The following is a 57,671-nucleotide window of genomic DNA, read 5'->3' on the forward strand; positions in this document are numbered from 1 at the left end:
ATCGGCCGCAAGTCGATGCTCGTTACGTCGCTGCTCCTCATGGGCTTCGCGACTGTGGCCATCGGCCTGCTGCCGAACTACGCCGCCATCGGCGTGGCTGCTCCGATCCTCCTCGTTGCTCTGCGCTTCATCCAGGGCCTCGGCGTTGGCGGTGAATGGGGCGGTGCAGTGCTCGTCGCGACCGAGAACGCCCCCGCAGGCAAACGTGGCCTGTACGGAGCGGCGCCCCAGCTGGGTGTGCCCGCAGGTGTGCTGATCGCGAACCTCGTCTACCTTCCGTTGACCGCGCTCCTCAGCGAAGACGCCTTCAACTCGTGGGGCTGGCGCGTGCCGTTCCTCATGTCGGCGGTCCTCGTCATCGTGGCCATGTGGATTCGTCTCGGGCTCGAGGAGAGCGCCGAATTCAAGGCGGCCAAGGAAGCTCCCGCCGAGGTCGAAGAGAAGATGCCGATCCTCGAGGTGCTCACCAAGCACTGGAAGACCGTGCTCCTGGCCGGTGGCACGTTCATCGCCACCAACGGCATCGCGTACGCCTACATGGTCTACGTGCTCAAGTACGGCGAAACCGAACTCGGCTACAGCAAGACCGCGATGCTGGCACTGCTCATCGCATCCTGCCCGTTCTGGATGGCCGGCATGGCCTACAGCGCCTGGCGTTCCGACCTCGTCGGCCGCCGCACCATCTACATCAAGGCATCGGCCGCGCTCGTCGTCGCCGCAGCCCTGTTCTTCCCACTGATGGACACCGCGATCCTGCCGGTGATGTTGCTGTCCATGATCGCACTGGGTTTCACCCTCGGCTGCTGCGCCGGACCCCAGTCAGCGCTGTTCGCGGAACTGTTCCCCGCCAAGATCCGCTACAGCGGTGCGTCCCTCGGCTACCAGGTCGGTGCCATCCTCGGCGGCGGTCTCGCCCCGATGATCGCGACCTCGCTGTTCGCCGCGACCGGCACCTCGATGTCCATCACCGGCTACTTCGTGCTGATCGCCCTGGTCAGCCTCATGAGCATCCTGCTCCTGCGTGTGCCCTCCGCAGGCACCGGCACCGAGCAGGCACAGTCCCCCTCGCAGGAAGGTGTCTGACCCATGTCGACCTACTACCAGCCTCCCAAGTACCCCGCATCGACGTTCGAGTCGATGATGCCGTCCGACGAGACGCTCCCCGTCGTCGTCGTGGGTGCCGGACCGGTCGGCATGGCCACCGCACTCGGACTCGCACAGCGCGGTATCCCCGTCACAATTATCGAAGCCGCCGACCAGGTGTCCTTCGGTAGCCGCGCGATCTGCATCTCCCGACACAGCCTCGAAGCCGCTGCGCGTCTCGGCTTCGGTGCCGAACTCGACAAGATCGTGCTTCCGTGGGCCGGCGGCCGTAGCTTCTACCGCGACCAGCAGGTCCTGCACTTCCAGATGCCGCAGCGAGACTTCGACGTGCGTCCGCCCATGATCAACGTCTCCCAGTCGGAGTTCGAACAGATCATGGTCGACACCATCGAGCAGAATCCGCTCATCACCCTGTACTGGCAGGCATCGATCGCGGGCATTCTTCGCGGTGATGACGAAGTCACCCTCGAAGTCGACACCGCCGACGGCAAGCGCCATCTGCGCGCCCGGTACGTCGTCGCGGCCGACGGCGGTCGCAGCCGCATGCGTGAACTCGCAGGCCTGCGCCTGCAGGGCACCAGCTACGAAGGCCGCTACGTCATCGCCGACATCCACTGGGAATCGGCTCTGCCCGCCGAGCGCATGGTGTGGTTCGACCCGCCGAGCAACCCCGGTTCGACGATCATCATGCACAAGCAGCCCGGCGACATCTGGCGCATCGACTACCAACTCGACCCGTCCGAGGATGCCGAGATCGAGACCCAGGAAGACGCCATCCGGGCTCGCATCGCCAAGCACCTCGACTGGCTGCAGAACGACCTGCCGTGGACCCTCGAGTGGAAGGGCTTCTACAGTGCCCGCGCACTCGCCCTCGACGAGTTCGCCCACGACCGGATCCTGTTCGCCGGGGACGCAGCACATCTCGTTCCGATCTTCGGTGTGCGCGGCCTGAACTCCGGCATGGAGGACGCTGAGACCCTCGCGTGGCAGCTCGCGGCCGTGATCCATGGCAACGCCGACGCCGCCCTGCTTCAGGCGTACTCGTCCGAGCGCCACAACGCGTGGGAGCAGAATGTGGCCAACGCAGGCAAGTCCACCCTCATCATGAGCCCGGGCAGCCACGGATACCGCACCACGCGCGACGCAGTCCTCGCGCTTGCGGTCGGTCGCCCCGAGTTCGGTCACCTGATCAATCCGCGTCAGTCCAGTGCCACCCACGCGCGACTGTCGCCGCTGACGTGGTCGGTGGCTCCGGGGACCGAAGGTGTGCTGCCGGGTGATCCGGTCGAAGACCGCCGCGTGCGTATCGGCGGGGCCGACACCTCGCTCAACATCGCTCGCGGCACCGGTTTCGCGGTGCTCGGCTTCGGGCTCGACGAGGCGGGCAGCGCCGCGCTCGCCGCGGCCACGACCGAACTCGCAACAGCGCTGTCGCCCGAGAGCGTCCGCGCACTCGCAGTCGGCAGTGCCGAGGTGGATGGCGTGACCGTACTCGACGCCGCCGACCTGGCCGACGCGCTCGGCGCGAAGGCCGGCGACACTTTCGTGATCCGTCCCGACGGTCTTCTGCTGTGCCGCGTGCCTGTTGCAGGGCTGTCGGGTATCGCAGACGCGTTGCGCTCCGGTGCCGCTCCATCCGGCGACGCGTTGCCTGCCCGTCCCGCCGAGCAGGTCACCGAGGACGAGCAGCGTCGTGAGAACGTGTGGCTGGGCCTGTCGACTGCGCTCGACCAGGTCGACGAGAGCGATCGTGAAGGTTTCCTCACGCGTCTCGCCCTGATGCTCGGCTCGCAGGTCGACCACCGGCAGTTCGAGGAGGCCATCGCGGCTGCCTCGGACACCTCCCCGGTGCGGGTCGAGGAGCTTGCCCCGCAGGTCTGACCCCCGCTGCACTATGGCCGAATGTCACCTTCGTACAGTTCGATTGGATGAAGGTGACATTCGGCCGTCTCGTGGGTTGCCGTACGACTTCCGGCGTACGGAGTGCTACTCGAGCGCGTCGAGCGCCTCCGCGATCGGTGTGTCGCCGTTGTTGAATTCGATCATGCGGCCCGCAGTTTCGGGGCGCTCGAGCACCGCCGCGACGACGGCAGCGACATCGGCGCGTGACACCTGTCCCTTGTCGCGCGCGCCCTGGCCGGCGACCTCGATTCGTCCGGTCGGCGGATCCAGCGTGAGGGCGCTCGGCCCCAGGATCGTCCATTCGAGGTCGGTGTCGCGCAGATGCGCATCGGCGGCGGCCTTCGCCTCCGCGTAGGGGTAGAAGCTGTTGTCCTCAGGCACACCGTGGTCGGGCCTCGCCCCGAAGTACGACACCATCACATACCGGCGCACACCGGCCTCCTGCGCGGCTGTCATCGATGAGATCGCCGCGTCGCGGTCCACGGCGTAGGTGCGGGCCGGGTTCCCGCCACCGGCGCCCGCCGACCACACCACCGCGTCATGTCCCTGCAACAGTTCGGTCAGCGCCGCGATGTCGAGTTGTTCGACGTCGGCCACCACCGGTGTGCCCCCTGCAGCTCGCACGTCGTCGGCGTGGTCCGGGTTGCGAATGAACGCACTGGTCTCGTGGCCGGCGTCGGCGAGCAGTCGTTCGAGGTGCAGTGCGACCTTGCCGTGTCCGCCGAAGAGTGCGATGCGTGCCATGTCGGGTGCTCCTTGGTGTTCGGGATCAGTGCCGCCTCCCAGCATGCCTGCCTGAACGGGTCCGTGTGTCCGGAGCGCGTCAGCGGAGCCGTTCGAGTGCCGTGTCGACGAGATGCTCGGCGATCGTCATCGTCGATGTGCCACCGGGCGAGGGTGCGTTGCGCAGGTCGCGCCACGAGCCGTGGATTCCGTCGTAGGACTCGCGTCCAGGGGAGAGAAATGCATTGGGACCGAACATGTTCGATTCGTCGGATGTACCGGTTGATGACCGAATGTCACCCTTGGTCAGTCCAAGTGACTCGGGGTGACATTCGGTCATCAGCGGTAGAAGCCGCGGGCTCAGTGCGTGCGGTCGGAGCTGTAGCCCCACAGCCAGTCGGTGTATTTGTAGCTCGACGTGTCGCGGATGCGGAACAACTCGTTCCGCGCTTCGCGACCCGCCCCGTCGAGGTGCCACAGATCGCCCCACATTCGGCCCACCGTGAGGATGCGGTTGCAGCGCGGTGCACGTTCTGCATTGACGTCGCGCAGGATCTTCGGCCAGTTCTTCGTGTCGCCCCGAAGATCCTCGGAGGCATAGTCGGCCAGGCACCGGGCGTCCTCGAGAGCCATGACTGCGCCCGACGCCAGGTACTGCAGCGGCGGGTGTGCGGCATCGCCGAGCAGGAGCATGCGGCCGTCGACCCAGTTGTCGACCGGGTTGCGGTCGAACATCGGCCACCAACGGTCGGTCCACAGATACTTCAACGCTTCCTTGACCGAGTGGTGGCAGTGGTCGTAGGCGTGTGCCAATTCCTCGGGGCTGCCCCACTTCTCCTCACCGCGCAGGAACGCGGGGGACTGGAAGACGGCCACCTGGTTGAGCATCTCGCCGTTGCGCAGCGGGTACTGGATGAAGTGGCAGCGCGGGCCGATGTAGCCGACGACGTCCTCGATCTCTTCCTCGAGCGGAACCTCGTTCATCGGGAAGGTGCCGCGGAACGCGACGTATCCGGAGCCGACGGGCTTGTCGTCGTGCAGCTTCGGTCGCAGGCGCGAGTGCAGGCCGTCCATTCCGAGCGCGACGTCGCCGACATGCTCGGAGCCGTCCTCGAGGATGACGCGCACGGTGTCGCCCTCGGTGATCACGTCCTGCACGGTCGAACTGACGCGAAGATCCGCGCCGGCCTTGCGGGCAGCCTCGACGAGCACCGAATGCAGGTCGGAGCGGTGGACCACGAAGTACACGCCACCGTAGTGCTGCTGGTAGTCGTGCCCGAGGTTGACCTTGGTCAAGATCTCGGAGGTCACGGCGTCGCGGAAGACGAGGTTCTTGGGCAGAACGCCCTTGGAGATCACCTCGTCGTAGACGCCGAGTGACTGGAGGATCCGGCTGCCGTGGGGCCCGATCTGAAGGCCGGCGCCGACCTCGCCGAATTCGGGGGCGCGCTCGAAAAGGGTGACTTGGGCGCCCTTCTGGGAGAGGGCCAGGGCATTGGCGACGCCGCCGATGCCGCCGCCGGCTATGAGGACCCGTGCGTCCTTCAGATCGGACATGAGGTGAGGCTCCTTCGTTTTCGAGGTTAGGTCGGATCAGTGGGCCATGACCGGGACGCGAGCCGCGTCATGACTGGTGGGGAACTTCTTCCAGATCACGGTCAGCAGGAGCGACGAGACCAGTGCGCTGATACCGAACAGGATGAAGTTCGAGTCGGCGCCGAGTCCCGCGGCCAGTAGCCAGCCACCGACCTGCGGAGCGGCGACCGCGCCGATACGCCCGACGCCGAGCGCCCAGCCGAGCGCGGTACCACGGAGGTGGTCCGGGTAGTACGAGGCAACGGCGGCGATGATGAGTGCCTGCGTGCCGTGTGTACCGACGCCGGCAAGCACGAAGATGAGGTAGACGACGGCGACCGGAGGATCGAGCAACAGGGCGAGCAGGGAGACGCCGGCAATCGCCGCCGCGATGACACTGGTCGGTACCGATCCGTATCGCACACCACCCCAGGCGGTGATGAACGATCCGGCGACCGCACCGAGATTCAAGGCGAGTGCGAAGGTGAGGGCGCTGCCGAGATCGGTGCCCTCACCCTGCATGAGCTTCGGCAGCCAGGTGCCGAGTCCGTACCAGGCGAGAAGGGTGACGATGGTGACGGCGGCGAACATGATGCTGATGAGACGGAACTGTGAGCCGAGCAGTGCTGTGAAACCGCTTGCGCCGGCCTTCTGATCGGCCTTCGTCGTGGTGCTCGGAAGGGTCCTGAGGGCAAGCGGCACGAGTACGACGAGGGGGATGAGTGCGAACAGGAACATCGGTCGCCAACCCCAGTGGGGAATGACGGGGATGCCGACGAGTGCGGCGATGCTGCCACCGATCGGTACGCCCGACATCATCATGGTCGCGACGGCTGCGCGCCACTTGTTCGGGACGAGTTCGGCTGCAAGCGCATTGGATGTCGGGACGAGTCCGCCGAGGCCGATTCCGGCGATCAGGCGGAGGATGCCGAAGACGGCGGGTCCGGGTGCGATCGCACACAGCGCGGTGAATACCGACAGCACGACGACGCATCCGATGACCGCTTGCTTGCGTCCGATCGCGTCGGACAGCCGGCCGGCGAGGACCGCGCCGATCATCATGCCGACGAACGCGAGACTCCCGAGGGTGCCCGCCGTCGCGGAGCTGATGCCCCACTCGTCCTGCAGGCTCGAAATGACGTTGCCGTAGACGATGAGGTCGTAGCCGTCGAAGACGACGAACATCCAGCACACGATGACGGCGATGACGTTGCCGCGCGGGAGGACGATGTGGCCGTCACTTGTCGAGGAGACGACCCCGTTGGGCTTGTGCATTTTTCCACCTTGGGAGTGCGTAGCACCGCCATGCAATAGAGTTCTGCTATGCAGAAGAAGCCAGGCAGGATCGAGCGGCCTACCTATGCCCTGGAGTCGGTCGACAATGCGCTTCGCCTACTCCAGATGCTGCGTGATGTGGGTGCGCTGCGATTGAAGGAAGCTGCGGAAGAGCTCGGGACCGCCCCGTCGACCGCACATCGACTGCTCGCCATGCTGGTCTACCGCGGGTTCGCAGTGCAGGACGAGAAGCGGATCTACCACCCAGGGCCGGCGATGGGAGTGGGGCCGGCGCGGCAGGGCTGGACCCGCGAACTCACCGAACTGTCACGGCCACACATGGAGGCGCTCGCCGCACTGGCAGGGGAGACGATCAACCTCGTCATCAGGATCGGGTCGCAAGCGCGATTCCTGTGGACCGCGGAGACCGAATCGATCCTGCGTGTGGGCGATCGGCAAGGTCAGGTTCTTCCGGCCGAGCTCACAGCGGGTGGGCGCATCCTCCTGGCAGAGCAGCCGCGCGCGGTTCTGGAGCAGTTGTACCTGCGTCCGGCCGACGAGCCCCGAATCGATCAGGGGTCTTCGCCGGCGTACGACACCGATCGGAGGATGGCGGTGGGGGAGTTCGAGGTGTTCGTCCACGAGCTGGAGGCTGCGCGGACGGTGGGGTTCGCGGTCAACGTCGAGCACACCGAGGAAGGAGTCGCTGCACTCGGTGTGGCGATTCGCAACGGCAGGGGTAGCGCGATTGCGGCGCTCACCGCCGCGGTGCCCGTCACCCGCTACCGGGCGCATCTACGTGGGCAGTTGGTCAACCAGATGCACGCTGCCGTCCGCGGCATACAGGTGGACGTCGCGAGCATCGAACCGGCGCTCGTCACGAGTTCTGCAGAGAAGAAAACTGTATCGCTCAACGAGTGACCGGACATACGTTGGACGGCAAGCCGGACATGTGCTGCACGTTTGACGAGGAGACCGATGACCGCCACCGAACCCATGGACCCCGAGCTCCGGAAGCTCTACGACGACTTCGCCACCGAGAACCTCAACCCTCTGTGGACGCAGCTCGGCGACCTCATGCCGATGGCTCCGACGTCCAAGGCGGTGCCGTTCGTGTGGAAGTGGTCGACGCTGTACCCGCTCGCGCAGCGCGCCGGTGATCTCGTGCCGGTCGGCCGCGGTGGCGAGCGCCGCGCGATCGCGCTGGCCAACCCCGGACTCGGTGGCGTCCCGTACGTCACTCCCACCCTGTGGGCGGCGATCCAGTACCTCGGTCCGAAGGAGACGGCCCCCGAGCACCGTCACTCCCAGAACGCCTTCCGTTTCGTCGTGGAAGGTGAGGGCGTGTGGACCGTGGTCAACGGCGACCCGGTCGCGATGCGTCGCGGCGACTTCCTGCTCACGCCCGGGTGGAACTTCCACGGCCACCACAACGAGACCGATCGGCCGATGGCGTGGATCGACGGACTCGACATTCCGTTCGCGCACTACACCGACACCGGATTCTTCGAATTCGGATCCGACGGCGTGACCGACGAGAGCACCCCCGATCTTTCGCGCTCCGAGCGGCTCTGGGTGCATCCCGGTCTGCGTCCGCTCGTCGGACTGGACCGCAAGACCAGCTCGCCGATCGCGTGCTACCGCTGGGTCCACACCGACCGCGCTCTCGATGAACAGCTCGCACTCGAGGACGAGGGCTACGCCGCGACCCCGGAGCCGGGCCACGCCGCGGTCCGATACACCAACCCCACCACCGGCGGCGACGTCATGCCGACGATCCGTGCCGAGTTCCACCGTCTCCGGGCCGGGGCCCACACCCGTGAACGCCGTGACGTCGGCTCCGTGGTGTTCCAGGTCTTCGAAGGCGAAGGCCGCTTCCATCTCGGCGATCAGAGCCACGACGTCGTCAAGGGCGACATGATCGTGGTGCCGTCCTGGACGGAATGGTCGCTCGAGACCGACAACGGCGTCGACCTGTTCGCGTTCTCGGATGCGCCGATCGTGGAACGACTTCACTTCAACCGCACCATCATCTCCGAAGGAGCCTGAAACTCATGCGACTCGCCACTCTCCGCCTCGATGGCACCACCGCAGCAGTGAGGGTCGACAGCGACTCGGCCGCAACCGTGATCGATGGTTACGCCGACCTGTCCGCGCTGCTCGGCAACGCCGACTGGAAGACCATCGCCGATAAGGCTTCGGGCAAGATCGTCGACCTCACGAACGCCGACTACGCACCCGTGGTGCCGAGCCCCGGCAAGATCGTCTGCGTCGGTCTGAACTACGCGACGCACATCAAGGAGATGGGTCGCGACCTGCCCGAGTTCCCGACCCTGTTCTCGAAGTTCAAGGAAGCGCTCACCGGACCTTACGACGACGTGATCGTGCCCGAGTACGCCGGTGCGCAGCTCGACTGGGAAGCGGAGCTGGCTGTCGTCATCGGCAAGCAGGCCTACCAGGTGTCCGAGAACGACGCCGCCGACTACATCGCCGGCTACTCGGTGATCAACGACTACACGATGCGCGACTACCAGTACCGCACGCTGCAGTGGGACCAGGGCAAGACCTTCGAGAAGACCAGCGGCTTCGGACCGTTCCTCGACACCGACTACCGGCTCGGCACCAAGATCGAGACCGTTCTCGAGGGTGAGGTCATGCAGTCGTCGAACACCCAGGACCTGGTGTTCACCCCCGCCAAGCTCGTCGACTACATCTCGCACATCGTCACGTTGCAGCCCGGCGACGTCATCATCACGGGCACCACCGGCGGCGTAGGCCACGCCCGCAAGCCCGCGCGGTACATCCAGAACGGGGAGACGGTCGAGGTCACCATCGAGGGCCTCGGCACCGTCAAGAACAAGACGATCATCAAGTAGGAGAACCCGACGTGGGATTCAACGATCTCGAACTCTCCGAGCGGTTGCTGATCGCCCGACGTGGTACGTCGTACCTGTCGCAGCGGCTCGCGGAACTGACCGATGACGAACTCGACGGTCCCACCCTGCTCGAAGAGTGGACTCGCCGGCACCTCGTCGCACATATCGGGTACAACGCCGCGGCCCTGTGCCGGCTCATGGATTGGGCCGCGACAGGTGTCGAGACACCGATGTACTCATCGACCGAGCAGCGCGGCCAGGAGATCGCAGAGGGAGCCACACTGAGTCCCGCGGCGCTCCGGAACCTGTTCGCGCACACTGTTGCCCGTCTCGACGAGAAGTGGCGCCATCTGCCCGAGTCCGCGTGGCAAGCGCAGGTGCGCACCGCACAGGGACGACTCGTCTCCGCTGAGGAGACCGCGTGGATGCGCACCCGAGAGGTATGGATCCACGCCGTCGACCTCGACAACGGTGGTCGCTTCGGCGACTTCCCCAAGGTCGTCCTCGAGTCTCTGCTCGACGACATCGTCGGAATGTGGCGCAAGAAGGACCTCGGCGCGGGCATCGCGCTCGAGGTCGACGGCGGCATCCCGGTAGTGGTGAAGGAAGACGCCGAGATCACCCACAAGGTGCAGGGCACGCTCCCTGCCGTGGTGCGCTGGGCCGCCGGCCGCGGCGCGGTCGGAGTCGACGGGGGAGAACTGACACCTCCGCGCTGGCTCTGACATCGCACATACGGAGGGCCCTTTCATCGATCCGATGAAAGGGCCCTCCGTATGTGCGGTTGCTAGCGGGGATCCCGCTCGCAGCCGATGCCGTCGTTGTCACGGTCCAGGCGCGGTGCGTAACCAGGATCGTCACGGTAGACAGGAGCTGCCCCGGCATTCCACGCCTCGGTGCAGTTCTTGAATCCGCCGCTCGGCGCCGACCGCGGCGCGGGAGCAGGCGCCGATTGTTGCGGTGCCGGCGCCGGCGGCTGGGGTGCGGGCGGAGCCTGGGGCGCCGGGGGCGCGGGCGGAGCCGGTGGCGCCGGAGGAGCGAACGGGTTCCACGAACCACTCGGAATCAGATCGGCGACGCCCTTGGGGAGCAGATCGACCAGGGTGAACGCGTTCGCGGTGGCAGGAGCTGCGACGGTCAGAGCCAGAACGCTCAGGGTCGCGGCAGTCAGACGCCGGATCTTCATGGGTTGTGCCTTTCGAATCATTTTCGAGGCCATCCGAAAAATGTGGCCTCGAAATGGGTATCGTCCCGTCCGCAGAAAACGTTGCGAACGGGACGATCGGCACAAAATGGTCTACTAGCGGAACGCGAGCTCCACGTCGGACGGTGACGGCTCCCCATGCGTGGGATCGATCTCAGCGTGCTCTTCCGTGTGACGGAACGGCACTACCACCTGCGGATCGATGTGCATGACGGTGTACCCCGCGACTGCGCCGGCACCGAATCCGGGTGCGAAGATGCGCATCGGCCTGTCGATGACACCGTCGCGGACGGCGTCGTGGATCGCGAGCGGGATGCTCGCCGACGACGCGTTGCCGACCTGCTCGATGTTGAAATACAGGCGATCAGCCGACAGTCCGGCGTTCGCGGCGAGCTCGATGATCATCGTCTTGTTCGCCTGGTGCGGCACGATCAGGTCGATGTTGTCGAGCAACGACCCGTCCTCACCGGCCGGTGCGGGCAGTTCCTTGATCTCGTCGAGCATCTGCGCGAGGTAGCGACCGGCGAGCGACTTGACCTCGGGACCGTAGACGGTGATGGAGTTGTCGAAGTCCGGGTTGGGCCAGATGATCGAGTTGACCTCGCTCGTAGGCCCACTCGCATAGCTGTTGAAGTACTCGATGTCGGAGTCGGCGCCCTCGTCCGCGGGCGAGACGACGATCGCCGCTGCGCCGTCACCGAAGATCATCCGTGAGGGGCGCACATTGCCGATCTTGTCGGAGAACTTCTCGACGCACACCACCAGCACCGGTCGCTTGACCTGTTGCATGATTCGTGTTGCCTCGGCCAGGCCGTAGGGCATGCCCGCGCACGCAGCGATCAGATCGAACGACGCGTGGCTCTGCGCAATCCCGAGCTCCCCGGAGATCCATGTGGCGAGCGACGGGATCAACCGTCCGCTCGTGCACGTGCACACGATGACCGCGCCGATGTCCTCGGGACCGACCTTCGCATGCTCGACGGCCTGTTTCGCTGCGGACAATGCGAGATCCTCGAACGTGCCGGAAGTATAGCGGCGCTGTTCGATTCCGGTCTTCTCGGCGACGGAATCAGCGGTCATCGGCGACCAGTTGTACGCCGTGTTCCGGATGAGATCCTCGTTCGTGCAGACAGTGTCGCCGTGCGCGACCGCGATCGCGTCGATGCGCGGCCGGATCGTGAACTCCTTGCTGACGTCGATTGCCGGGTAGGGCTTCGACGGAGGTACAGGAGTCGGGCTCGTATAACTCACACCCTTGCGCGTCTTGCCGGACGTGGCACGGGTGATGAAGCGCTGGACTTCACGGTCGCGCGGCTGGAAGACAACCACGTAGTCGTCGTCCTTCAGCTCCGAGACCTTGACGACCTGGAGGTCGTTGCGGTTGTACGGGTGCTGGTTGTGCAGCACCATCGACCACCGGCCGAGGGCCTCCAGTTCGGCGACATCCTCGCTGCTGTCCAGGATTTCGTCGTACGTGTACGTCGGGTAGTTCGGATCGTGGTTGCCGATCCGGAGCGTCATGTTGGACGGGTCGGCGAGTAGCTGCTCGACCGTCGGCTTGACGGTGGGCAGCGACCCAGCGATGTGCCGGCGGGCACCGAACACGTTGAACAGGCGGGCGAAGATGAGGTTTTCGGCGGAGTCGTTCCATGCGGCGGGCAGTTCACGGAACGCGGCCTGGACGGAAGCCATGCGCTCGGCTGCTTCGGGCCACGGCGTGAGAGTCGGCATGTAGAGATCGTCGCGGTTACGGGGGACATCGGCCCACCGCGTCGGCGTCTTGTCGAACATGGTGAGCGCAAACCGATTGGCCCAGAACCCACTCAGAGCCATGTCGCGCATGAGCTCGAACTTGGATCTATAGACTCCCTGAGCGCTACGCGAGAGGATTTCCGAGACCGAGGGTGCCTTCGTGTCGAAATCGCGGCGGATCACCGCGTCGAGGTGCTCGACGCTGGTGAACGCTGAGAAATCGAGGTCGGGGAAGAAGTTCGAAGGAAAGACGATCTTGCCGTGCCGATTGAGCTCGAATGACTGCATGTGAAATGAAACCGTTCAGTGAATGTGGCTGGAATGGGGATGAGCGGTCACATGTCGAGTCCGCCGTTGACACCCCACACCTGACCGGTGATGTACGACGAGGCGTCGGCTGCGAGGAAGTGGACGACGCGCGCAATTTCCTGGGGGTCGGCAAGGCGCTTCACGGGAATGCTGTCGGTGATACGGCCCAGCACCTTCTCCGGAATGGATTCCACCATTTCCGTGGCGACGAATCCCGGGGTGACCGTGTTGACGGTGACACCGATGCTGTCCGGGGTGAGAAGGCCTGCCTTGCCCAGGTGGAACGTGGCTTCCTTGGCGAGGGTCTTGGTGAGGCCGAAGAGACCCGCCTTGGAAGCGGCGTAATTGGCCTGGCCGATGTTGCCGGTCTCTCCGATGACGGACGAGACGTTGACGATACGGCCGGTACCGCGCTCGAGCATGTGGCGAAGCGCCGCCTGGGCCAGATAGAACGCGCCGGAAAGGTTGACGGAGATGACCTTGTCCCAGTCGTCGTCCTCCATCTTCAGCACCGTGCGGTCGATGGTGATGCCGGCGTTGTTGATCAGGATGTCGATACGGCCGTGCTCGGCGATGACCTCGTCGATGGTCCGGCGGCAATCCTCTGCGCTGGCGACGTCACCCTTGTGCACGGAGTAGTTCGCGTCGTCGCGGCCGTTGGTCTTCAGCTCCGCCAGGAACTGGTCGGCCTGCGATGTGTTGCGTGCGTAGCCCGCTGCCACGGCTGCGCCCTGGGTGGCCAGGCTGCGGCTGATGGCAGCACCGATGCCCCGTGTTCCTCCGGTGACGAAGGCGACGCGTCCACGAAGCTTGTTGCCCTGGACGGACTGGGTGGTGGGTTCGGCGGTGCTGGTCATGTGTCGTCTCCTCTGATGGCGGCGATCGCGTCGGGCACGGCGACGTGCCTTCGGGGCTGCGTATGCCCGATGGTCTTGTAGTAGTGCGCGATTGAGAGATGTCCCCTGCTGCGCGTTGTATTGTCGAGCGCCCCTGCTCGCTAGCTCCCTGCGTATTCAATGATGCAGCACATCCCCGTGATTGTCATGTGCAATGTATCGCCGTAATCCGGGAGGAAATTTCATGATCATTCCGTAAGTGACTGCAGCACAACGAATTAAGTTTGATTTCGTTTCTTACTCCGGAGTACGAACATGCTGTTTGTTCGTAGCCGCGGCAACCTGTGTGCGTGCGGAAGATTCCGGAAATTGCTGTGGCGCACAGTCTTACTCCAGGGTCAGGTCGGATCGATCGGTGATGATCGACGATCTTGATTGCACCATCTGAAGCGTTGAAAACATCTGGTACGCAACATCTTATGAAGGGTCTGTGTGGTGTGCGCGGGAATGGCATGCAGTGCATAATTTGTCAGCACTCAGTGCCACGAAGGTGGCTTCGGGTCGCGCCGCGAAGCATTTCGGATCCATCCGAGTCTCACCCTGCATTCATTGTGATGTTGGGCACAAGAGTGTCTGAAGTGTGGGGAAGGACCCCATCGTTGCACCGTTCCGGAGCTATTCGACTGAGATGATGGTCGGCGTGACGCAGACGCAGATGATTCGAACCGAGCGAACAGAACTCGAAGTACTCGTGAACGGCACGGGGCCGGCAGTGGTGCTGCTGCCGTCGCTCGGCCGCGACTCCTACGAGTTCGAGCCGATCGCGCAGGACCTGGCCTCAGCCGGATTCTGCGCCCTGCGTCCCCAGCCTCGCGGAGTCGGCTCGAGCGCGGGTCCGCTCGACGGCCTGGATCTGCACGACCTCGCCGGCGACGTCGCCGATGTCCTCACGGCGCTCGACACGGGCCCCGCAGTACTGGCAGGGCACGCGTTCGGCCACTACGTCGCGCGCGTGCTGGCCGTGGACCGTCCCGAGCTGGTCAGCGGAGTTGCTGTCCTGGCCGCCGGTGCGCGTCGCTTCCCGTCGTCATTGACCGAGCGCGTGGCGAAATGCTCCGACCTGGCGCTACCGGACTCCGAACGCCTCGTTCACCTGCGTGAAGTCTTCTTCGCGGAGGGTCACGACCCGTCGGTGTGGCTCGACGGCTGGTGGCCCGCCGCCATCGTCTCTCAGCGCGCTGCCATGGCATCGACCGACAAGGAGTCGTGGTGGCCGATAGCGTCGTCCCCGCTGCTCGACGTGCAGGCCGGCGACGATGTGTTCCGCCCGGCCGAAACCCGCTCGGAACTGATCGACGAATTCGGACCCGGCTTGGTGACGACCGTCCTCATCGAGGGCAGCGGCCACGCGCTGATCCCCGAGGTTCCGCACGCGGTCGCGCACGCGCTCGTCGAATGGATCCGCACGCTCGACTGAGATGAAGAAATCGTCATCTTCGCCTCATGGCCGTCTCATCGAGGATCGCCAGAGTAAGGGTGCACCGAACGGAACACCCTCGTGAAGGAGACAAGATCATGGCCCTGAGCCGCACCTGGTGGGCAGCCACAGCACTGACGACTGCGGCCGCAGCCGGAACAGCCGGTTTCGTGCTTTCGGACTCGGACGAGGCCGCGCCGACCGCATCGTCCTCGACCTACACGATCTCGACGGTCGCCGATCCTTCCTCCACCGGAGCCACCCCGTCCACGACACCGAATGCTGCGATCGCGACGGCCTACGGAACGGGCTCCACCGACGTTGCCGGCGCTCTAGCACCTGGAGTCCCGTTCATCGACACCAATACCTGCGACGCATGGTTCGACGACTGGGACGACACGGTCCCCGATTTCCTCGAGGACTTCTACGACGAGTGGGACGATCGGTGCGACGATCTCCTCGACGACGATCATGACGACTGGGACGACGACGATCACGATGACTGGGACGATCGTGACGACCGGGACGACTAGAACTTGACGACGAAGCCCCGCAACGGTTTCCGGTGCGGGGCTTCGGTCGTTCTACGGGTGGTTACGCGAGGGTCCGCGCAATGCCACGCTCGAGAGCCGCGATGATCTGCGGACGCAATTCGGCGGCCGGCACGATCGCATCGACCGACCCGACCCGCTGAGCGCGCTGGATGTTGTGGATCGCCTCGAACTCTGCGGCGACCTCACCGAGTTTCTCCGACCGGACCGAGGTCCGCAACGACGCGAGTTCGACTCCGAGGCGTGCCTTCTCGCCGTCCTCTGCCGCCGCCATCTGGGCTTCGAGCTCGACGATGCGCGAGTCGTTCGACGTGCGCTTGTTGACGTCGCGGGTGAACACCACGGCCGCGGCGGGCGCACCACCGAGTACCGAGGCGAACGAGCCCTCGACCGCGAGCACTTCCATGTTCTCGTTGAGTGCTCCGGAGAACACGACGAATGCGCCGCCGTGGTAGCGGGAGACGACGACGAACACGATGGGGCCGTCGAAGTTGACGATCGCCCGTCCGATCTCGGCACCGTTCTCGAGCTGCACATTGCGCAGCGACTCCGGCGAGCCGTCGAAGCCCGACAGATTCGCGAGCACCACGAGCGGACGGTTTCCGCTCGCCGCGTTGATCGCGCGCGCAGTCTTCTTCGACGACTTCGGGAACAGTGTGCCCGAAGTCCACTGGTCCGGACCATCCGTCGGGAACCAGCCCTTACGAGCGATGGCCCGTGACTCGATGCCGATGACGGAGACAGCATGACCGCCGAGGTGGGCATCGAACACGACCGAGGTGTCGGCATCCGCCATATCGGCCCAGCGCTCGAGTACAGCGTGGTCCTGGTCGACGACGGCACGCATCACCGTGCGGATGTCGAACGGCTTCTTCCGATCAGGGTTGGTCTCCGACGAGAAGATGTCGCCGACGGTGGTGAAGTCGCTCGACGGGTGCACGTGCGGGTATACGCGCACGTCGCGGTCGATCGGGTCGGTCGACTCCGCCTTACGCGGGAACCGCTCGCCCGGCGCGATGTACGCGTGAGCGTAGTGCCCGAAGAGCACCTCGATCGCGGCGGAAAGGTTCGGGGCCCAGTACTGCGCCTGCCCGTTGGGCCCCATGACGCGGTCGTAGCCACCGATACCGAAGTTGTCCTCGGCGGACACACCACCGGAGTAGTCCAGCGACTGCTTACCGGTGAGCACCATCGCACTGTCGGGTGTCATCACGAGGATGCCCTTGGTGTGCATGAGCATGGTCGCCTCGGCGTTCCAGTACGGCTGTGCACCGACGTTGATGCCCGTGACCACGACGTTGATCTCGCCGCCGTCCTGCGTGAACGTGATGATGCGGCGCAATGCCCGCGAGACCCAGTCCATGTTCTCCGTACCGGAGTCCATGGAAATCGTCGCACCGGACGACAGCGCGAACCACTCGACGGGGGCACCGAGCTTCTCGGCGAGGTCTATGGCGGCGACGACGCGTGAGCATTCTGCCTCTGCGACAGTGCCGAGCGCCTTGGTCGGGTCGCCGAACATCGCGATACGAGTCATACCCTCCGGGTACAGCTCGGTTGCGGTGGTCACGACACCGACGATCAGTCCTGCCTTGTTGCGACCGTACGGGCGATCCACCGGAACGAACCGGCCGGACTCGTCGAAGTCGTACTCGACGAAGCTGCCGCCCTTGCCGGTGAGCAGCGGAATCAGCTCGTACGGGTACACGGTGTTGCGGGCGCGGGAGCGCTGCACCTTCTGGGTGTACTCGTCGAGCGGCTTGAGCGGCTCCTTCGGCGGATCGGTGAGGCCCACGACCACACCGGCACCCGAACGGTACGAGAAACGCAGCGCCACCTCACGCGCGGGCTGCTCCGGGTTCTCGCGCAGCCAACCGATGACGGTGATCTCCTCGAGTCCGGCACCGACGGTGAGCGGGGCGGCGTTCTGCGCGGTCCGGCGCAGTTCGTCGAACGTCAGGTCCACGACGGGCCAGACGAACAGCACGACACGATTGGCGTCGAGACGACGACCACCGCGAGCGGCCTGCGCGCGCCGCATGCCGTCGAGCGAACTCGCGAGCGCCCGCTCGAATGCGGGCAGGCCCGCGATCGCGCCGGACTCGTCCCGCTGCGGTGTCAGATCCCGCACCTCGGCAAGGGCGATGAACCGCTCGTCGGACGGATTGTCCTGCGAAACAATGTGATACAGGTACGTATCCGGGTTCGCGGGGAGTCGCTTACCGTCGAAGTTCTTCAGGCGCCACAGGTCGAGGCGCTGACCGGTGAGCGGATGGATGTCGCGGATATTGGTCTCCTCCGCGTAACCCGTCTCGTAGGGCCTGAACGTGAAGACGTGCTCCTCGGCATTGTCGGTGTGGCACACCGTGACCGTCACACGACGCGCGGTCGAGACGACCGGCCTGGCGGCCAGCACGGCGTGCAGTGCCTGTGCCTGTGCATCGGCATCGCTGGGAGCGTCGTCCCATGCCAGGTAGAGATCGATGACAAGGTTCTCGGTGCTCGGCAGCGGCTGCGCGGCCGCCTCGACGGAATCGAGCAGCGCAGCGAGATCGGAATGTTGGGCCTCGGCCGAGATCAGGTACAGCCGGGTACCGCGAAGGTCGAAGTTGCCGGTGACGAACTGGCGCCCGTCGCGAACGTTCGACTCCACGTCTTCGAGAGTGCGGATCTTGTACGCGCGTCGCGTGATCACCTCGAGCAGCGGGCCGGGAACCGACTCGGGGCGCGAAATCTGCTGCGCGAGCAGATCGATGAGGGGCTCCGGCGTTGCCACCAGTGCCTCGATCCGCTCCGCGTAGTCGGCAGAGTTGTCGTGTTCGGCGAGATACGCGAGCGAACCGCGCACCCCGTCGTACACCTGCTCGCGAGCCTTGCGGATCACGGGCTCCTCGAAGAACCGGTAGCGCAGGTTGCGGGCGGTGTCACCGATGACCGGGAAGCGGACCTGAGTGGCAACGATGAGACGGTCGAGAACCTCGTTGAGTTCGCTCGACACACCGGACTCACCCGTGCCGTGTTCGAGCCAGCGGTCGAGGAGCGCCGAAACCACAGGAATCTGCGCTTCGATGCGTTCTTGCGCGCAGAACAGCCGGTAGACGGCCTCTTCGAGTTCGGGGGTGCGCTCGAGCTCGGTGACGTCGTAGTGACGCAGTGCCCGCGAAAGACGTCCGCGGAAGCTTTCCGGCAACCCGCCGACCTCGACATCGAGCGACTGCAGGTACCCGTGGAAGAACTCGCGAGGACTGTGGACCTTGTCGTCGCTGTTCTCCTCGTCCTGCGTCGGACGGTTGCGCGACAGTTCGCAGACGTCGGCGAAGGTGGTGAGCAGCGCAAGTTCGGCACGCACCAGGTCGCAGGACGCGGCCTTCGCGGTGAGCTGCTCGTACTCGCCGAGCAGTGTTGCGGTGCGCTCGGCCGACACGTCGTAGCCGGTGATCAGGGCTTCGAGTCGGTCGAGGCGAGCGTGGGCGTCGGCGACGGCGTCGTCTGTCAACGCGGGCGCGGCGGTGGGGAACTCCACCCGCTCGGCCACCGCGGTCGTGGCCTCCTCGGCAACCTGATCGACGCGCAGCAGCGGAGCGCCGGCATCGACCTGGCCGTTGACGACTGCGAGGATCTCGCGGACCTTGCCGGCAAACGGCGCCCGGACCGCGGTCTCCATCTTCATGGATTCGAGGACAACCAGGGTCTGACCGGCCTCGACCTCGTCGCCCACGGCAACGGGCACAGCGACCACGACGGCCGGAGCAGGCGTGCGCACGACACCGGCTTCGTCCTGACTGATCTGGTGGCTGATGCCGTCGACCTCGACGAGGAAGTGTGCGGGCCCCGCGATCGAGACGACGTTGTGGCGTTTTCCGTCGAGTGTGAGGCGTGTTTCGTACTCACCGAGTCGCTCGATGTCGACCTCGAGTTTGGAGCCGCCCGCACCGATCCGGTACCGGTGCGGACCGATCTGCCCGACGCGCAGCTCGTAGCCCTGTCCCTGGTAGCTCAGTTCGATCTTGCGGGTTCCGGTCTGGCCGGCGCGGGGACGGCCACCGCGTGCCGAAGCGAGGAAGCCGGCGCGGGCGCGGGCCTCGTCGGCGTCGTACACGTCGACCGCTGTCGCGAGAAGCGCGATGTCGGCGACCTTCGTCGGCCCGGTGGCGGTGCCTGCGCCGGTTCGGTCGAGCCAGCCGGTATCGGCACTGGCCTCGATGACCTCTTCGCGGCTCAGCAGGTCGAGGAGGAACGATTTGGTGGTGGTGCCGCCGTCGAGGACGACGGTGGTCTCGCGGAGCGCCGTACGGAGCCGGGCGAGAGCTTCGTCGCGGTCGCGGCCCCACGCGATGATCTTGGCGACCATCGAGTCGTAGTCGGGCGGGATCACGTCGCCCTGGGCGATGCCGGTGTCGACTCGCAGACCCGAGCCGAGCGGGAACTTGAGCAGTTGCACGGTGCCGGGCGCGGGAGCGAAGCCGTTGTCGGCGTCCTCGGCGTTCAGCCGGGCCTCGACAGCGTGGCCGAACTCGGGCGGGCAGTCGCCGGGGAGCTTCTCGCCGGCGGCGACCAAGATCTGCAGCTTGACCAGGTCGATGCCGGTGGTCGCCTCGGTGATCGGGTGCTCGACCTGCAGACGGGTGTTGACCTCGAGGAAGGTGAAGATCTTCAGGTCGGGCTGGTACAGGTACTCGACTGTGCCCGCACCGCTGTAGGCCGCGGCGCGGACCAGGTCGGCAGACACCTTCCGCAGCTCGTCGGCCTGCGCCTTGGTGAGCAGCGGAGAGGCGGACTCCTCGATGACCTTCTGGTTCTTGCGCTGGATCGAGCAGTCGCGCACGCCGGGTGCCCAGACGTTGCCGTGGTTGTCGGCGATGACCTGCACCTCGACGTGGCGCGCATCGGTGACGAGACGCTCGATGAACACGACCGGGTCACCGAACGAGCGCTCGGCCTCGCCCTGGGTGCGCTCGAGTGCGAGTTCGAGTTCGTCCTCGGAGTAGACCTTGCGGATGCCGCGCCCGCCGCCACCGGAACGGGCCTTGATGATCAGCGGGTAGCCGATGGCCTGGGCGTGACGGCGCGCATCGGCGCGGTTCTCGACGGGGCCACCCGACCACGGAGCGACGGGAACGCCGACCTTCTCTGCGAGCAGCTTCGCCTCGACCTTGTCGCCGAGCAGACGCATCGCGTCGGAAGACGGGCCGATGAAAGTGATGTTCAGCCGGGCACACACGTCGGCGAAGGTGGGGTCCTCGGCGACGAAGCCCCAGCCGACCCACACGGCGTCGGCCTTCGCTTCGGTCAGCGCGCGCTCGAGCTCGACGTAGTCGAGGTAGGGCGTTGCGGCCGTCGTGGACGGCCGGAGGGTGACACCTTCGTCGGCTTGGCGGACGAACATGGCGCGCCGCTCGGCCTCGGTGTGCAGCGCGATCGTCGTGATGTCGTAGTTGTGCTCGGAGTTCAGCTCCCGGACTGCCCGGATGAGGCGGACGGCCGCCTCACCCCGATTGACCACTGCGATCCGTTTGAACATACTCGTTGCCACCGTTCTCCATGGTTGTGCGCATACCGCGCTCGTCGAAGCTCAACCCCGTTCGAGGAAGCAGTATCGACCGAATGTTCGTCCCGCGTCACGGGTTGATAACGCGGCTGGTGAACATGTATCGGTCGGCCTCCTCGTGGTTGGCGTGGGCATGCGTGTCGGTCCCGGCCCCGTGGTCCCTGCCCCAGGGCGCCGTTGGGCGGTTCGGACGGATCGTGCGTGAAGCCCGCGGTTGTCGCTGTGACAACGCCCCCTGCTTCGGGTGATCCGTCCGGATAACAGCATGGAGGAAACATGAGGGTTTGTCACGTTTTGAGGTTCGGTGACCGGGAGTGGTTGCCCGCGCTCGCGGTACCGATGGGAGGCGTTGCGGGGCACGGGTTCCCGGGGCAGTCGAGGTGACTCGGCGCCTTCCGCGCAGGGGTGTCGCGAGCTGTACCGTGGGGTAACACCGGCGGGTAACTTCGAAGCGGGTCGAAATGTCGACCGGCGCGGATGGGATATGACTTTGTGGGGCAATGCATTTCGGTCAGGTGGGGCCTCCGGCTCGGCTGCAGGAAGGTGAACGTACCCGCCTTTCGGAGATTCTTCGTGTGACATCGATCACCGCAGCTCATCGACGTCTTCTGTCGGCCACCGTGGGCGCACGCGCCGCCCTCCGGGCCCGCGGACACCCTGGGTCGACTCTGGGGATACCGCTGTGCCGGACGGCGTCGCTGAATTCTGGAACAGTGGAGGTCGACAATCTCCGAGGAGGGGCACCATGACCGAGCCCGACCACTCGAGCGTTCCCGGGGAGTTCGAGTCCCAGCTCGAACGCCGCGAGCGCATCGCCGCCCAGGTTCGACGGTGGTGCGAACAATGCCGCATCGAAGGCCACCACGACCCCTTGTCCGACGACGCCGCTGTCGCGATCGCGTCCGGTTACCTCGATGAGTCCGCAAGATCGGTGCTCGCCGCTCGTCGGAGCCTCGCGCGCCGGATTCCGGACATCGGTGGGTTCGGAGAGCTTCGTCGCCTCACCGAAGAGCGAGAGAGGGCCGCCGCTCGTGCTGCAGGGCAGCGTCCCGGTCTGTCCAGGATGGTGTTCGAGCATCGCGCGAGTGAGATCGACAAGCGTATCCGCGCGGCGCGGCAGTCCATCGTGCATTCGCCGGCTCACTACGCGCAGGGGGTGCGCGCCGTGCGTCGTGAACGTCGCGACGGGATTCATCTCGAGCTCGACCAGCGTGAGGCGTTGTTCCGGGCATTGCAGCGCACACCCGCCCCGATCCCGACGACCGGCGTGGATCGGGCCCGCGACGCGGTGCTCACCGTCGCAAGCGACCGGGTGGGCCGGTGGTCCGACCGCGCGATCGTGGCGGATGTCGGGCGTCGCGCGGCCGAGGTACTCGCCAGGCAGATGCCCGACGAGGCCGATCGCTTCGTCGACCGCTACGACACCCTGCTGTTTCTTGCGGGGGCACTGTACGACCGGATCGAGTCGTCGCCGGCATGGCATTCGGAGCATCTCGCCGTGCAGCGATCACAGCTGAACCTCACCGACGAACTCACCCAGATCGCCACCGATGTAATCGCACTGCGGGGACTGCTCACCGAATTGGACGACGCGATCAGCGCTGCGCCCGCCGCGCGGTCGGGGCTCGAGTCCCGGATTGCGGCGCTGGGCACGGTCTGGGAGCAGCTTCTCGACAGGGTTGCGGCGCTCGCTCGGATCGGGGATCTCCTCGGGTTCGCAGACGGGAGAATGGCCATGGTGGAAGTTGCGCAGCGTGCAGCAAGCCTCGATGACCGGATCGACGACCTCATCGGGCGCTCAGGGGCGCGCGAACTCTCGACCCACAATACGAACTTCGTCGGCGATCAATTCGGGGGTGCCGCAGAGTCGATCGGTGTGCTGCAATCCGCGCTCCTCGGCGACATTGCGGAGCTGACTGCAAAGGATTGACGCGGGGGATTGTGAATGACCACAACGGCGAATTACGTGTCGTATATAGGTCGAATCCACCTTCGATAATAGTGAGTTGCACCACTGATCAACTGCTTGTCTCGGTGTTAGCGTCCGTCGCGTCTGATGGGGGGACAAAAGTGACGCGAGGGGCAAAAGTGACATCTTTCAGGGGTTGGAAATCGGTCGCACTCGGCGGTGTGGCAGCGGCGATGTTGGTCGGTTGCGGCTCCGGATCCACTGTGACCGTGGTCGATGATCCGAAAATGGAGTCGGAGTTCGACTCGGTTCTCACCTCGGGGCAGCAGCGGACCCTCGGTGAGGTCGCGGAGGCGGGTGGGCTCGACAGCGACTCGTGGGACCGGATGTATTACTTCAGTGCTCCACTGCTGATGAGTGAGATCAATCGCGCACTCGGCACCGAGGGAGTGGTGTGGGAAGAACTTCCCGGCGACGAAGCCAAGGGGATTATCGTGTTCACCTCGGGCGGTGAGGTCGTAAGTGCCGTGATCGACCACAAGCCGGCGGTATCGCTCTCGGGATATGCGACGGCAGACTCGATGGTGGGCCGTGACCAGGCTATTGCGGATTACGAGCGCGTCGCAGTGGAGTCGCAGGGGCACTGAGCGGATTCTGCGTCGCCTTTGTCCGTCTTCCGGTGTAGTTTGCTGCATCGACGTGTAGCAATTCGGTCCGGAGGAGTGCGCTGGTGGCGCGGGTTATCGCGACAATCAACCTGAAGGGCGGCGTCGGCAAGACCACGACGACGGCTGCTCTGGGTGAGTTCATGGCGGCCGAGTTCGGCCAGAAGGTGCTGCTTGTGGATCTCGATCCACAGACCAACCTCACGACGATGATGGTCGGGGAGGAGAGGTGGCGGGAACTCAACGAACTCGGTCGTACCCTTGCCACGCTCTTCCGGAGTGCGGTGGAGCCGGACACCGACGCTTTCGATATCGAGAAGTCGCTGCAAAAAGATGTGTCGTCGGTGGAAGCGGTACGCGGCGTCGATCTGCTCTCGTCATCACTGGACCTCATGGAGATCCAGGAAGGTCTGAGCTTCCAGCAATACGCCGATCCTCGATCCGATCGGCCCATCGAGGTCTTGCGCGACGCACTCGACCCGATCGCCGACGACTACGACTACATCCTCCTCGACTGCCCGCCCAACCTCGGGATGCTCACACTCAACGGGCTCCGCGTCGCTGACGGCTACATCGTCCCCACGATTCCGGACATCCTGTCCACGTACGGGATCCCACAGTTGCAGAAGCGGGTGGCGAGATTCTCGGACCGTACGGGCCACTCGATCCGTGAGCTGGGCCTGGTCATCACCAAGTACCGCAGCGCATCGAACCTGCATCGCACCATCATCGAGCAGCTTCAACGCGACGACACGATCGCCAGCGTCGTTCCCGCGTGGATTCCCGAAGCGAACCAGATCGCCGCGTCCGCGGAGTTCGTTCCCTACGGCACCCTCAAGCGCAAATACGGTGGTGCAGGGCAGTTCGATGCCCTGCGCATGCTCACCGAGACGATATTGATGAATGCGCAGGTGTACTTGTGAGCTCGCGTGGTCACGAAGACGGCCGTGGTTCGCGTGACGACGTGTCCGACGCCCGATTGCGGATTCGGATCGGTGAGGCGAGCGCCTCGCTGCTCCGGCTCAACGGTGCTGCGCCGATCGCGGCGGAATCCCTCGTCGCACTCGTGCGGGTGATCGCAGACGAAGCCGCACGTAACCAACGATTCGCCGACGCCATCGCCGGTGCGCTCAGGCCTGTCACCGCAGAAGTGGCTGCTGCTCCGGCGCATAGGCAGGCTCCGGTCCGGAGAGCCCCGGCCGGACGAACCAAGCGTGCTCCCGGTCTGTTCGACCCCTTCGAAGCGTTCCGTGACGGGGGAGAAGCGGGCCTGCGCGACCGGCTCGATCCGCTCGACGCCGACCGGTTGAAGGACATCATCGCCGAGCACGCTATGGACTACGACAAGCTCGCGATGCGTTGGCGCACTCCGTCCAAGCTGCGCGAACGAATCGTCGACCGCGTCAAGGCGTTGTCGACCAAAGGCGACGCCTTTCGGTGACCGGAATGGTGGCTTTCCGACATCCGGTATGTAACCGTATGGTCGGTCCATGGAAGAGTCAGCCGACAGGGGCGTCCGGGCGTTCATCGCCGATGTCGTTCAACGAGGCGGAAGTGCCACACCGTTGAAGGGTTCTCGTGCGGTGCGGGTGAAGGGGGTGGACGGGCGCAGCTGTGTCGTCCGGGTGCGGTCGACCAGCAGGGGGCAATGGATGGCCCGCAGGCAGGACGGCATGCCGGGCAGCGACCCGACGGGTTCTTCGTACTGGGTGTTCGTCGACCTCGCGACGGACTCTCCGCAGTTCTACATCGTCGAATCCGACGAGGTGGAATCGGGGATCGCAGCCGACGTCGAACTGTGGCTCGCCGAGCGTCCCGGCCGAGTTCCCACAGGCAGTCACCCCATCCCGATGAGTAGCGTCGCGCATGGGCACGACCGATGGGATCTGCTCAATCTCAATCAGGTTCGCGATTCTCGGTATCGTAAAGAGGTGTTGCGGCCGCGAGTCAAGCCTGCGAAGACCGTCAAGGCCGTGGCGGAACCGGAGTTCGTCGACCCCAGAACGGCGATCGTGTCGGACTTCGGTGGATACCGGATCCACGCGCGCTTCGACGCGGAGAGCAGCAACGTCGAAATCACCCGTGGCCCGATGGAAGGCCGCCGATTCGGGCATCCGACCACAGCTGCGAACGCCGTCACGAAGTTCGTCAGCGACGACGATGCCGAGTATGACGGCTGGACCTTCTGGCGTCTCGACGATCGGTCGGGTGCATCCCTCGGGAACTATCTGTCGCGCAGCGGGTAGCGCACTCAGTTCCTGTTCTGCGTGCCCCACTCGATGGCAGGGCAGGTGTCCATGACCATCGCGACACCGGCGTCGGTCGTTCGCGCGAAGGCGTCCTCGTCGATCACCCCGAGCTGGAACCACACCCCTTTCGCGCCGATCGAGACTGCCTGATCGGCGAATTCGCCCGCGGCGTCGGACCTGCGGAACACATCGACGACGTCGACGGGGAACGGCACATCGGCGAGGGTCGCGTAACCCTGCTCGCCGAAGACCCTCGGTGCGGACGGGTGGATGGGCACAACGCGCTTCCCTCGCTCGCGCAGCAGCTTCGCGATGCGGTACGCGGTCCGGTTGGGGTCGCCCGACAGGCCGACCACTGCCCACGTCGCGCAGTCGTCGAGCATGAGCGAGACGGAGTCAGGATTCTGCCATGTGGTGCTCATATGCTCCACCGTACGGACGGGCGGCGGAGTAGGCGTCACGCTCCGCAGAATCGGGCGATGTGCTGTGGGGGCACCGTGTCGAGCAGCGCTTGCGCGGGCGCGCCCAGGGTCGGGTCGTCTGCGAGCCACGCGACGGCGGGGCAGTCCGAGAGCGGTGTTCCGTGTTCGGTGGGGGAGGCCTCACCTTCGGTGAACGCACCGAGGACGTTCTCCGTCAACCGGTCGGCCGACCCGTACACCGAGGCGGCAACGGAGAAATCGGGCCCGAAGGACGCCGAGGCGTGGAATGCGCGGTCGTCGCTCCAGCCCCACTTGGTGCCGATCACTCCCGCGAGCAACGCGGTACCGAAGTTCTGCGGATAGCCGTCGGCTGCAGTCTCATGGGCAGTGGCCATCGCGGCGAGGACGGGCGAGCCGGGATCGGTGCGCTTCTTCGCCTCGAGGTAGGTCACCATGTCGTGTGTGGAGGTCGTTCCGAATCCCCAGTAGCCGGGCACATGGGTATCGGCAAGACCGAATTCGGCGACCGTTGTGGAGATCGACTGCGGATACTTCGCGTACAGGCGGTCTGCGATGGCATCGTCCGACGCGCGGATCATTTCGACTGCATCCGCATGGTCTTCCGGATCACCGTGCCGGACAACGTATTCGGCAATATACAACTTGACGATGGAGACCCCGGCGCGGGATTCGTGCTCGTTCGCAGTTCCTGCGCGTGCACCCGACGGGGTGTGTGCGAAAGAGATCGTCGTCGAACTCGGAGCGACGATGGCGCCGTTGCCGTCGACGATCGGTGCGGGCGCTGCCGCCGCGGTTGCCGCTGGGGCCAGGATGATCGCGGTGGTTGTGAGGAGGGCGCTCACCGAGGTTCGCATGGGCACTGATGTTACCGGGTGCCGACGGTGGGGTTCGGATCCGAATGAGCGAAACCGTCGACTTGTCGCAGTCGCGTTGGAAACCTTTGCGCAGATATTCGACTGCGCTCTGTCGCCGGAAACGGTCGAGGCCATGAGGATGGTTGGTGGATCGAAATGTCGACTACCGACCATCATTTCCACCCCAGTTCCGGCAGCGAGGTCTACGCTCGTGGCTACCGGCCTGTCCCGGAGAGTCAGGCGTGCCGAGCGGGTACCGGGGGAATGCCGCATGTCGGCGCCGCGGTCGTCTTGGAGGTTCGTCCATGAATCCGGTGGTGGTGGAGGCTCGAGCAGTAAGGCCGTATCCCGAGCGGCGCGCTCGTAAGGGGGCGGTGCTCTACAAGCTCATCACGACGACCGACCCGAAGACGCTCGGGATCATGTACATCGTCACGGCGTTCACCTTCTTCATGGCGGGTGGGCTGATGGCGATGCTGATGCGCACCGAACTCGCGTTGCCGGGCCTGCAGTTCCTGTCGAACGAGCAGTACAACCAGCTTTTCACCATGCACGGCGGCGTGATGTTGCTGCTCTACGCGACGCCCATCGTGTTCGGCTTCGCCAACTACATACTTCCGCTGCAGATCGGGGCTCCCGACGTTGCTTTCCCGCGGCTGAACGCGTTCAGCTATTGGCTGTACCTGTTCGGTGGGCTGGCTGTCCTGTCCAGCCTGATCACACCGGGTGGAAGTGCCGACTTCGGCTGGACCTCCTATATGCCGCTCGCCAATGCGATCCATGCACCCGGGATCGGTGCAAATCTGTGGTTCGCAGGTCTTGTGGTCGCAGGTCTCGGCACGATTCTCGGTGGTGTCAACATGATCACCACCGTCGTCTGTATGCGGGCCCCCGGCATGACGATGTTCCGGATGCCGATCTTCACCTGGAACATCTTCATCACCATGATCCTGGTGCTGCTGGTGTTCCCGCTGCTCGCGGCCGCATTCATGGGAGCATTGGCCGACCGCATCCTCGGCGCGCACGTCTACGACCCCGCGACCGGCGGTGTGCTGCTCTATCAGCACCTGTTCTGGTTCTTCGGGCATCCCGAGGTGTATATCGTCGCCATTCCGTTCTTCGGGATCGTGTCGGAGATCTTCCCGGTCTTCAGCCGTAAACCGGTCTTCGGATACTCGGGCCTGGTCTATGCGACGATCGGGATCGCCGCGCTGTCGTCTGCGGTGTGGGCCCACCACATGTACGCGACCGGCGCGGTGCTGCTGCCGTTCTTCTCGTTCATGACGTTCCTGATCGCGATCCCCACGGGCGTGAAGTTCTTCAACTGGATCGGCACGATGTGGAAAGGTCAGATCACCTTCGAGACTCCCATGTTGTTCTCCGTGGGCTTCCTCATCACGTTCCTGTTCGGAGGCCTGACCGGCGTCATCCTTGCAAGCCCACCGCTCGATTTCCACGTCCACGACACCTACTTCGTGGTGGCGCACTTCCACTACGTGCTGTTCGGCACCATCGTGTTCGCGACGTATGCCGGTATCTACTTCTGGTTCCCGAAGATGACGGGCCGGATGATGGACGAGCGGCTCGGTAAGTGGCACTTCTGGCTGACGTTCATCGGCTTCCACACCACCTTCCTGGTGCAGCACTGGCTCGGTAACGAGGGTATGCCGCGTCGGTATGCCGATTACCTACCGTCCGACGGGTTCACGACACTCAACACGATCTCCACAATCGGTGCATTCATCCTCGGTGCGTCGACGCTGCCGTTCGTGTGGAACGTGTTCAAGAGTTACCGCTACGGACAGGTCGTCACTGTCGACGACCCGTGGGGTTACGGCAATTCACTCGAATGGGCCACGACGTGCCCGCCGCCGCGCCACAACTTCACGGAACTACCGCGTATCCGGTCGGAACGCCCGGCGTTCGAACTGCACTACCCGCACATGTCGGATCGGATGCGGGCGGAGTCCCATGTCGGTCCGGGTTCGCACAAACACAACGTGGCGGTGCTCGAGGGCGCCGATCGCACACCGCCCGACGCCTCGTACGACCGGCATTGAGTTATTACCGGACGCCCCACGTGCCGAACGAGTCGGAATCGCCGCCGATCATGAGCGCCCACGCCTGATCCATCACGTCCTCAGTGGGCTGCCCGAGCACGGTCAGTGCGGCGGTCGCCAGAGTTTCGGGAAGCTGCGCGTCGATCGCCGTGTCGACCTGCCGGTCGGCGCGGATGTCGATGATCGACTCCACGAGCCGGAACGGTAGCTCGACGCGTGGATCGCAGGCAGCGTCAGCTCCTCCGCCCAGCACCTCGACGGCGAGGTCGCGATAGCGACGTGCAAGTCGTAGACGGCTCTGCCGGAAGGTCTCGAACGATTCGCTGCGGACCTCCGGAAGCATGTACAGCGCGCCGAGATTCCACCGTCCAGCGCACAGCTGCGCGGCGTCGAACCATGCGAGTGCGCACAACAGCACTGCGGCCGGCGTGGAGTCGTCGAGGCCCTCGTCGAACTCGACGGTCGGAGCGATCGTGGCATCGAGGAGCGTGGCGAGGATGTCGTTCTTCGTCGCGAAATGGTTGTAGAGCGAGGCCTGCCTCATTCCGACGGCATCGGCGATCTGTCGCGTCGTGGTGGTTGCGAAACCTCGCGTACTGAACAGTTCTGCGGCGGCGTCGAGGATTTCCGCGCGGGCAGTGTTGCCGGGACGTCTGGGGTTCGTCAGTCGGGGTCGGCCCGGCCCTGCTCTGGTCACATCAACACCATGGCACAGCGAGTTACTGTGCCACCCAACCGGATCAGAGTGTGAACATTGCGTCATCCAGCCGAAACATCGGCCACATACTCGTTACGCCGGGGACATCCTCCGAAGATGCGGGCCTTGAAAACTGTCAACCGACAGTTTCCCGCCGCCACGAATCGGAGCGCCATGACCGAGACCCTCGCGACAGCCACGACGCACGCCGCCCGAACCCATGCACGTGCCCAGGCCGGAACCGTCTCCGACGGCATGCCGGTCGTGCCTGCGTCTGCGTGGCCTACCCCGCCCAACGGGCGCCGTGTATCGATGACCTGGGCCGAGACCGTGCCCGGCGGCCGCTACACGAGCAAGGTACTTGCCCGCGGCACCCGGCTGCGTCTGCGGGATCTCGAGGGCGCCGCGTGTGCTCATCTACTGCTCTTCCGCGCCGACGCACCCCACGAGAGGCTCAACGTCGCCGATACCGTCAAAGTGCCGTGGCAGGCCTACCTCGGCACCGGGCATCCGCTGCTCTCGGATCAAGGACGCGTACTCGCGACCGTCGTCGCCGACACCTCGGGCCACCACGACGCTCTGTGCGGCACGAGCCACGCGGCAGGAAACACCGCGCGATACGGCGCCGGTGCGCTGCATTCGTCGTCCCCTGCGGGACGTGAACTGTTCAAGGTCGCCGCCGCCAAGCACGATCTGCAGCCCCGCGACCTCCCGCCGTCGCTGTCGTTCTTCCACGGCATCCGCGTCGAGGATGACGGTGCGCTCACCAGCACCGGAACCGCCGGCGCCGGCGTGTATGTGGATCTGCTCGTCCACCTCCCGGTCATCGCGCTCATCGCCAACACCGCGCACCCTCTCGATCCCCACCCTGAGTTCGTCACGACCCCACTCGAAGTGACCGCATGGCGCGCACCCGGCGAACTCGAGTCGGTCGATACCACCGAACCCGAGTACCACCGCGCGGTGCTCAACACCGAAGACGCCTGGGCCGCTGCTGAATCCGGAATGGAGAACTGACCCATGACCGCAACCCTCGATACTGCTGCACTCGTCCCCGGAACCGTCGTGCTCGACGACACCGTCGCACTCCGTGGTCCGTGGTCGACGGTCGTTGCCGCAGGTGACGTGCTGACCATCGTCGACCTCCATGGAAACCAGGCCGTCGACACCCTCATCTACGACGCCCACGACACCACCTCGCGGTACAGCGCGCCCGCAACTGTTGCGGGGCAGGGTAACCTGTTCCTCACCACCGGATCGGTACTCCGCGACGCCGAGGGCGAACCTCTCATGACGTTGGTCGGCGACGAGGTCGGCAACCACGACACCGTCGGCGGTGCCTGCTCGCAGGAATCCAACACCCTCCGCTACGGACACCACACCAAACACCAGCACGCCTGTGTCGAGAACTTCCTGATCGAAGGTGCCGAGTGGGGCCTCGGCAAGCGGGATCTGGTCTCCAACATCAACTTCTTCATGAACGTGCCCGTCGAGGCCGACGGCACCCTCGGCATCGTCGACGGGCTCTCCGCACCCGGCAAGCGTCTCGCCATCCGGGCCGACCGCGACGTGTTGGTGCTCGTCTCCAACTGCCCGCAGATCAACAACCCGTGCAACGGTTTCGATCCCACACCCGTGCGGATGATCGTCACACGCACACAGGAGGTGTGAGTTCGCCATGACCACGAAGATCACCGTCGAACGCCCGGGAATGCTCACCACCGTCCAGGACTACCCGGGTCGCGCCGGCTACTGGCAGATCGGTGTGCCGCCGTCCGGTCCGATGGACGACTTGTCGTTCCGCCTCGGCAACATCGCTCTCGGAAACGACGAGGGCGTATCCGGCCTCGAATCCGCAATGGTCGGTCCGGCCCTGCGATTCACCGAGGACGCTGTGGTGTGCGTGACGGGCGCCCCGGTCACGGTGCGCATCGACGGTGAGATCGTGCCGCAGTGGCGGCCCGTCACGGTCCCGGCGGGTGGGCTGCTCGACGTCGGAGCGATCGAGGGGCCAGGCCTGCGTGTGTACGTACTGGTGGCCGGCGGCCTCGATGTCCCTGAATTCCTGGGCAGCACAGCCACCTTCACTCTCGGGACATTCGGTGGTCACGAGGGGCGCGCACTCCGCGACGGAGACGTGCTGGTCGTCGGCGACATTCCGTCGGGACGGAGCGCTGCAGTGCCCTCCGAGCACATCCCCGCCCTCACGACGCACTGGCGGATCGCCGTCACCGAGGGCCCGCACGGCGCACCCGAGTTCTTCACCCGCGCCGACATCGACACCCTCTACGCCACCGACTACGAGGTGCACTTCAACTCCGACCGCACCGGCGTCCGGCTCGTCGGCCCGGTACCGGAATGGGCCCGCACCGACGGCGGCGAGGCCGGACTGCACCCCTCGAACATCCACGACAACGCCTACTCTGTCGGCGCACTGGACTTCACCGGCGACACCCCGATCCTCCTCGGACCCGACGGCCCGAGCCTCGGCGGCTTCGTTTGCCCGGTGACCGTGGCGTCCGCCGACCGTTGGAAGCTGGGTCAGCTCGCCCCCGGCAACACGATCCGGTTCGTGCCGGTGCGGGCGGAGCACGTCGCATCCCGCCGTGCACTCGGAACCGCGCGTCGCGCAGGGTTGTCGCTGGTCACCTCCAACGGCGGAGATGGCGACGATGGCGTGCTCGCCCGTCGCGACGGCCACACCGCCGTCACCTACCGGCGCAGCGGCGACGACAACGTGCTCGTCGAATACGGCGACATGGCCCTCGACCTCGGTCTGCGCGCCCGCGTCCACGCACTGCACCAGCGACTCGACGCCGATCGCCCCCGCGGCCTGCTCGAACTCACCCCGGGCATCCGGTCTCTGCAGGTCAAGGTCGACCCCGACCTGCTGCCCGTCAAGGCCTTGCTCGGGCACCTCGCGGACGTCGAGGACACTCTCGGCGACAGCGATGAACTCGAGGTTCCCAGCAGGCATGTGCGGCTGCCGCTGTCGTGGGACGATCCCGCGACGCGTGAAGCCATTCAGCGCTACATGCACGGGGTGCGTTCCGATGCGCCGTGGTGCCCGTGGAACATCGAGTTCATCCGCCGAATGAATGGCCTCGACTCCGTCGCCGACGTGTTCGACACCGTCTTCGCCGCCGAGTACATGGTGCTCGGGCTCGGCGACGTCTACCTCGGCGCACCTGTCGCGACGCCGCTCGACCCGCGGCACCGACTTGTCACAACGAAGTACAACCCCGCACGCACCTGGACTCCGGAGAATGCGGTCGGGATCGGTGGTGCATATCTGTGCATCTACGGAATGGAAGGCCCGGGCGGCTACCAGTTCGTCGGACGCACCACGCAGGTGTGGAACCACCGGCATCCACAACAGGCCGGTCCGTTCGAGGACGGCACACCGTGGCTTCTACGCTTCTTCGACCGGATCTCCTGGTACCCCGTCGATCCCGAAGAATTGCTCGACCTGCGCGCCGACCTCGCCGCGGGTCGCGGTGGAGGAGTGGAGATCGCCGACGGTACCTTCTCCCTCGCCGAACACCGGAAGTTCCTGGTGGACAACACCGAATCGATCGATTCCTTCCAGAAGGTCCAGTCCGTGGCGTTCGCGCAGGAGCGCGCACGGTGGAAGGAAGGCGGCGCGTGACCGTCGCTACGTCGCTCTCGGGAACCCGTTTCGAGCGCACCCTGCTGAGCAGACCGGGGCATCCGGACGACACGACGACTCGTGTCACCTGGCTGCAGGGACGCACACTGTACTGCGATCTTCGACAGCCCGCCGCGCTACCGAAGATTGAGGCACCCGCGCTTCGTGCCTTGGGTATCGGAGACCTGCTCGCGCTGGCTGATCAGGACGGATTCGCCGGCCCACTGATCGACAACAGCGACCACGTCGAATGGGTCCGCACAGTCGCACTGCGCCCGGCAGGACCGACACCGGACGCGGGCGCTCTGAATGCACTCGATCACGACACCCTCGTCGAGCAAGGCATATTCGAGGACTACATCGAACACTGGCGGATCGCCGCAACCTCACCGGACATCGACGAGTACCTGCTCGAGGACCTCGACACCGGTGCACCCGGAGTCGTCGTGCGTGTGGGCGGCGACTTCGCATTCGCCCGGGGCCGTAAGCACGTGCTCGACAGTTCACTGCACGAACAGATCCGCGGAGCCGCGAGCCTACGCGCGGCACAAGAGCTCTTGGACTGTGAGATCGCGCTCGGCGTTGTGCGCGACGAGCAGTGGATCATCACCGCCTCCAGCCTCCCGTATCGGGTCGGTGCACACCTGAATCCGGTGTTCGGCGACCGGGTCGGCACTCGCGACCACGACCTCGACGGGAATCCCGTCGTGCGGAACTGGCAGCGACTCGACCCCGACTCCAGGAGAATCCCGTGACCTTCACCAGTATTCCGGTCATCGACGTCACCGCTCTCATCGTCGGCGCGGAGGAACGCGACGCCGTCGTCGACGAACTCGGCCGAGCAGCCCGCGAGGTGGGCTTCGCTCAGATCATCGGTCACGGAATCGATCGCACCCTGATCGACGAGCTGAAGGGCGCAGCCGAGCGATTCTTCGCAGAACCGGACGACACGAAAATGTCCGTGTACATCGGCAATTCCACCAATCATCGTGGATATGTCCCGGCAGGGGAGGAGGTGTTCGCGGGAGCCACCCCCGACCACAAAGAGGCCTACGACCTCTCGATCGATCTCCCGGCCGACGACCCGGATTATCTTGCGGGCAATCCGTTGCTCGGACCCAACCAGTGGCCCGCGCTCGACAACTTCGCCGGCCCCGTCACCGCCTACTACGACGCGATCTTCGGTCTCGGCCGAGTCATCCTGCGCGCCTTCGCCGAAACTTTGGGTGAGCCGGCGGATCTCTTCGATCGATATGTCACCACCCCACCCGCACAGCTGAGGATGATCCACTATCCGCACGACCCGAGTGCCGACGACCGGCCGGGTATCGGTGCCCACACCGACTACGAGGTGTTTACGCTCCTGTTGCCCACGGCGCCGGGACTCCAGGTCGTCAACGCCGAGGGCACCTGGATCGACGTTCCGTACCGCGACGACGCATTCGTACTGAACATCGGTGACCTACTGGAGATTTGGACCAACGGGATATTTACAGCGACGTCACATCGGGTGCGTAAGGTAGCCGAAGAGCGTTACTCGTTCCCGCTCTTCTTCAATGTCGACTACGACACGTGGGTCGAACCCCTGGATCGATTCGTCGGTGGAGACGGTCCGCTGTACGACGGTGTAAGAGCGGGCGAGCACCTGTTCGCGCAGACCGCCCAGAGTTTCGTCTATCTCCGTCGCCGTCTCGCTGATGGTGAGATCGCTCTTCCTGACAATGCACGCCCTCTCTACTCGCTCGGACGCGAAGCCCAACGCAGCGCTCCTGCCGTCTGACCCTCTCGATGGAGCTGTCATGATCATCACCGGTGTCGCCGTGTGCCTCGTAGTTCTGCTCGGGGCCGGTTTCTATTCCACTCGCAAAGTTCGCGGAGATACCGGGAACTTCCTCTTGGCCGGCCGCTCACTGGGCGCGCCCGTCATCGCGGTCCTGCTCATGTCGCAGGTCATCGACTCCAACGCGACCCTCGGCAGCGCAGACCTGTCCGCCGCATTCGGTTTCTGGGCCGGCGCTGCGATGCCACTGGGTATTGCAGTGAGCGTGCTCCTCGTGGGCCTGTTCTTCGCGAAGAAGCTACGCGCTACCGGAGTGGTGACCCTTCCCGAATACTTCGGGCAGCGGTTCGGGCGAGGCACCGAGATCACCGCGTCGGTCCTTACGGTGGTGAGCTTCGGGATCCTGCTCGCGGGCAACCTGGTCGCGCTGGGCTACCTGCTCGAATACTTCCTGGGCCTGAACTACACGATGGCAGTGCTGGTGATCATCCCGTTCGTGCTCGCCTACACCATGGCCGGTGGGATGTTCGCCAGCGTCTACACCGGCATGGTGCAGTTCGGCGTCATGGTGGTCGGGATCATCTCGCTCCTCCTGTGGGTCGCGGCCGGACCCGGGTTCTCCAGCCCCGAGGGGCTCGGCATCGGAAACCTGGGTCAGCTCACCGACCCCGCGCAGGGCGCGGCGATCAACTGGGCGACGATCGTCGCGCTCGGACTCGGCAACCTCGTCGCGATCGACCTGATGCAGCGCGTGTTCTCCGCCAAGTCCCCGCATGCCGCACAACGCGCGTGTTTCTCCGCAGCGACGGGCATCCTGCTGCTGTGCGTCCCGTTGTCGTTCGTCGCACTCGCCGCGGTCTCCATCGTGGGGGACAGCGCCGCCGACGCCCCGATCCTGTACGTGCTGCTCGGCCAGTACACGCCGCAGTGGCTGTCGATCCTCGTTCTGTCGGGTCTCGTCACCGCGTCGCTGACGACGATCAGCGGAATCCTGCTGTCCACCGCGACCGTGCTGGTGCGCAACATCTTCCGGGTCGGTGGTGAGCACGCCGGGATGTCGTCGGACGTCATGAAGGCGACTCGCTGGGCGATGCTCCCGATGGCGGCGCTCGGTGCGATCGTCGCACTGCGGGTCCCGCAGACCGGCATTCTGCTCACCCTCACCTTCGACCTGCTGCTTGCGTCGCTGGTGGTGCCGTTCATCCTGGGTCTGTTCTGGACGCGCGGTGACGGCGTTGCCGTCGCCGCCGCCGCGGTCGCCGGTATCGGGGTGCGCGTCGGGTTCTTCGTCCTCACGCCCACGATCTACGGCGTCGACAACACCCTGCTGTACATCCCGAACGATCTCGTGACGGCCGACGTCGATGGGTGGACGACGTTCCTCGCCGTGATCGTCTCGCTGTTGGTGTACGTGGGTGTTGCGATGGTGCGCCGCAGGATGCCGCACCCGGCTCCGGACCCGACCGTTCCCGTGACCGAGCCGGTCAAGGTCCCGCTGTCGGTGTAGCCCGCAGACAACTTCGTGCGCGGTTCCGGTGGTCAGGATCACCGGAACCGCGCACGAGTGTGTTGAGTGTCAGGCGGACGCGGCCTCGCGCTCGGCGACGAGGTTGAGCGCGATGTCGACGATCATGTCTTCCTGACCGCCGACCAGTTTGCGCTTGCCCGCTTCGAGGAGCAGCGTGCGCACGTCGATGTCGTAGCGTGCCGACGCCGCCTCCGCGTGACGCAGGAAGCTCGAGTACACGCCGGCGTAACCGAGGGTGAGGGTTTCACGGTCGACGCGCACCGGGCGGTCCTGCAGCGGACGGACGATGTCGTCGGCTGCGTCCTGCAGTTTGAACACGTCGCAGCCGTGCTTCCACTCGTACAGGTCTGCGACCGCGATGAACGCCTCGATCGGGCAGTTGCCCGCACCGGCGCCGTGCCCGGCGAGCGACGCATCGACGCGGTAGACGCCCTCCTCCACCGCGATGACACTGTTCGCCACCGACAGCGACAGATTCTCGTGGGCGTGGATACCGATCTCGGTGCCCTCGTTCAGGATCTCGCGGTAGGCGCGGACGCGGTCGCGCACACCACCGAGGGTGAGGCGTCCTCCGGAATCGGTGACGTAGACGCAGTGTGCGCCATACGATTCCATCAGCTTGGCCTGCTTGGCGAGCTCCTCGGCCGGGGCCATATGGCTCATCATCAGGAAGCCCGAGACATCCATGCCGATCTCGCGGGCGGTCGCGATGTGCTGTGCGGAGACGTCGGCCTCCGTGCAGTGCGTCGCGATGCGCACCGAGCGGACACCGAGATCCCAGGCGCGCTGCAGATCGTGGACGGTACCGACACCGGGCAGCAGCAGAGTGGTCAGGCGGGCGTTCTGCAGCACCTCGGCTGCGGCCTCGATCCACTCCCAGTCGGTGTTCGAGCCCGGGCCGTAGTTCACGGAACCACCGGCGAGCCCGTCGCCGTGAGCGACCTCGATGGCATCGACGCCGGCGTCCTCGAGAGCGGAAACGATGCGCTTGACGTCGGCGGGGGTGATCCGGTGACGCACTGCGTGCATGCCGTCGCGGAGTGTGACGTCCTGAACGAAGACGGTGGTGTTGCTCATCAGGCGTTGTCCTTCTTCTGTGCGATCCGCTCAGCGATCTGGAGTCCGGCGGAGGTCATGATGTCCAGGTTTCCTGCGTAGGCGGGCAGGTAGTGGGCAGCGCCCTCGACCTCGAGGAAGATCGAGACCTGGTGGGTCGGGCGGTTGCCATCGGCGAGCAGCGTCTCGACCGGCTGATCCTCGGGGATCTCGGTGATCTGCACCTGCTGCTTGAGGCGGTAGCCCGGCACATACGCCGCGACGTCGCCGACCATCTTCTCGATCGACTGACGGATCTCGTCATGGGTGGCCGGATCCGGTGCGTCGACGAGGCAGAACACCGTGTCGCGCATGATCAGCGGCGGCTCGGCCGGGTTCAGGATGATGATGGCCTTGCCGCGACGAGCGCCGCCGACCGTCTCGATTGCAGACGACGTGGTCTCGGTGAACTCGTCGATGTTCGCGCGGGTACCGGGTCCGGCCGACTTCGACGCGATCGATGCGACGATCTCGGCATACGCGACCGGCACGACGCGGGACACGGCCGCGACCATCGGGATGGTGGCCTGACCGCCGCACGTCACCATGTTCACGTTCTGCGCGTCGAGGTGCTCGTCGCCGTTGACGGCGGGAACCACGAACGGGCCGATCGCGGCGGGTGTGAGGTCGATCAGACGCTTACCCAGCGGTGCGAGACGCTCGTTGTTCGCGATGTGTGCTTTCGCGGAGGTCGCGTCGAACACGATCTCGATTTCGTCGAAGTTCGGCAGGTTCACCAGGCCTTCGACGCCCTCTGCCGTGGTGGGCACCTTCAGGCGCGCGGCGCGGGCGAGTCCGTCGGACTCGGGGTCGATGCCGACCATGGCACCCATTTCGAGAATCTCGGAGGTGCGCAGCACCTTGATCATGAGATCGGTGCCGATGTTGCCCGATCCGATGATCGCAACCTTGGTCTTGCTCATGCTTGCTTTCCTTCCACGAAACGGGCTGTCACGGTGCCCAGGCCGGACACGGTGACGGAGACGGTGCTGCCTGCGGAGACGGATGCCATCGGGCCGAGAGCGCCCGAGAGGATCACCTGGCCGGCCTTCAGGGGCTGACCGAGTTCGCGGGCGGTCTGTGCGAGCCAGACCACGGCTTGAATCGGGTCGCCGAGGCAGGCGGCACCGTTGCCGGTGGAGACCTCGGTGCCGTCGATCTCCATCGACATGGTGACCTCGACGGGTTCGACCTCGTCGAGGGTGCGGCGCTCGGTGCCGAGAACGTATACGCCGGACGAGGCGTTGTCGGCGACGGTGTCGCCGAACTTGATGTCCCAGTTGGCGATCCGGCTGTCGCAGATCTCGAGGGCGGCGACGGCGTACTCGATGGCCCCCCGCACCTGGGCGGTGTCGAGCGGGCCGTCGATCAGGTCGGCGCCGAGCACGAACCCGACCTCCCCCTCGACCTTCGGCTGGATCAACAGATCCATCGGAATGTCGGCACCGTTGTCGAACGCCATGTTGTCGAACAGCACACCGAGGTCGGGCTGGTCGACCCCGAGCTGTTCCTGAACGGCCTTCGAGGTCAGGCCGATCTTGCGGCCCACGACGACGGCGCCGGCCTGCGTGCGGCCTTCGTTGAAACGCTGCTGCACTGCGTAGGCCGCGACGAGATCGCTCTCGCCGATCAGGTCGCGGATCGGAGCGGTCGGTGTGCCGCTCGCGGCGGCGGACACGAGGCGGTCCGCTGCGGCGGCGATGTCCGCCTCGCTGACCGCGGTGGTGTTCGTGGGGTTGCTCATGACCTCTACTGTCCTGCTTCGGGGGCCCGGGCAACAATGGTTCGTCTCACTGAGCGATACGCTGTTTTCGTGACAGCGAATCTGGACACGGTGCTCGGCAAGGCAGTGACGATCCTTCGTGCCTTCCGCCCCGACGACAATGTGCTCTCGCTGGCCGAGATCGTCCGGCGCACTGGACTCCACAAGGCGACCGTGCACCGTCTCGCCGGGGAACTTGTCGCGAACCGATTGCTCGATCGGGTCGACGGCGGATACCGCCTCAGCGGGGGATTGTTCGAACTGGGGATGCGGGCCTCCGTCGAGCGCAGCCTGCTCGAGATGGCGATGCCGTTCCTGCAGGATCTCTACGAACGCACTCACGAAACCGTGCATCTGGGGGTGCGCGACGGACTCGACGTCGTCTACGTGGTGAAGCTGGGCGGCCACCGTCAGGCGAAGTCGCCGTCGCGGACCGGTGGCCGAAATCCGTGGTACTGCACCGCAATCGGCAAAGCATTGCTGGCCCATGCGGACGCCGAACTCGTCCACGAAGCACTGACGATGCCCAAGGTCCGGCGCACGCCGCACACGATCGTCGCCCCGGGCATTCTGCGTATGCAACTCGAACGGGTCGTCGAGACGGGTGTCGCATTCGAGCGGGAGGAATCGGCGCTGGGCATCACATGTGTGGCGGCGCCGGTGTTCGGAATCGACGACGAAGTCGTTGCGGCGATCAGCGTCACCGGCCCCACCGGTCGATTCACTCCCGAAGCCCACGTCGCCGCGGTGCGCGCGGCAGCGGAAGGGCTGCGCAGCACCGTCGGGCGACGTGAACGGTTGCGCTGACCGAATCCCCTGACGCCTCGAGGCTCTATGTACATAGGTCTGCTAGGGTCAGCCCATGCCTAGATGAGCTAGGTATAGGAGGGTCATGTTCATCGAGAAGGACCTCGTGGCTGCGTCGGCCACGCCCCTGGTGCTCGGGATTCTCGCCGAGGGTGAGTCGTACGGCTACGCGATCATCAAACGCGTCAACGAACTGTCGGACGGTCGCATGCAATGGACCGACGGCATGCTCTACCCGCTGCTGCATCGGCTCGAACGCGCCGGCTGTATCTCGGCGTCCTGGCATACCGCAGAGAACGGTCGCCGACGGAAGCACTACACGATCACCGACGCAGGCAGGAACATGCTCGCGGAACGTGCCGCACAGTGGACGGTCGTCGCTGATGCCCTGCACCGGGTGTGGGACTCCGCCGTGCTGCCACCGGCCGCAGAAGGATGGGCGTGATGGACATCGACGCGCAGCTCGAATCTCAGATCGCGCAGTGGCGAGGATATGTCTCGGGGCATCGGGTGATCTCTATATCCGATGTCGACGAATTGGAAGAGCATCTGCGAGAGCAGGTTTCGGATCTGTCGACCGCGGGACTCACGTCGAGCGAAGCATTTCTCGTCGCTGTGGGGCGGATGGGCAGCGTCGACGACATCTCCCGGGAGTTCGCACGAGAACACTCCGACCGGTTGTGGAAACAACTCGTGCTGGTCTCGGCCGATTCACACGACGGCGGCAGGCGCAGGCCCAGTGAACTCGGCGTGGTTCTCGCCCTCGCCGTCGCAGCAGGACTGGTCGTCAAGGCCGGGGCCGAATGGCTTCCCGAACAGGTGCTCATGCGCACCCTGAGCGTTCTGGTGCTGCCGTTCCTCGTTGCATACTTCGCGTGGAAGCGGAACATGACCGTTCCGGGTATTGCGGCACTGGCAGCGCCGTTCGTGGCGACTGCACTGGTGTTGAACGTCTACCCGTTCGACCATGGTGGAGACACCGAGATCATTGCGGCGATTCACGCCCCGATCGTGTTGTGGCTCGTGGTCGGTGCGGCGTACGCCGGCGGTGATTGGCGTTCGGATCGCCGACGCATGGACTTCGTCCGGTTCACCGGCGAATGGATCGTCTACATGGTGTTGCTCGCGCTCGGTGGGGGAGCGCTCATGGGCCTGACCGCAGGAACGTTCGCGGCGCTGGACATCGACATCGAGTGGTTCTTCGAAGCGTGGGTCCTCCCGTTCGCGCCGGTGGGCGCGATGGTGGTGGCAGCGTGGCTCGTCGAGGCGAAACAAGCGGTGATCGAGAACATCGCGCCCGTGCTCACCCGTGTCTTCACGCCGCTGACGATCCTCATGCTGCTCGCGTTGTTCGCAGCATTCGTCGTCGCGTTCGCTTCGTCTCAGAGCGTTCTCGACGTCGACCGGGACCTGCTCATCCTGATGGACCTGATCCTCGTCCTCGTTCTGGGATTGCTGCTGTATGCCATCTCCGCTCGCGATCCCCACGCGGCGCCCGATGTGTTCGACGTGGCTCAGATGGTCCTCGTGGTGGCTGCGCTGGCCGTCAACGTACTGATGCTCGTCGCCATGCTCACGCGCATCGTGGAGTTCGGCTTCACCGCGAACAAGGGAGTCGCGCTCGGATTGAATCTGGTCCTGCTCGTCAACCTGTCCTGGGCGGCGTGGCTGGGCATCCGCTTCATCCGTGGGCGGTGCGGATTCGGTGCTGTCGAACGGTGGCAGATGCAATATCTGCCCGTATACGGAGCATGGGCTGCGCTGGTGGTCGTTGCGATCCCACCCTTGTTCGGTTTCGTATGACCCGGACCGTCAGAGTGCAACCAGGTACTCGACCACGTACGGCCATGGGAGGCGCTCCTGCTCGATCCTCAGCCTGCCCGATTGCACCCGCGCGAGCGCGTTGTGTTCGTGTTCGGTCAGATGCTGCGGGATATGGGTCGCCGGTGACGATTCCGGCACTGCGAGTTCGCCCCAGCGTTCGATCGTCGACGAATCCATCAGCAGACTGCGCACGTGCGGCAGATGTTGTCGGAAGCGATCGAGTATCGCGAAGCCGTGGGTGTCGAGATCACCCCAATACACCACGTCCGAGGCCGCGAGCCACGGCACGGTGGCCAGTTCGTGCACCGAATACCCGCCTCCGTGCACTGCCACCGTGGACGGCAGGTGGGGCAGGGCGTGCAGGCCTTCCTTGTTTTCCAGCACCAACGTGGTCGAAGGCTTCAAGGGAAGCGAAGACAACTCGTCGATCGACGTCGCGAAGATTCGGGGAGCAGACGGCAGCAGCGACCGGTCACACACTGCCACGTCGCACATCCGGGGCAGTGCCCGCACCCCGAGGTCGCGATCGCCGCGCACACCCTCGAGCAACGCCTCGACCGTGCCGCGATGGCGCGACACCCATTTCGTGTCGACTCCGGGAATCGGCAACTGACGAATGAACATGCCTGACCCGGGATTGTCCGAGAACCACCGTACGACCGCAACGAGCCGTGCGAAGTTCTCCTCGTCCAACTCCAGCCACTTCGAGTGCGTCGAGGCGATCGCAGTAGCGAGCGTCGAGGTGCCCGGTGCGAGCGCCTCAGCCAGATGTTGTCGCCGTGCGGTGACGGTACGCCACTCGAGTGTGCGTCCGGCGGCCTCTGCGATCTCGGAGGCACCACGCAACACGAGGCGAACCGGTACCTCCTGGCGACCGAAGCTCCGCCATCGACGCAGCTCCCACTCGACGGTGCCGGGTCCGGGATACGCATGCCACGAGCGGACCCATGCCACGACAGCGTCGGGATCGTTCGCGACAGCAGCTTCGGCCGGTGGGTGCAATGCGATCGACAAGCTATCCGGTCCACCGAGTTCCGGCTCTGCAACCCATCTTCCACGCCGGTGAGCGTAGGTGGTCCGGGCCTTACCGGCCACAGCGGACGGCGGCACGCACTTCACGGCTGAGCCTCGCCGGCGTCGTGGATCGGTAGCAAGGCCAACTGCGAATACTTCTTGTCGCGGATGCTCACTGTCGCGACACCGTCGACGTAGTCGTCGAGTGTCTGCAGAAGCTTCAGCGGTGTCGCGAGCACCATGTGGAACCCGAACTGTGTGAACACATCCAAAGCGCGCCGCGTGTACGCCGGGTCGGCGCGGTCGAACGCCTCGTCGAGGATCACCGTGCCGTACCGTGGCAACTCCGCGCCGGCCGGGGCCAGCTGGTACCGCAGCGCCGCTGCAAGGCAGAAGAACACCAACTTCTGGGCTTGCCCACCGGACAACCCCGAACTCGAATCGTGATAGTTGGTGTCGTTGCCCTCGAGGTCGACCTCGACGCCGATGAACCCGACGTGCAGGCGGGTGTCGAGCACGAGGCGTCTCCACCGCACGTCCGCGGGCTCCCCGGAGTCGAGACGCTCGAGAACAGCCGCCATCCGTTCGAAACGCCGCTCGGCGTCGGTGCGGTCTTCTTCCTTCCACGACCCGCTCATCAGCGAGACGAGTTCGGCGAGGAACTCGGATGCGGTGGCCGACCGGCGGTCCTTCACATCGATCCGCAGTATCCGATCGGTGTCGAACGGCGAGTGCCGCAGTGATTCGTTGACCGGATCGATACGCGACCGGATCTCACCCGGCGCACGCTGGATCGCCCGCGTGAGCTCACCGATGTTGCGGTGCGACTGATCGCTGAGCAGTCGGAAGAATTCGTCCTCGTAGGCGGGCAGACCGTCGGTGCGCAGCCGCGAGAGCACCGCCAGCGCCTCGTCGACGAACTCGGCGTCCGCGCGCATCTCGGCGCGTCGCGCCTCCCATTCGGCGAGATACGCGGTGAGGATGCGGGTGATGTCCCGCTCGGCGTCGCTGATCGCGCCGGCCGCACGCCGCTGCTCGTCTCCGATGGCCTTCCCCACAGTGTGCAGGGCACGGTCGATGTTGTCGTGGGTGACGCGGCGCGCCACCGCCTGGAAACGGTCGCGAATGCGCCTGGCCACTTCTGCGGGTGCATCGACGACCACTTCCGCGCGGACCTCGTCGAGCCGCGCGGTGAGCGCGGTGAGCTCGTTCCGATGTGACTCGAGCGCAGACCGAGCCGCCACCTGAGCGTCCTGCGCACCCTGCGCCTCGGTCTCGGCGCGTTCGAGAGCAGCGGTGAGGACCGAATACTCGGTGTTGCCGCGCAGCCACTCCTGCAGACGTTCGTCGATCGTCGCGAGGCTCGCGTCCGCGGTGGCGATATCGACGTCTGCCCACGCAGTATCGTGCACCGTGCCTGCCGCGTGGCGGCGCTGCTGGATCACCGTGTCGTCGTGCTCGAACCGGTCGCGGCGCCTCGCGAGCTCCCCGACCTCCGATTCGACGGCGACGATGCGGTCGCGCAACGCCACGAGCTTCGCCTCGTTGTCGAAACCGAGCACCCAGCGGCTCCGGTCGTCGACCCGGAACCGGTCGTCCTTCTCGAACCGGTCGCCACCGTGTTTGACCTGGCCCGCGCGGGTGACACCGCGCGTGACTCGCCGCAGATCGTCGGCGGTGTCGACACATGCGTAGTCGAACCGGTCGGCCAGATGATGTCGGATCCACGTCGTGAACGAACCGGCCTGCACGTCGAGTTTGCGAACGAGCGACTCGTTCGACGTACTCGGCGCATCCTTCGGTGTCGCGCCGAGACGCACCCGCCGATACACCAGCCGCGTACCGAGATGCTGTGCGTCGATCGCGGCTGCGACCCGCGGATGTAGCTCGTCGGGCACGAGGAGGGTGCGGCCGAACCCCCCGAGTACTCGCTCGATCGCCCCGGTCCATTCGGCGTGTTCCGGAAGTACCTCGATCGTCTCACCTGCGAACGGAAGTGTATCTTCGGTCAGTCCTGCGGCAGCGCAGATCAATTCGCGAGCACGGAGCAATTGGGTGTCGAGATTCGACCGGCGCTTCGCGAGGGTCTCTCGGTCGGCGACGAGCGTACGGAGCAGCGCTTGACGTTCGGAGACGTCGGCGATAGCGGAATGCAGCTGCGTGCGGCGCTCGTCGGCGCGGGCGTCGAGATCGCGCAGCTCGGTGTCGATCTGGGCGCGGAGGTGTGCGAATTCGTCGGCGGTCGCCGGTGTCTGCGCATCCCACATTTTGAGCGCGTGTTCGAGAGTTCGGAGTTGCCGAGCGACCCGGTCGCGTGTGTCCTCGGCGGTGTTGCGTCGCAGCCGGAGTGTGGCGAGTTGGCCGTCTCCGGCGCCTTCGAGCCGTGCCCTGAGCGCCACGGTGTGTTCGGAGGCGCGTGTCGCCTCGTCGGCCGTCTTGTCGGCCGCGGCCTCGAGCAAGGCGGTCTGTGCGGCCGCCTCCTCGACGCGTTCGGTGAGCAGTCGCACGGTCATCTCGGTGTGCACGGCGTCGAGGTGATCGGCTTCGTCCTGCAGGTCGCGCTGTTTGTGCAGACCGAGTGTGCGGGTGTCGGCGAGGGCGACGAGCGGATCGAGCGTCTCGACCTGGCGTCGCGCGTCGATCACCACACGGTGGGCCTCGTTCAGATCGCGGAACTGCTCGGTGGCGCGCCGCGCGATGTCGAACGTGCCGGGTTCGTCGAGCATGTAGTCGCGCAGGAGCTGGTCGAGGCTGCCCAGACTCTTCGCCGACAGCGTGCGGTGGAGCAGATGCTGCGCGGCCTCCGACGAGATTCCGAGCTTGTTGCGGAAAGCGCGTGCGAACGGCGAGTAGCTCGGGTTGACGGTGGCGTCGGGCCAGTTCTTGCGGATCGCTCGGGTATTGATGCCGCGGGAGACGAACGGTTCGAACTCGGTGAGGCCGACGTCGGTATCGAGGATGAGATGCAGTACCGACACGTCGCTGTTCGTGTTCGCTCCGCGCTTGAGATGCATGAGTTTGATCAGGGTGACCGGCGAGGTGTCGTCGCCGGTGCGGTAGGTGAGAGCGACGGCGCTCCACGTTGCGCCCGTCCGCAGGTAGGACGACGTGAGCGCGTCGGTGTCGGCGTCGGCCTCACGTCGCCATGCACCGCGGATGTAGCTGACGAAGTTGCGGCCCGCGCCGGTCGTCGACTCCTGTGCAGCTGCGTTGAATCTGACGCTGCCACCGGGCATCAGCACCGTGGAGATCGCATCGATGAGTGTCGACTTTCCCGACCCTGACGCACCTGTGATCAGGAAACCTTTGCGTGCCACGGGGACATCGTGGAATCCGTGGAGGGTTCCCCAGTTGACGACCTGGACGCGCGCGAGCCGGAACTGTGCCGGATGGATCGGTGACGTACTCACCTCGGGTTCTCCTCGAGGATGCTACGGAACTCCGCCTCCACTGCGGCGACCTGGTCGGCGTCGAACAATTGCCGCAGCACCGGCGAGACCTCCATTCGGCCCTCGGTGGTCGTGGGAACCAGCAGCGAGTACTCCTTGAGTTTGGTCCACGACGAGTTGACGCGTTTGCGGAAACCCGCGGGATCGGTGCTCGTCGCTGCCCGATACACCTCGAGTTGTTCGCCGACCTCGTCGAAGCCCACGATGACGCGTTCGCCGGGTTGCGCACGCAGCAACCGGTGCCGCAACGCGAGGATCATCACGGTGTCCATGAACGTGAGGCGCTGGGTGCGCAGTACCCTCGGCGTCTTGTGATCGCCGGTGTCCGCCGGCCGGGTGAATGCGAGAAGTTCGTCCTCGTCGACGACGAGGTCGAGGAACACGTCGGCGAGGCGCGAGCGAAGCACCTTTTCGTCTCGGATGACGGTGCGCCACACTTCGGGATGCTTGTCGGCGGTGATCAACGGCCCCTTCAGCAACTGCACGAGTGCCCGTCGTGTGTCGAGGCCCAGCTCGCCGGTGTCGCCCGGGTACAGGCCTGCGGTGTCGGTCATGAGGATTCCTCGGTGGAGAATACTGGGTCGGTGGGGTCGTAGCGGCGCCGACGGACCATCGCGACACGGAGCCGACCGTCCGGTGCTGTCCACCCGATGTCCTCGATGCCGTCGACGAGGTGTCCGTGCTCGGCTGCGAGCACGAGTAGCCCGACAGCGCTGGCGAGGCCCTGCGTGGCGGGGTGGTCTCGAAGGACGTCGGCGATCGTTGCGCTGCCTCGCACACGCAACGTGGAGGTGATGTTGTCGGCGAGTTCGTCCATGTCGATCTCTGATTCGCGGACGATCCGCCGGAGGTCGGCGAGGTCGACTTCGCCGATCTCGTTCGCCTGCACCGGTTCGGTGACGAGATCGTCGGCGGGATTGTGCAGGTGCAGCGCCGCTACGGAATCGATGGACATACCGATCCGAACCAGTTCCACATCGAGAACGTCGTACGGTCTGCGCAGCGGCGCGGCTTTCACTGCCTGCTGCTGAGCGGACCGCAGGAGCCGCTGCAGACGACGGTGCTCCTCGTAGTGCCGCGACTGCACGAAATGCCGCAGAGACCGCGACAGCGACGTCATGGTCGCGTGAACCTCGCTGCCCGATCGCTCCATCTCGGTGAGCAACGCGCGGAACCGGCGCCGCTGGTCGGGATCGAGGTCGTACGAGAAGGACCGCTGAAGCACCGTCTCGATCCACTCGTCGATCTGCGACGACCGTTCGGGGTCGATGATCATGTCGTAGAAATTGGTGAAGCTCCTGCCGGCGTCGGAGCTGCCGATCAGGTCGACCCCGCGAAATACCTCGCCGAGCGTGTTGCCGCGATCGCCGTCGTCGTCGAGGATGCGAGCGCGGAGCTCGCGGTTGAGTGCCTCGAGTTCAGCGCGAACCCGGGCGAAATCGCCGGGGATCTCCCCGGCCAACGCGAGAATCTCGCGAATCCGCTCGACAGCCCGAGTCTCGTCGAGGACCGAGAAGTCCCCCGATTCGACGGCCGCGATCTCACGGTCCAGCGCGTCGCGTTCGGCGCGCAACGCCGCGAGCCGGGTTTCGCTGCGTGGATCGGAGTCGCGGGCGAGATCGCGGAGTTGGCCCGCAAGTGTGGTGAGGCGGGATTCGGTGACGGAACTGGTGGCACTCGTCAGGCCCGCAACGAACGTGAGCGCGGCGAACGTCGACTCGCTGGGCTCGAGGGTTTCCTCCCGTGACTCCGTATCTGCGCGGCGGAGCAGGTACCCGGCACGCACCCAATCGGCGCAGTAGGCCTGCCCGGTGCGGGGCACGTCGAACCCTTCGTCGCGCATCGACTGCAGGTCGGCGTCGAGCAACGCGAACAGTTCGGGCGCCGGAAGCCGCCGTGTGCCGTGATCGAAATACGCACCCAACAGAGACAGCACCAGCGCCGCATTGTCGGCACGCAGCAGCGCCCACGCCGAGTGCTCACGTTGCAGGCGGTTGAGTCGGTGTAGGTCGGCTGTGGCCACAAAGGTTCCTCTCGGCGGTCGCGCCCATGTTGGCACAGCTCACCGACACATGCGGGTGGGATCGCACGGTTCGGGACCAACGGCGGTATCGCGCCGGTCGATTCCGTGCAACGCTTGTCCGCGGACCGGAGACCTACTCGGCGGAGGGCCGATACATGAAGGCACTGGTGTTCCACGGACCGGGCAAGCGAGTCTGGGAAGACGTCCCCGACCCACACCTCCAAGACCCGACCGACGCGATCGTGCGCGTCGATGCTGTCACCATCTGCGGAACCGACCTGCACATTCTCGGTGGCGACGTCCCCGAGGTGACGGACGGCCGCATCCTCGGCCACGAAGCCGTCGGTACGGTCGTCGAGGTAGGCCCCGGCGTGCAGACCCTGTCACCCGGCGACCGGGTACTGGTCTCGTGCGTCACCGCGTGCGGACGTTGCCGCTACTGCCGCGACACTAGCTACGGCCAGTGCCTGGGCGGTGGCGGCTGGATACTCGGGCATCTCATCGACGGCACCCAGGCCGAGCAGGTGCGCGTGCCGTTCGCCGACAACTCCACCCACCGCGTTCCCGACGGGGTGAGCGACGAACAGATGCTCATGCTCGCCGACATCCTTCCGACCTCCTACGAGGTCGGGGTGCTGAACGGACGGGTGAAACCGGCGGACATCGTCGTCATCATCGGCGCCGGACCCATCGGGCTCGCCGCGATCCTCGCGGCAAAGCTGATGAGTCCCAGTCACATTGTCGCCGTCGACCTCGCCGACAGCAGACTCGACGCGGCGAAGGCGTTCGGCGCCGACGTCGTCGTCAACAGCGGTCGCGACGACGTCGCCGCGATCGTCCGCGACCTCACCGGAGGTCTCGGTGCCGATGTCACCATGGAAGCCGTCGGGATCCCGGCCACGTTCGAGCAGGCGGTCGCGCTGGTGCGGCCCGGTGGGCACGTCGCCAACATCGGGGTGCACGGAAAGCCCGCGACCCTGCATCTCGAGGACATCTGGATCAAGAACCTCACCATCACCACGGGCCTTGTCGACACTTACTCGACACCGACCCTGATCGGTCTGGTGGACAGTGGCAGGCTCGACACGTCGTCGATGATCACGCACCGCTTCGTGCTGGATCAGTTCGAGGAGGCCTACGACGTGTTCTCCCGTGCCGGTGAGACCGGTGCGCTCAAGGTGTTGCTCACGGCCTCGTCGTAGCGGGTTCGCTTGCCATGTCGGCGTGGGGTGCGGTCGGCGGTCCGAACGAGTGCGCGAGCACCGCACCCCAGTCGCGCCAGACCGGGCACGGTGGGGGCGCCCGGTGGTTCAAGAACCGGATTGCGGCGTCCTCGAACTGCGGCGACTTCGGCAGGTACGGGTGCGCGACCCGTGCAGGGCACCCATCGCGTTCGACGTCCAAGTGCCAACCGTGAGGCATGAGCGGCAGGTCGGTGGTCGACGTCAACGACAACGCACGGGCTTCCATCTGTTGCGCGAAGATCGACTCTGCAGCCCCCGGCGTCGCCAGCAGGTCGCGGGCAGCAGGAGAGTCCGGGTCGAAGTTGAAGTCGACGAGGTCGGTGATCGGTGCGGCCCAGCGCAGCAGATCCCCGAGTACTGCTTTCGGCGCGCGCAACCCCGGCGGCGGATAGCCGAGCGGTGTACTCGCAAACGGTCCCACGAGCAGAAGTCCATCCACCTCGACCCGTCCAGCCGCGACGGCATCCCACACCACCCACGCCGCATGCGAATGCGCTGCGACGACGAGGGGTCGTGGCAGCGGTTCGGCCTGCTCGACGAACAGGTCGACCTGCTGTGCGAACGCCACCTGGGTGTCGTCCGGCTCATACGGTGCGCCCGTCCGGATCGGGCACGTCGCGTCGCGTTGCGGTTGTCCGTCACCCGGCCCGGCATACGAGAAGTAATACACCTGATCGCAGGTGAATCCGAGCCGATGGACGTCCGTCGCGTGGATCGCACCACGCCCGGATTTCGAGTTGATGCCCGACAGAATCAGCAACGACCCGGCCTGCCTCGGACCCGGCTCCGGTGTGTCGTAGCTGCGGGTGGCGACGAAGACGGTCCACGACGCCGCGAACACCGCGACGGTTGCCGCGAGCGCCACGAGAGGCCGGCGAACCGGTGGACGCTCCATCATGCGTATCGCGATGCCTGTGACCAGTGCAGAGACAGGCACCAGCGGGATCGCCGACCACGTGTCGGCGACTGCTCCGAGCAGGACGATCGCCGCGCCGTACGGAATCATCACCTCGACCCGCAGTCCGCGTCGCCATGCCAGGGTCATCGACGACCGCAGGGTGTCGGCGCCCTGCCACGGCACCGGGCCGACGATCAGGACCATCGCCGCGATCAGGGTGACGGCAGGCCAGAAGATCCGCGAGTAGAGCACCGAGTACGACGCAGTGGCGGAGAACGCAGCGAGGGCGGTCGGTGCGAACGCGATCGCATAGAAGGCCATCGCGACACGCCAGCGGTGCATTCCGCCCATCAGCCACGCCAGCAGCGCGATCCTGCACGCACCGACAACCGTGAGCAGGAAGAGGAACTGGGGCCACGAATCGGTGGCCACGAGCAGCACCCGCAGATCAGCGAACATATCCAGAGGAGGCAACGCCACCAGGTGCACCAGACCCGGCCAGGTGGGGATCACTCCCGTCCAGGCCAGGAGCACGACCAGCACCGTGGTCGCCGCGAACGGCCACCACCGCGTGCGAATCATTCTCGTATCCATCGGGTTCCCGTCGCCCCCTCGACTGTAGGCCGAAACGGTGGCGTCAGTGCGCTCGATCGAGTGCCCACATCCGGTGCCGCGCGACTGCGCGCTCGAACCGCCGCGCAACCACCTCGAAGTTCTTCAGCTCCTCCGGATCCCAGCGGACGACCTCGAGACCCAGGTCGCGCAGCCCGTCCTCCCAGCGCCTCTCGTCGATGAGGTCTTGTGGCTCGGTGAACTTCTCGTGGCCGTCGAACTCTCCGACAACCCCGAGGTCTTCCCAGTAGAAATCGACCCGAACACGTCGACCGTCGACAGTGACGAGTTCGCGTTGGAGGTCGGGGGCGGGCAGGCCGTACTCGAGTATCCGGATCCTCGACAGCGACTCACCGACACTCTCGCTACGGCCGTCGAGGAACTGCAACACCGACGACGCCGACACCAGCCCGTAGCGACAGCGGGATGCCTCGAGCACACGGGGTATCTGTGTTGCTGCGCTCGGGTCGGAACGCAAAGCCGCATCTCCGACGGCGATGGCCTGGTCGCGGGGGAGAGTCCGGGCGAGGTCGACGACGGTGCGAGCAACCGACGTCACCGGAACGCCGAGCACCTGCGTGATCTCTCCATCGTCCCAGTTCGTGGTGTGTGCGTGCAGACCGGACGTCACACGGCCACTGCGGCTGGGAGGACGCGAGACGTGGACGCGGCGCAGCGGCACGTCCCACACGTCGATGCCGTGGAGTACCGCGGCCGAGATGTGGCTGATCGCCTCGTCGGTGTCCAGGCCGGAAGCGATGTGTCGCGCGTGCACGCGGTGACGTCCGACCGGTCCGAGCGCATCGAAGTCCTTGCGCCACAGATACAGTCCGTGAGCGATGCCGGCGAGCTCGCCCGAGCGCAACGCCTTACTGATGTGGTGCTCGGACATACCCGACGCGGCGAGTGATTTCCTGGTGAGTCCCCGTGGTTCGTACATGAGCGGATACTCCCGCTCGACGAGCCGCGTGTGGCATCGAAAGTCGCGTTGTGGCCGAATCTGTGGATGAAATGTGCGCCTGTGGACAACTTCAGAACAGGCGCGGGGTCGCGTGCGAGCCGTCGCGCACCTCGGCCATGCGGGCATCCCACCGTTCGACGAGCCACATCTCCACCAGCTCCGGCCGAGTCCTGATCTTTTCGGCCCACCCGCTGAGGAGCCCCACGTAGCGGAAATATCGGCGCAACGTGAAATCGGCGACCGCCGGATCCTCCAACCAGCCCTCGTGCACAAGTGTCGACACACCGTGCTGATCGAGCAACTGCGCGGGACCGGCATCGGTATGGACATCGACGGCCCACAGATATGTTGCGAACAGCGGAACCCCCACGCCGGGGGTGTCGGGCCATCCCAACCACGTGAGTCGGGAGTTGTCGGGCAGCGACTTCGTCTTCGCGCAGTAATCGAGGACGCCTTTGATCTTGCCGAGGGGGTCGCGTCCGGACGGCGCGTGGGCGTCGAAGACATTCGGGAACCGGCGCGCCGAGCGTCGGCGGGGGTGCGCGCTGCGCCAGGCCGCGCACAGGAACAGCAGCCCCAGACCGTCGTGATCGGTCTGGACGAGCTCGCTGCCCAGACGAAGGTCGTTGCGGGGGACGACGGCCTTGCCGCTGGTGACGACGCGCCCATCGAGATTGCGTCCGCGCAGCCGAATGTCGTGTCCGGCGTCCTTGAGATGGTCGTTCCACCACTTCAGATCGACGGTCACCCCGTCATCGAGGACCTGCAGGTCGTACATGCGAAGGCGACACCAGTCGGCACAGGCTGTCGGGGGCTCGAACCCTTCGTCGTACGCATGCATGCAGGTCAGCCTGCCATGAGAATGTCATTGCCCCCGGTGATGACACGCGCGGCGTGATCGACCCGATGCCGTTCGGTCAGACGACGGAGCCGGGATCGATCGTCTGAAGCCGGCGGACCCAGTCGAACTCGGCCTCGAGGAACGCTTCGCCGCCGGTAGCGAAGGCGTCGCGCAGTTGTGTGAAGGCGTCGATGAATTGGTCGACCCGCTCTTGGGCCGATTCCGGGGTCCCGGCAGCTTTTCTGGCGTAGCCGGCGGCGAGTTGCTTTGCCGACTCGAACTCCCCGAAGCCTTGCGTGTCGGTGAGGTTCTTCGCGGTCTCCCTTGCCGCTTCCAGAGCCTCGATCGCCGTCTGGCAGATTGCGACGATCTCGTCGATGACATGCGGTTCGAGTCGGACGAACTCGCCCATGCAGGATTCCTCTCCAGAGTGGTGGAACAGAGTCGATTATTGGGCGATGAACGGTTCGAGCATGGCCATCGTCTCTTCGAGGCCTGTGCACCATTCGTCGATCGGCACGTCGCGGACGTGGTCGGCGTAATAGGTCCGTCTGAATATCACGATGCCGAAGTCGGTTCGCACGGTTATCGCACAGCTGTCAGTGTTGCTCGGGTCGAGTTGTAGCAGGGCGTCGCGCCCATTGACGCTGATGTGAGTGGAGATGTTGCCGTCCTTCTCCAGTTCCTCTTCCAATGTGACGTTTCCTGCCAGGACGCTGAGGCGGTAGTGCCGTAGGACATCAGGGATGTGGAACGTGCCCGTGAAGCCGCAGCCGAGGAAGCTGTAGGACTCCATCGGATACTCCGAGGGACGCTTCGACCTGGGGTCGTATTGCGCTTCGACGAGCACGTCGTCGGGGAGGTCGAGGCAGGGATCGAAAGTGATCGCCGGCCGGCCGGATTCGTCGACGACGCGGGGCGTGCGCGTCGTCGAGGTGACGGTGTCGGCTGCGCTCGGCGGATCGTCAGGTGGTGCGTCGGTCCCGCATGCCGTTGTCGCCGCGATGAGAGCGATGCTCCCCGCGACACGTTTCCACCCGCCCACGCGACCCCCCGATCCGCTGAGTATCCGGAGAGACGATAGCAGGTCGGGCTCCGAGCACGTGGGTCACCGAGGTTCGCAATGCACACGTGAGGTTCGCAACCCCAGTGGTGAACCACCAGGTTTGCGAACGTCAATTCAGCGTTGCGTACCTCTCCTGCTGTCCAACACTGCGAGATCGTAATCGACGACGACAGGTGCGTGATCGCTGATCCGGCGATCGGGGGCCGGATCACGATCGGTGCCAGCAGACATTGCGGAACGCGCGAGCGCGGGCGTGGCGAGGTGGTAGTCGATACGCCAGCCGACGTCGTTCGCGAAGGACTGCCCGAGCCACGACCACCACGAATACGGACCGTCCACTTCTGGGTGGTGACTGCGCACGACGTCCACAAGAGTGCGGGGAGACACGATCGAGTCGAACCACTCTCGTTCCTCGGGAAGGAAACCCTCGGCCTGATTGCTGCGCCGCCAGTTCCGGACGTCGTACCGGGTGTGCGCGATGTTGAGGTCGCCCATCAACAGGAACTCGCGACCTCGGGCGCGCGCCGTGCGCCGTGATCTCGTGAGCTGACGGGCGAACACGTCGAGGAAGCGCATCTTGCGGTCGTAACGCGCACCACCGTCCGGTGCCTCCCGCATCCGTCCGGGTTTCTGCAGGTGGGCGGGCAGTCCGCCTTTCGGTAGATACAGCGACGCCACCGTGATGGGTGCGTCCGTGAGGTCGACCTCGACGTATCTTCCCTGGTCGGCGAACTCACGCAGACCGCGGGCAAGGGGCGTGGGTTCCACGTCGACGGTCTCGATGTGGTCGTCGCCGGGATGTCGTAAGAGCGCTGTGCCGCTCCAGGTGCGCACCGCGCTCGGTTCCTTGCGGGTCAGAATTGCGACGCCGTTACGACCAGGCAGTGTCCCCTCGTCGTAGGTGACGTGGTGGTCGCCGAACACGCCGTCCGGAATCGCCGATGCGGGGGCGCGGAGTTCCTGCAATGCCACCACGTCGGGTTCCCGGTCGCGCAGCCACTTCTCGAACCCGCGCCGCTGTGCCGCGCGAATGCCATTGATATTGAATGTTGCGATGCGCATCGTCATTTCGACTTGCCGTTCACGACATCCAGCTGCTGTCGGATCTCCTCGCGGTCGATCCCGAAGTTCCCGAAGCTGAGGATTCGCTCGAGAGGCATGGACGCAGCCATTTCCAGTACCGCAGGGTCGAGGGCGGGCGTGTCACCGTCGGCGGTTGCGAAGAGTGTCGAAAGCACCTCTGCAGCTGCAGGGTTGGCGAGGATTTCGCCGATCGACGATTCCAGCGTCAAGGGGATGGACACGTCGTCACCGTCGATGTCCACGGTGCACGTGGCTCTGATGTCGCGACTCGAAGCACCGATCTCGACGCGGTACGTGCCACCTTCGACCACCCATTGATCGACGCGGGTATCCCAGTACGCGAGGTCTGTGCGGCGAACAGCTATCTCGACCTTTCGTGATTCTCCGGCATCGAGGTGCACCTTCGCGAATCCCTTCAACTCACGGGGCGCGCGGGCTACGGCGGAGTCGGGCATCCCGATGTACACCTGCACTACGTCGGAACCCGACCGTTCGCCGGTGTTGGTGACGGTCACGGTCACGAGCACATCGTCACCGACCGACACTGATACGTCGGAGTAGTCGAACGTCGTGTACGAGAGTCCGTGTCCGAAGGGAAACGACACATCGGTTCCTCGGGCGTCGACACCGCGGTATCCGACGAACAGTCCTTCGCCGTAGCGGACGTGTCCGTGCTCGCCGGGGAAATCGGTGTACGACGGGGTGTCCTCGAGTCGCACGGGGATCGTCTCGGCGAGCCGGCCCGCAGGATCGGCCACCCCGAACAGCACGTCGGCGATCGCACCGCCACCGGCCTGACCGAGCAGCCAGCCCTCGATGATCGCGGGTACGCGATCGGCGAAACCGGACAAGCGCACGACACCGCCGTTCGACAGCACGACCACGGTGTTCGGATTCGCCGCGGCCACGGCGTCGAGCAGCTCGGTCTGTTCCGAGGGCAGTTCGAGATCGGTGCGGTCGAAACCTTCGGATTCGAGCGCGGCGGGTACACCGACGAACACCACGGCAACGTCGGAGGCACGCGCCGCATCGGTCGCGGCGGCGCGCAACTCGTCGGTGGTCTTGCCGTCGTCGAGATAGCCGGGAGCGAACGCGACATCCACCGAGGCCAACGCCTGGATCTCGTCGAGCGCGTTGTCGAGGCGAGTCGGATTGATCCGTGACGAACCGGCACCCTGATAACGCGGAGTGCGAGCCAACTCACCGATCACGGCAACCCTCGTGTCGGCGGCAAGCGGCAGGACTCCGTCGTTCTTCAACAGCACCACGCACTCCGCAGCGACCCGGCGGGCGAGCGCGTGGTGCTCGTCGGCATCGAATACGGCATCGGGGTCGACCACGGACTTGCCGACCAGGTCGACCACCCGCCCGGCAGCAACGTCGACCACCGACGCGTCGAGCGACCCGGCCTTCACCGCGTCGAGGATCTCCTGATCGGTCCGTCCACCGGTCGAGGGCATCTCCAGGTCGAGGCCCGCTTCCAGCGCTGCGACCCGGTCGGATACGGCACCCCAGTCGCTGACGACGAGCCCGCCGAATCCCCACTCGCCTCGCAGGACATCGGTGAGCAACCAGCGGTTCTGAGACGAGTACACGCCGTTGATCCGGTTGTACGAGCACATCACCGTCCACGGTTGAGCGTCTTCGACCACGCGCTGGAACCCGCGCAGGTAGATCTCCCGAAGCGGACGCGGGTCGATATCCGCGGAGATCCGCATCCGGTCGGTCTCCTGATTGTTGGCTGCGAAATGCTTCAGCGACGCCCCGACGCCCTGTGATTGGATCCCGCGAACGAGTGCGGCGCCGAGCGCACCCGACAACAACGGGTCCTCGGACAGGTACTCGAAGTTGCGTCCACACAGCGGCGACCGTTTGATGTTGATACCCGGACCCAGCAGCACACTCACCTGCGCTGCACGAGCCTCGACGCCGAGCGCGACCCCGACCTGTTCGAGCAGCTCGGGGTCGAACGAGCATCCCATTGCCACGGCGGGCGGAAAGCAGGTGGCCGGCACCGAGTCGGTGA

The 57,671-nt window shown here is 65.5% G+C and carries 49 protein-coding genes (2 of these 49 running past the window's edge); 24 read left to right on the forward strand and 25 right to left on the reverse strand.

The genetic code is table 11. The features are described from left to right. Window positions 1-1,083, forward strand: the 3' portion of a protein-coding gene (locus MWU77_RS04070; protein WP_169687544.1) for an MFS transporter. 255 nt of this gene lie to the left of the window's left edge; the window shows 1,083 of its 1,338 coding nt (coding positions 256-1,338); its start codon lies off the left edge, out of view; its stop codon occupies window positions 1,081-1,083. Between the two features lie 3 nt (window positions 1,084-1,086). Further along, window positions 1,087-2,985, forward strand: coding sequence for an FAD-dependent oxidoreductase (locus MWU77_RS04075; protein ID WP_247272994.1), 1,899 nt, complete (start codon window positions 1,087-1,089; stop codon window positions 2,983-2,985). A gap of 105 nt (window positions 2,986-3,090) precedes the next feature. Here the strand turns inward: MWU77_RS04075 and MWU77_RS04080 are convergent, their stop codons facing one another. From MWU77_RS04080 to MWU77_RS04095, 4 genes are all read right to left on the reverse strand, one after another. After that, window positions 3,091-3,750: an SDR family oxidoreductase gene (locus MWU77_RS04080; RefSeq protein ID WP_247272995.1), complete on the reverse strand. Its 660-nt coding sequence runs from the start codon at window positions 3,748-3,750 to the stop codon at window positions 3,091-3,093. 79 nt (window positions 3,751-3,829) lie between these two features. After that, window positions 3,830-3,988: a hypothetical protein gene (locus MWU77_RS04085; RefSeq protein ID WP_199233180.1), complete on the reverse strand. Its 159-nt coding sequence runs from the start codon at window positions 3,986-3,988 to the stop codon at window positions 3,830-3,832. 101 nt (window positions 3,989-4,089) lie between these two features. Beyond that, entirely contained in the window at window positions 4,090-5,286 is a 1,197-nt protein-coding gene (locus MWU77_RS04090; protein WP_247272996.1) for an FAD-dependent monooxygenase, read from the reverse strand. Between the two features lie 36 nt (window positions 5,287-5,322). Further along, on the reverse strand, window positions 5,323-6,579 hold the full coding sequence (locus tag MWU77_RS04095; protein ID WP_132471336.1) for an aromatic acid/H+ symport family MFS transporter: 1,257 nt from the start codon (window positions 6,577-6,579) through the stop codon (window positions 5,323-5,325). Window positions 6,580-6,627: 48 nt separating this feature from the next. Here MWU77_RS04095 and MWU77_RS04100 point away from each other — a divergent pair, with 48 nt between their 5' ends. The 4 genes from MWU77_RS04100 to MWU77_RS04115 are packed head-to-tail and all read left to right on the forward strand — an operon-like array spanning window position 6,628 to window position 10,180. Further along, on the forward strand, window positions 6,628-7,500 hold the full coding sequence (locus MWU77_RS04100; RefSeq protein ID WP_247272997.1) for an IclR family transcriptional regulator: 873 nt from the start codon (window positions 6,628-6,630) through the stop codon (window positions 7,498-7,500). A 57-nt stretch (window positions 7,501-7,557) separates the two neighbouring features. Next, window positions 7,558-8,628 carry a cupin domain-containing protein gene (locus MWU77_RS04105; RefSeq protein WP_247272998.1) on the forward strand — a complete coding sequence of 357 codons (1,071 nt, stop codon included), beginning with the start codon at window positions 7,558-7,560 and terminating at the stop codon, window positions 8,626-8,628. Between the two features lie 5 nt (window positions 8,629-8,633). Further along, on the forward strand, window positions 8,634-9,455 hold the full coding sequence (locus MWU77_RS04110) for a fumarylacetoacetate hydrolase family protein (RefSeq protein ID WP_054720174.1): 822 nt from the start codon (window positions 8,634-8,636) through the stop codon (window positions 9,453-9,455). Window positions 9,456-9,466: 11 nt separating this feature from the next. Then, the gene (locus MWU77_RS04115) at window positions 9,467-10,180 is read left to right on the forward strand and encodes a maleylpyruvate isomerase family mycothiol-dependent enzyme (RefSeq protein WP_247272999.1); all 714 of its coding nucleotides are present in this window, start codon (window positions 9,467-9,469) and stop codon (window positions 10,178-10,180) included. A gap of 62 nt (window positions 10,181-10,242) precedes the next feature. Here MWU77_RS04115 and MWU77_RS04120 read toward each other — a convergent pair whose 3' ends face one another. From MWU77_RS04120 to MWU77_RS04130, 3 genes are all read right to left on the reverse strand, one after another. Next, the gene (locus MWU77_RS04120) at window positions 10,243-10,641 is read right to left on the reverse strand and encodes an excalibur calcium-binding domain-containing protein (protein ID WP_247273000.1); all 399 of its coding nucleotides are present in this window, start codon (window positions 10,639-10,641) and stop codon (window positions 10,243-10,245) included. 114 nt (window positions 10,642-10,755) lie between these two features. Next, the gene (locus MWU77_RS04125; protein WP_247273001.1) at window positions 10,756-12,699 is read right to left on the reverse strand and encodes a ketoacyl-ACP synthase III; all 1,944 of its coding nucleotides are present in this window, start codon (window positions 12,697-12,699) and stop codon (window positions 10,756-10,758) included. Between the two features lie 47 nt (window positions 12,700-12,746). Next, window positions 12,747-13,577: a beta-ketoacyl-ACP reductase gene (locus MWU77_RS04130; protein ID WP_247273002.1), complete on the reverse strand. Its 831-nt coding sequence runs from the start codon at window positions 13,575-13,577 to the stop codon at window positions 12,747-12,749. Window positions 13,578-14,271: 694 nt separating this feature from the next. Here MWU77_RS04130 and MWU77_RS04135 point away from each other — a divergent pair. Together MWU77_RS04135 and MWU77_RS04140 are read left to right on the forward strand one after the other, a co-directional pair. Beyond that, window positions 14,272-15,033 carry an alpha/beta fold hydrolase gene (locus MWU77_RS04135; RefSeq protein ID WP_247273060.1) on the forward strand — a complete coding sequence of 254 codons (762 nt, stop codon included), beginning with the start codon at window positions 14,272-14,274 and terminating at the stop codon, window positions 15,031-15,033. Between the two features lie 98 nt (window positions 15,034-15,131). Further along, on the forward strand, window positions 15,132-15,566 hold the full coding sequence (locus tag MWU77_RS04140; protein ID WP_247273003.1) for a hypothetical protein: 435 nt from the start codon (window positions 15,132-15,134) through the stop codon (window positions 15,564-15,566). A gap of 61 nt (window positions 15,567-15,627) precedes the next feature. On the opposite strand, the gene MWU77_RS04145 is transcribed toward MWU77_RS04140, so the two are convergent. After that, window positions 15,628-21,105 (reverse strand): carboxyl transferase domain-containing protein, encoded by a 5,478-nt coding sequence (locus tag MWU77_RS04145; protein WP_247273061.1) that lies wholly within the window; start codon window positions 21,103-21,105, stop codon window positions 15,628-15,630. Window positions 21,106-21,877: 772 nt separating this feature from the next. Here MWU77_RS04145 and MWU77_RS04150 point away from each other — a divergent pair. The 5 genes from MWU77_RS04150 (at window position 21,878) to MWU77_RS04170 (ending at window position 25,952) form a co-directional block, all read left to right on the forward strand. Continuing rightward, entirely contained in the window at window positions 21,878-23,062 is a 1,185-nt protein-coding gene (locus MWU77_RS04150; RefSeq protein ID WP_247273004.1) for a hypothetical protein, read from the forward strand. 158 nt (window positions 23,063-23,220) lie between these two features. Beyond that, window positions 23,221-23,688 (forward strand): hypothetical protein, encoded by a 468-nt coding sequence (locus MWU77_RS04155; RefSeq protein WP_247273005.1) that lies wholly within the window; start codon window positions 23,221-23,223, stop codon window positions 23,686-23,688. Window positions 23,689-23,771: 83 nt separating this feature from the next. Continuing rightward, a complete protein-coding gene (locus MWU77_RS04160; protein ID WP_247273006.1) occupies window positions 23,772-24,629 on the forward strand; it encodes a ParA family protein in 858 nt (285 codons plus the stop codon). After that, the gene (locus tag MWU77_RS04165; protein ID WP_247273007.1) at window positions 24,626-25,147 is read left to right on the forward strand and encodes a hypothetical protein; all 522 of its coding nucleotides are present in this window, start codon (window positions 24,626-24,628) and stop codon (window positions 25,145-25,147) included. Before MWU77_RS04160 ends, MWU77_RS04165 begins: the two co-directional genes overlap by 4 nt. A 49-nt stretch (window positions 25,148-25,196) precedes the next feature. Beyond that, window positions 25,197-25,952, forward strand: a complete 756-nt coding sequence (locus tag MWU77_RS04170) for a hypothetical protein (protein WP_247273008.1) — start codon at window positions 25,197-25,199, stop codon at window positions 25,950-25,952. A gap of 5 nt (window positions 25,953-25,957) precedes the next feature. Here the strand turns inward: MWU77_RS04170 and MWU77_RS04175 are convergent, their stop codons facing one another. Both MWU77_RS04175 and MWU77_RS04180 read right to left on the reverse strand, forming a co-directional pair. Further along, complete coding sequence (locus tag MWU77_RS04175) at window positions 25,958-26,377, reverse strand: CoA-binding protein (RefSeq protein WP_247273009.1); 420 nt, start codon at window positions 26,375-26,377, stop codon at window positions 25,958-25,960. Window positions 26,378-26,412: 35 nt separating this feature from the next. After that, window positions 26,413-27,252: a hypothetical protein gene (locus MWU77_RS04180; RefSeq protein WP_247273010.1), complete on the reverse strand. Its 840-nt coding sequence runs from the start codon at window positions 27,250-27,252 to the stop codon at window positions 26,413-26,415. Between the two features lie 305 nt (window positions 27,253-27,557). Here MWU77_RS04180 and ctaD point away from each other — a divergent pair, with 305 nt between their 5' ends. Then, window positions 27,558-29,312: a cytochrome c oxidase subunit I gene (ctaD, locus tag MWU77_RS04185; protein WP_247273011.1), complete on the forward strand. Its 1,755-nt coding sequence runs from the start codon at window positions 27,558-27,560 to the stop codon at window positions 29,310-29,312. Window positions 29,313-29,316: 4 nt separating this feature from the next. On the opposite strand, the gene MWU77_RS04190 is transcribed toward ctaD, so the two are convergent. Beyond that, window positions 29,317-30,009 (reverse strand): TetR/AcrR family transcriptional regulator, encoded by a 693-nt coding sequence (locus tag MWU77_RS04190; protein WP_247273012.1) that lies wholly within the window; start codon window positions 30,007-30,009, stop codon window positions 29,317-29,319. 174 nt (window positions 30,010-30,183) lie between these two features. On the opposite strand from MWU77_RS04190, the gene MWU77_RS04195 reads away from it, so the two are divergent. The 6 genes from MWU77_RS04195 to MWU77_RS04220 are packed head-to-tail and all read left to right on the forward strand — an operon-like array spanning window position 30,184 to window position 36,945. Beyond that, complete coding sequence (locus MWU77_RS04195; RefSeq protein WP_169687512.1) at window positions 30,184-31,026, forward strand: urea amidolyase associated protein UAAP1; 843 nt, start codon at window positions 30,184-30,186, stop codon at window positions 31,024-31,026. A gap of 3 nt (window positions 31,027-31,029) precedes the next feature. After that, on the forward strand, window positions 31,030-31,680 hold the full coding sequence (locus tag MWU77_RS04200; protein ID WP_169687511.1) for an urea amidolyase associated protein UAAP2: 651 nt from the start codon (window positions 31,030-31,032) through the stop codon (window positions 31,678-31,680). 7 nt (window positions 31,681-31,687) lie between these two features. Continuing rightward, window positions 31,688-33,658 (forward strand): 5-oxoprolinase/urea amidolyase family protein, encoded by a 1,971-nt coding sequence (locus MWU77_RS04205; RefSeq protein WP_247273013.1) that lies wholly within the window; start codon window positions 31,688-31,690, stop codon window positions 33,656-33,658. Continuing rightward, window positions 33,655-34,413, forward strand: coding sequence for a hypothetical protein (locus MWU77_RS04210; protein ID WP_247273014.1), 759 nt, complete (start codon window positions 33,655-33,657; stop codon window positions 34,411-34,413). The genes MWU77_RS04205 and MWU77_RS04210 overlap by 4 nt, the downstream gene beginning before the upstream one ends. Continuing rightward, window positions 34,410-35,438 carry an isopenicillin N synthase family oxygenase gene (locus MWU77_RS04215; RefSeq protein WP_169687508.1) on the forward strand — a complete coding sequence of 343 codons (1,029 nt, stop codon included), beginning with the start codon at window positions 34,410-34,412 and terminating at the stop codon, window positions 35,436-35,438. Before MWU77_RS04210 ends, MWU77_RS04215 begins: the two co-directional genes overlap by 4 nt. 19 nt (window positions 35,439-35,457) lie before the next feature. After that, the gene (locus tag MWU77_RS04220) at window positions 35,458-36,945 is read left to right on the forward strand and encodes a sodium:solute symporter family protein (RefSeq protein WP_169687507.1); all 1,488 of its coding nucleotides are present in this window, start codon (window positions 35,458-35,460) and stop codon (window positions 36,943-36,945) included. Window positions 36,946-37,014: 69 nt separating this feature from the next. Here the strand turns inward: MWU77_RS04220 and dmpG are convergent, their stop codons facing one another. The 3 genes from dmpG to MWU77_RS04235 are packed head-to-tail and all read right to left on the reverse strand — an operon-like array spanning window position 37,015 to window position 39,805. Next, the gene (dmpG, locus tag MWU77_RS04225) at window positions 37,015-38,043 is read right to left on the reverse strand and encodes a 4-hydroxy-2-oxovalerate aldolase (protein ID WP_247273015.1); all 1,029 of its coding nucleotides are present in this window, start codon (window positions 38,041-38,043) and stop codon (window positions 37,015-37,017) included. Further along, window positions 38,043-38,984, reverse strand: a complete 942-nt coding sequence (locus MWU77_RS04230; RefSeq protein ID WP_247273016.1) for an acetaldehyde dehydrogenase (acetylating) — start codon at window positions 38,982-38,984, stop codon at window positions 38,043-38,045. Before MWU77_RS04230 ends, dmpG begins: the two co-directional genes overlap by 1 nt. Further along, on the reverse strand, window positions 38,981-39,805 hold the full coding sequence (locus tag MWU77_RS04235; protein WP_247273017.1) for a 2-keto-4-pentenoate hydratase: 825 nt from the start codon (window positions 39,803-39,805) through the stop codon (window positions 38,981-38,983). The genes MWU77_RS04230 and MWU77_RS04235 overlap by 4 nt, the downstream gene beginning before the upstream one ends. A 36-nt stretch (window positions 39,806-39,841) precedes the next feature. On the opposite strand from MWU77_RS04235, the gene MWU77_RS04240 reads away from it, so the two are divergent. From MWU77_RS04240 to MWU77_RS04250, 3 genes are all read left to right on the forward strand, one after another. Continuing rightward, window positions 39,842-40,630: an IclR family transcriptional regulator gene (locus MWU77_RS04240; protein ID WP_247273018.1), complete on the forward strand. Its 789-nt coding sequence runs from the start codon at window positions 39,842-39,844 to the stop codon at window positions 40,628-40,630. 85 nt (window positions 40,631-40,715) lie between these two features. Continuing rightward, the gene (locus MWU77_RS04245) at window positions 40,716-41,075 is read left to right on the forward strand and encodes a PadR family transcriptional regulator (protein ID WP_247273019.1); all 360 of its coding nucleotides are present in this window, start codon (window positions 40,716-40,718) and stop codon (window positions 41,073-41,075) included. After that, window positions 41,075-42,433 (forward strand): permease prefix domain 1-containing protein, encoded by a 1,359-nt coding sequence (locus tag MWU77_RS04250; RefSeq protein WP_247273062.1) that lies wholly within the window; start codon window positions 41,075-41,077, stop codon window positions 42,431-42,433. Before MWU77_RS04245 ends, MWU77_RS04250 begins: the two co-directional genes overlap by 1 nt. 9 nt (window positions 42,434-42,442) lie before the next feature. Here MWU77_RS04250 and MWU77_RS04255 read toward each other — a convergent pair whose 3' ends face one another. The 4 genes from MWU77_RS04255 to MWU77_RS04270 are packed head-to-tail and all read right to left on the reverse strand — an operon-like array spanning window position 42,443 to window position 48,940. Further along, the gene (locus MWU77_RS04255; protein ID WP_374229802.1) at window positions 42,443-43,573 is read right to left on the reverse strand and encodes a DUF3322 domain-containing protein; all 1,131 of its coding nucleotides are present in this window, start codon (window positions 43,571-43,573) and stop codon (window positions 42,443-42,445) included. Continuing rightward, window positions 43,570-46,878, reverse strand: a complete 3,309-nt coding sequence (locus MWU77_RS04260; RefSeq protein WP_247273021.1) for an ATP-binding protein — start codon at window positions 46,876-46,878, stop codon at window positions 43,570-43,572. Before MWU77_RS04260 ends, MWU77_RS04255 begins: the two co-directional genes overlap by 4 nt. Then, the gene (locus MWU77_RS04265) at window positions 46,875-47,471 is read right to left on the reverse strand and encodes a DUF4194 domain-containing protein (RefSeq protein WP_247273022.1); all 597 of its coding nucleotides are present in this window, start codon (window positions 47,469-47,471) and stop codon (window positions 46,875-46,877) included. The genes MWU77_RS04260 and MWU77_RS04265 overlap by 4 nt, the downstream gene beginning before the upstream one ends. Then, window positions 47,468-48,940, reverse strand: coding sequence for a DUF3375 domain-containing protein (locus MWU77_RS04270; RefSeq protein WP_247273023.1), 1,473 nt, complete (start codon window positions 48,938-48,940; stop codon window positions 47,468-47,470). Before MWU77_RS04270 ends, MWU77_RS04265 begins: the two co-directional genes overlap by 4 nt. Window positions 48,941-49,095: 155 nt before the next feature. On the opposite strand from MWU77_RS04270, the gene MWU77_RS04275 reads away from it, so the two are divergent. Further along, complete coding sequence (locus MWU77_RS04275; RefSeq protein WP_169687938.1) at window positions 49,096-50,142, forward strand: zinc-dependent alcohol dehydrogenase family protein; 1,047 nt, start codon at window positions 49,096-49,098, stop codon at window positions 50,140-50,142. Here the strand turns inward: MWU77_RS04275 and MWU77_RS04280 are convergent. The 7 genes from MWU77_RS04280 to MWU77_RS04310 form a co-directional block, all read right to left on the reverse strand. Further along, the gene (locus MWU77_RS04280) at window positions 50,126-51,664 is read right to left on the reverse strand and encodes a hypothetical protein (RefSeq protein WP_169687499.1); all 1,539 of its coding nucleotides are present in this window, start codon (window positions 51,662-51,664) and stop codon (window positions 50,126-50,128) included. The genes MWU77_RS04275 and MWU77_RS04280 overlap by 17 nt on opposite strands. 55 nt (window positions 51,665-51,719) lie before the next feature. Beyond that, window positions 51,720-52,634 (reverse strand): type IV toxin-antitoxin system AbiEi family antitoxin domain-containing protein, encoded by a 915-nt coding sequence (locus MWU77_RS04285; protein WP_169687498.1) that lies wholly within the window; start codon window positions 52,632-52,634, stop codon window positions 51,720-51,722. A 91-nt stretch (window positions 52,635-52,725) separates the two neighbouring features. Beyond that, window positions 52,726-53,496, reverse strand: a complete 771-nt coding sequence (locus MWU77_RS04290) for a hypothetical protein (protein WP_247273024.1) — start codon at window positions 53,494-53,496, stop codon at window positions 52,726-52,728. 76 nt (window positions 53,497-53,572) lie between these two features. Beyond that, on the reverse strand, window positions 53,573-53,908 hold the full coding sequence (locus MWU77_RS04295; protein ID WP_247273025.1) for a hypothetical protein: 336 nt from the start codon (window positions 53,906-53,908) through the stop codon (window positions 53,573-53,575). Between the two features lie 36 nt (window positions 53,909-53,944). Further along, window positions 53,945-54,541 carry a DUF3558 domain-containing protein gene (locus MWU77_RS04300; RefSeq protein ID WP_247273026.1) on the reverse strand — a complete coding sequence of 199 codons (597 nt, stop codon included), beginning with the start codon at window positions 54,539-54,541 and terminating at the stop codon, window positions 53,945-53,947. Between the two features lie 135 nt (window positions 54,542-54,676). After that, a complete protein-coding gene (locus tag MWU77_RS04305; protein WP_247273063.1) occupies window positions 54,677-55,624 on the reverse strand; it encodes an exodeoxyribonuclease III in 948 nt (315 codons plus the stop codon). Window positions 55,625-55,626: 2 nt separating this feature from the next. Then, a protein-coding gene (locus tag MWU77_RS04310; RefSeq protein ID WP_247273027.1) for a glycoside hydrolase family 3 C-terminal domain-containing protein crosses the window boundary here: on the reverse strand, window positions 55,627-57,671 show its 3' portion. It continues 178 nt past the right edge of the window; 2,045 of the gene's 2,223 nt are visible here — the last part of the coding sequence; its start codon lies off the right edge, out of view — the gene reads right to left on this strand; the stop codon is at window positions 55,627-55,629.

Origin of the sequence: Rhodococcus sp. F64268 (assembly GCF_023015605.1) — a bacterium.
Classification (GTDB): domain Bacteria; phylum Actinomycetota; class Actinomycetes; order Mycobacteriales; family Mycobacteriaceae; genus Rhodococcus.

What these genes read in the sequence shown, in the direction of transcription:
- MWU77_RS04075 (WP_247272994.1), top strand. Translation starts at nt 1,087, where the DNA reads ATGTCGACCTACTACCAGCCTCCCAAGTACCCCGCATCGACGTTCGAG.
- MWU77_RS04080 (WP_247272995.1), bottom strand. Translation starts at nt 3,750, where the DNA reads ATGGCACGCATCGCACTCTTCGGCGGACACGGCAAGGTCGCACTGCAC.
- MWU77_RS04085 (WP_199233180.1), bottom strand. Translation starts at nt 3,988, where the DNA reads ATGTTCGGTCCCAATGCATTTCTCTCCCCTGGACGCGAGTCCTACGAC.
- MWU77_RS04090 (WP_247272996.1), bottom strand. Translation starts at nt 5,286, where the DNA reads ATGTCCGATCTGAAGGACGCACGGGTCCTCATAGCCGGCGGCGGCATC.
- MWU77_RS04095 (WP_132471336.1), bottom strand. Translation starts at nt 6,579, where the DNA reads ATGCACAAGCCCAACGGGGTCGTCTCCTCGACAAGTGACGGCCACATC.
- MWU77_RS04100 (WP_247272997.1), top strand. Translation starts at nt 6,628, where the DNA reads ATGCAGAAGAAGCCAGGCAGGATCGAGCGGCCTACCTATGCCCTGGAG.
- MWU77_RS04105 (WP_247272998.1), top strand. Translation starts at nt 7,558, where the DNA reads ATGACCGCCACCGAACCCATGGACCCCGAGCTCCGGAAGCTCTACGAC.
- MWU77_RS04110 (WP_054720174.1), top strand. Translation starts at nt 8,634, where the DNA reads ATGCGACTCGCCACTCTCCGCCTCGATGGCACCACCGCAGCAGTGAGG.
- MWU77_RS04120 (WP_247273000.1), bottom strand. Translation starts at nt 10,641, where the DNA reads ATGAAGATCCGGCGTCTGACTGCCGCGACCCTGAGCGTTCTGGCTCTG.
- MWU77_RS04125 (WP_247273001.1), bottom strand. Translation starts at nt 12,699, where the DNA reads ATGCAGTCATTCGAGCTCAATCGGCACGGCAAGATCGTCTTTCCTTCG.
- MWU77_RS04130 (WP_247273002.1), bottom strand. Translation starts at nt 13,577, where the DNA reads ATGACCAGCACCGCCGAACCCACCACCCAGTCCGTCCAGGGCAACAAG.
- MWU77_RS04135 (WP_247273060.1), top strand. Translation starts at nt 14,272, where the DNA reads ATGATTCGAACCGAGCGAACAGAACTCGAAGTACTCGTGAACGGCACG.
- MWU77_RS04140 (WP_247273003.1), top strand. Translation starts at nt 15,132, where the DNA reads ATGGCCCTGAGCCGCACCTGGTGGGCAGCCACAGCACTGACGACTGCG.
- MWU77_RS04145 (WP_247273061.1), bottom strand. Translation starts at nt 21,105, where the DNA reads ATGTTCAAACGGATCGCAGTGGTCAATCGGGGTGAGGCGGCCGTCCGC.
- MWU77_RS04150 (WP_247273004.1), top strand. Translation starts at nt 21,878, where the DNA reads ATGACCGAGCCCGACCACTCGAGCGTTCCCGGGGAGTTCGAGTCCCAG.
- MWU77_RS04170 (WP_247273008.1), top strand. Translation starts at nt 25,197, where the DNA reads ATGGAAGAGTCAGCCGACAGGGGCGTCCGGGCGTTCATCGCCGATGTC.
- MWU77_RS04175 (WP_247273009.1), bottom strand. Translation starts at nt 26,377, where the DNA reads ATGAGCACCACATGGCAGAATCCTGACTCCGTCTCGCTCATGCTCGAC.
- MWU77_RS04180 (WP_247273010.1), bottom strand. Translation starts at nt 27,252, where the DNA reads ATGCGAACCTCGGTGAGCGCCCTCCTCACAACCACCGCGATCATCCTG.
- ctaD (WP_247273011.1), top strand. Translation starts at nt 27,558, where the DNA reads ATGAATCCGGTGGTGGTGGAGGCTCGAGCAGTAAGGCCGTATCCCGAG.
- MWU77_RS04195 (WP_169687512.1), top strand. Translation starts at nt 30,184, where the DNA reads ATGACCGAGACCCTCGCGACAGCCACGACGCACGCCGCCCGAACCCAT.
- MWU77_RS04200 (WP_169687511.1), top strand. Translation starts at nt 31,030, where the DNA reads ATGACCGCAACCCTCGATACTGCTGCACTCGTCCCCGGAACCGTCGTG.
- MWU77_RS04205 (WP_247273013.1), top strand. Translation starts at nt 31,688, where the DNA reads ATGACCACGAAGATCACCGTCGAACGCCCGGGAATGCTCACCACCGTC.
- MWU77_RS04220 (WP_169687507.1), top strand. Translation starts at nt 35,458, where the DNA reads ATGATCATCACCGGTGTCGCCGTGTGCCTCGTAGTTCTGCTCGGGGCC.
- dmpG (WP_247273015.1), bottom strand. Translation starts at nt 38,043, where the DNA reads ATGAGCAACACCACCGTCTTCGTTCAGGACGTCACACTCCGCGACGGC.
- MWU77_RS04230 (WP_247273016.1), bottom strand. Translation starts at nt 38,984, where the DNA reads ATGAGCAAGACCAAGGTTGCGATCATCGGATCGGGCAACATCGGCACC.
- MWU77_RS04235 (WP_247273017.1), bottom strand. Translation starts at nt 39,805, where the DNA reads ATGAGCAACCCCACGAACACCACCGCGGTCAGCGAGGCGGACATCGCC.
- MWU77_RS04240 (WP_247273018.1), top strand. Translation starts at nt 39,842, where the DNA reads ATGGTTCGTCTCACTGAGCGATACGCTGTTTTCGTGACAGCGAATCTG.
- MWU77_RS04245 (WP_247273019.1), top strand. Translation starts at nt 40,716, where the DNA reads ATGTTCATCGAGAAGGACCTCGTGGCTGCGTCGGCCACGCCCCTGGTG.
- MWU77_RS04250 (WP_247273062.1), top strand. Translation starts at nt 41,075, where the DNA reads ATGGACATCGACGCGCAGCTCGAATCTCAGATCGCGCAGTGGCGAGGA.
- MWU77_RS04265 (WP_247273022.1), bottom strand. Translation starts at nt 47,471, where the DNA reads ATGACCGACACCGCAGGCCTGTACCCGGGCGACACCGGCGAGCTGGGC.
- MWU77_RS04275 (WP_169687938.1), top strand. Translation starts at nt 49,096, where the DNA reads ATGAAGGCACTGGTGTTCCACGGACCGGGCAAGCGAGTCTGGGAAGAC.
- MWU77_RS04280 (WP_169687499.1), bottom strand. Translation starts at nt 51,664, where the DNA reads ATGATTCGCACGCGGTGGTGGCCGTTCGCGGCGACCACGGTGCTGGTC.
- MWU77_RS04285 (WP_169687498.1), bottom strand. Translation starts at nt 52,634, where the DNA reads ATGTACGAACCACGGGGACTCACCAGGAAATCACTCGCCGCGTCGGGT.
- MWU77_RS04290 (WP_247273024.1), bottom strand. Translation starts at nt 53,496, where the DNA reads ATGCATGCGTACGACGAAGGGTTCGAGCCCCCGACAGCCTGTGCCGAC.
- MWU77_RS04295 (WP_247273025.1), bottom strand. Translation starts at nt 53,908, where the DNA reads ATGGGCGAGTTCGTCCGACTCGAACCGCATGTCATCGACGAGATCGTC.
- MWU77_RS04305 (WP_247273063.1), bottom strand. Translation starts at nt 55,624, where the DNA reads ATGCGCATCGCAACATTCAATATCAATGGCATTCGCGCGGCACAGCGG.